The organism is Providencia sp. (assembly GCF_040396775.1).
Lineage (GTDB): Bacteria > Pseudomonadota > Gammaproteobacteria > Enterobacterales > Enterobacteriaceae > Providencia.
Map to the genome: position 1 here is coordinate 1 of NZ_JBEBNT010000025.1, position 55,455 is coordinate 55,455.

46 protein-coding genes, 1 tRNA gene and 4 pseudogenes are annotated in these 55,455 nt (G+C 41.4%); 30 read left to right on the forward strand and 21 right to left on the reverse strand.

The annotated features are described in order from the left end of the window. Positions 1 to 165: 165 nt before the first annotated feature. Both ABWP91_RS18240 and ABWP91_RS18245 read right to left on the reverse strand, forming a co-directional pair. Entirely contained in the window at positions 166 to 468 is a 303-nt protein-coding gene (locus tag ABWP91_RS18240) for a helix-turn-helix domain-containing protein (protein ID WP_353244438.1), read from the reverse strand. A 1,093-nt stretch (positions 469 to 1,561) separates the two neighbouring features. After that, positions 1,562 to 2,488: a LysR family transcriptional regulator gene (locus tag ABWP91_RS18245; protein WP_353244439.1), complete on the reverse strand. Its 927-nt coding sequence runs from the start codon at positions 2,486 to 2,488 to the stop codon at positions 1,562 to 1,564. 155 nt (positions 2,489 to 2,643) lie between these two features. On the opposite strand from ABWP91_RS18245, the gene ABWP91_RS18250 reads away from it, so the two are divergent. Together ABWP91_RS18250 and ABWP91_RS18255 are read left to right on the forward strand one after the other, a co-directional pair. Beyond that, positions 2,644 to 3,732 (forward strand): 4-oxalomesaconate tautomerase, encoded by a 1,089-nt coding sequence (locus ABWP91_RS18250; protein WP_353244440.1) that lies wholly within the window; start codon positions 2,644 to 2,646, stop codon positions 3,730 to 3,732. Between the two features lie 174 nt (positions 3,733 to 3,906). Further along, positions 3,907 to 4,167: an EexN family lipoprotein gene (locus tag ABWP91_RS18255; protein WP_353244441.1), complete on the forward strand. Its 261-nt coding sequence runs from the start codon at positions 3,907 to 3,909 to the stop codon at positions 4,165 to 4,167. A gap of 608 nt (positions 4,168 to 4,775) precedes the next feature. On the opposite strand, the gene ABWP91_RS18260 is transcribed toward ABWP91_RS18255, so the two are convergent. Next, entirely contained in the window at positions 4,776 to 5,459 is a 684-nt protein-coding gene (locus ABWP91_RS18260) for an outer membrane protein (protein ID WP_353244442.1), read from the reverse strand. A 415-nt stretch (positions 5,460 to 5,874) separates the two neighbouring features. Between ABWP91_RS18260 and ABWP91_RS18265 the strand changes: the two are divergent. Next, positions 5,875 to 5,946: pseudogene (locus ABWP91_RS18265) on the forward strand (cold-shock protein); the annotation flags it as partial. Positions 5,947 to 6,012: 66 nt separating this feature from the next. Beyond that, positions 6,013 to 6,105 (forward strand): annotated as a pseudogene (locus ABWP91_RS19850) (hypothetical protein); the annotation flags it as partial. 619 nt (positions 6,106 to 6,724) lie between these two features. Here the strand turns inward: ABWP91_RS19850 and tnpA (ABWP91_RS18270) are convergent. The 3 genes and pseudogenes from tnpA (ABWP91_RS18270) to ABWP91_RS18280 form a co-directional block, all read right to left on the reverse strand. After that, positions 6,725 to 7,148: pseudogene (gene tnpA, locus ABWP91_RS18270) on the reverse strand (IS200/IS605 family transposase). Positions 7,149 to 7,383: 235 nt separating this feature from the next. Next, entirely contained in the window at positions 7,384 to 8,580 is a 1,197-nt protein-coding gene (locus ABWP91_RS18275) for a tyrosine-type recombinase/integrase (protein ID WP_353244443.1), read from the reverse strand. Between the two features lie 209 nt (positions 8,581 to 8,789). Next, positions 8,790 to 8,884 (reverse strand) — tRNA-Sec (locus tag ABWP91_RS18280). 310 nt (positions 8,885 to 9,194) lie between these two features. Between ABWP91_RS18280 and prlC the strand changes: the two genes are divergently transcribed. Then, positions 9,195 to 11,237 carry an oligopeptidase A gene (gene prlC, locus ABWP91_RS18285; protein ID WP_353244444.1) on the forward strand — a complete coding sequence of 681 codons (2,043 nt, stop codon included), beginning with the start codon at positions 9,195 to 9,197 and terminating at the stop codon, positions 11,235 to 11,237. Further along, positions 11,230 to 12,000, forward strand: coding sequence for a 16S rRNA (guanine(1516)-N(2))-methyltransferase RsmJ (gene rsmJ, locus ABWP91_RS18290; RefSeq protein WP_353244445.1), 771 nt, complete (start codon positions 11,230 to 11,232; stop codon positions 11,998 to 12,000). The genes prlC and rsmJ overlap by 8 nt, the downstream gene beginning before the upstream one ends. 82 nt (positions 12,001 to 12,082) lie before the next feature. Here the strand turns inward: rsmJ and gdhA are convergent, their stop codons facing one another. Together gdhA and uspA are read right to left on the reverse strand one after the other, a co-directional pair. Beyond that, positions 12,083 to 13,417: an NADP-specific glutamate dehydrogenase gene (gene gdhA / locus ABWP91_RS18295; RefSeq protein ID WP_219245246.1), complete on the reverse strand. Its 1,335-nt coding sequence runs from the start codon at positions 13,415 to 13,417 to the stop codon at positions 12,083 to 12,085. A 267-nt stretch (positions 13,418 to 13,684) separates the two neighbouring features. Then, the gene (gene uspA, locus ABWP91_RS18300; RefSeq protein WP_219245245.1) at positions 13,685 to 14,119 is read right to left on the reverse strand and encodes a universal stress protein UspA; all 435 of its coding nucleotides are present in this window, start codon (positions 14,117 to 14,119) and stop codon (positions 13,685 to 13,687) included. A 445-nt stretch (positions 14,120 to 14,564) separates the two neighbouring features. On the opposite strand from uspA, the gene uspB reads away from it, so the two are divergent. Further along, on the forward strand, positions 14,565 to 14,900 hold the full coding sequence (uspB, locus tag ABWP91_RS18305; protein WP_353244446.1) for a universal stress protein UspB: 336 nt from the start codon (positions 14,565 to 14,567) through the stop codon (positions 14,898 to 14,900). A 122-nt stretch (positions 14,901 to 15,022) separates the two neighbouring features. On the opposite strand, the gene pitA is transcribed toward uspB, so the two are convergent. After that, a complete protein-coding gene (pitA, locus tag ABWP91_RS18310; RefSeq protein WP_353244447.1) occupies positions 15,023 to 16,513 on the reverse strand; it encodes an inorganic phosphate transporter PitA in 1,491 nt (496 codons plus the stop codon). A gap of 376 nt (positions 16,514 to 16,889) precedes the next feature. Between pitA and ABWP91_RS18315 the strand changes: the two genes are divergently transcribed. Together ABWP91_RS18315 and ABWP91_RS18320 are read left to right on the forward strand one after the other, a co-directional pair. Then, positions 16,890 to 18,089, forward strand: a complete 1,200-nt coding sequence (locus tag ABWP91_RS18315; protein WP_353244448.1) for a BaiN/RdsA family NAD(P)/FAD-dependent oxidoreductase — start codon at positions 16,890 to 16,892, stop codon at positions 18,087 to 18,089. A 508-nt stretch (positions 18,090 to 18,597) separates the two neighbouring features. After that, positions 18,598 to 19,296: a pirin family protein gene (locus ABWP91_RS18320; protein ID WP_353244449.1), complete on the forward strand. Its 699-nt coding sequence runs from the start codon at positions 18,598 to 18,600 to the stop codon at positions 19,294 to 19,296. 227 nt (positions 19,297 to 19,523) lie between these two features. On the opposite strand, the gene pckA is transcribed toward ABWP91_RS18320, so the two are convergent. From pckA to ABWP91_RS18340, 4 genes are all read right to left on the reverse strand, one after another. After that, positions 19,524 to 21,143: a phosphoenolpyruvate carboxykinase (ATP) gene (pckA, locus tag ABWP91_RS18325; protein ID WP_353244450.1), complete on the reverse strand. Its 1,620-nt coding sequence runs from the start codon at positions 21,141 to 21,143 to the stop codon at positions 19,524 to 19,526. A 203-nt stretch (positions 21,144 to 21,346) separates the two neighbouring features. Next, positions 21,347 to 22,219, reverse strand: coding sequence for an Hsp33 family molecular chaperone HslO (gene hslO, locus ABWP91_RS18330; RefSeq protein ID WP_353244451.1), 873 nt, complete (start codon positions 22,217 to 22,219; stop codon positions 21,347 to 21,349). A gap of 36 nt (positions 22,220 to 22,255) precedes the next feature. After that, positions 22,256 to 22,669 (reverse strand): ribosome-associated heat shock protein Hsp15, encoded by a 414-nt coding sequence (gene hslR / locus ABWP91_RS18335; protein ID WP_353244452.1) that lies wholly within the window; start codon positions 22,667 to 22,669, stop codon positions 22,256 to 22,258. A 62-nt stretch (positions 22,670 to 22,731) separates the two neighbouring features. Next, complete coding sequence (locus ABWP91_RS18340) at positions 22,732 to 24,831, reverse strand: IgaA/UmoB family intracellular growth attenuator (RefSeq protein WP_353244453.1); 2,100 nt, start codon at positions 24,829 to 24,831, stop codon at positions 22,732 to 22,734. 324 nt (positions 24,832 to 25,155) lie between these two features. On the opposite strand from ABWP91_RS18340, the gene nudE reads away from it, so the two are divergent. Beyond that, the gene (gene nudE / locus ABWP91_RS18345) at positions 25,156 to 25,707 is read left to right on the forward strand and encodes an ADP compounds hydrolase NudE (RefSeq protein WP_353244454.1); all 552 of its coding nucleotides are present in this window, start codon (positions 25,156 to 25,158) and stop codon (positions 25,705 to 25,707) included. Positions 25,708 to 25,868: 161 nt separating this feature from the next. On the opposite strand, the gene mrcA is transcribed toward nudE, so the two are convergent. Beyond that, positions 25,869 to 28,385 (reverse strand): peptidoglycan glycosyltransferase/peptidoglycan DD-transpeptidase MrcA, encoded by a 2,517-nt coding sequence (mrcA, locus tag ABWP91_RS18350; RefSeq protein WP_353244455.1) that lies wholly within the window; start codon positions 28,383 to 28,385, stop codon positions 25,869 to 25,871. A 116-nt stretch (positions 28,386 to 28,501) separates the two neighbouring features. Between mrcA and pilM the strand changes: the two genes are divergently transcribed. From pilM to ABWP91_RS18415, 13 genes are all read left to right on the forward strand, one after another. Next, positions 28,502 to 29,383: a pilus assembly protein PilM gene (gene pilM, locus ABWP91_RS18355; protein WP_353244456.1), complete on the forward strand. Its 882-nt coding sequence runs from the start codon at positions 28,502 to 28,504 to the stop codon at positions 29,381 to 29,383. Between the two features lie 170 nt (positions 29,384 to 29,553). Next, entirely contained in the window at positions 29,554 to 29,940 is a 387-nt protein-coding gene (locus ABWP91_RS18360) for a PilN domain-containing protein (protein WP_353244457.1), read from the forward strand. Continuing rightward, positions 29,933 to 30,484, forward strand: coding sequence for a hypothetical protein (locus tag ABWP91_RS18365; protein ID WP_353244458.1), 552 nt, complete (start codon positions 29,933 to 29,935; stop codon positions 30,482 to 30,484). The genes ABWP91_RS18360 and ABWP91_RS18365 overlap by 8 nt, the downstream gene beginning before the upstream one ends. Continuing rightward, positions 30,477 to 31,532 (forward strand): secretin GspD/PilQ domain-containing protein, encoded by a 1,056-nt coding sequence (locus ABWP91_RS18370; RefSeq protein WP_353244459.1) that lies wholly within the window; start codon positions 30,477 to 30,479, stop codon positions 31,530 to 31,532. The genes ABWP91_RS18365 and ABWP91_RS18370 overlap by 8 nt, the downstream gene beginning before the upstream one ends. Before the next feature lie 507 nt (positions 31,533 to 32,039). After that, positions 32,040 to 32,561 carry a shikimate kinase AroK gene (gene aroK / locus ABWP91_RS18375; RefSeq protein WP_047756505.1) on the forward strand — a complete coding sequence of 174 codons (522 nt, stop codon included), beginning with the start codon at positions 32,040 to 32,042 and terminating at the stop codon, positions 32,559 to 32,561. Positions 32,562 to 32,608: 47 nt separating this feature from the next. Next, positions 32,609 to 33,697 carry a 3-dehydroquinate synthase gene (aroB, locus tag ABWP91_RS18380; RefSeq protein ID WP_353244460.1) on the forward strand — a complete coding sequence of 363 codons (1,089 nt, stop codon included), beginning with the start codon at positions 32,609 to 32,611 and terminating at the stop codon, positions 33,695 to 33,697. A gap of 297 nt (positions 33,698 to 33,994) precedes the next feature. After that, a complete protein-coding gene (locus ABWP91_RS18385) occupies positions 33,995 to 34,903 on the forward strand; it encodes an SPOR domain-containing protein (RefSeq protein WP_353244461.1) in 909 nt (302 codons plus the stop codon). Between the two features lie 82 nt (positions 34,904 to 34,985). After that, on the forward strand, positions 34,986 to 35,888 hold the full coding sequence (dam, locus tag ABWP91_RS18390; RefSeq protein WP_353244462.1) for an adenine-specific DNA-methyltransferase: 903 nt from the start codon (positions 34,986 to 34,988) through the stop codon (positions 35,886 to 35,888). A gap of 15 nt (positions 35,889 to 35,903) precedes the next feature. Continuing rightward, the gene (gene rpe / locus ABWP91_RS18395) at positions 35,904 to 36,578 is read left to right on the forward strand and encodes a ribulose-phosphate 3-epimerase (RefSeq protein WP_047756509.1); all 675 of its coding nucleotides are present in this window, start codon (positions 35,904 to 35,906) and stop codon (positions 36,576 to 36,578) included. Next, positions 36,575 to 37,267 carry a phosphoglycolate phosphatase gene (locus tag ABWP91_RS18400; RefSeq protein ID WP_353244463.1) on the forward strand — a complete coding sequence of 231 codons (693 nt, stop codon included), beginning with the start codon at positions 36,575 to 36,577 and terminating at the stop codon, positions 37,265 to 37,267. The genes rpe and ABWP91_RS18400 overlap by 4 nt, the downstream gene beginning before the upstream one ends. Before the next feature lie 18 nt (positions 37,268 to 37,285). Further along, entirely contained in the window at positions 37,286 to 38,329 is a 1,044-nt protein-coding gene (trpS, locus tag ABWP91_RS18405; RefSeq protein ID WP_353244464.1) for a tryptophan--tRNA ligase, read from the forward strand. Positions 38,330 to 38,584: 255 nt separating this feature from the next. Continuing rightward, positions 38,585 to 38,809 carry a hypothetical protein gene (locus ABWP91_RS18410; RefSeq protein WP_353244465.1) on the forward strand — a complete coding sequence of 75 codons (225 nt, stop codon included), beginning with the start codon at positions 38,585 to 38,587 and terminating at the stop codon, positions 38,807 to 38,809. A 34-nt stretch (positions 38,810 to 38,843) separates the two neighbouring features. Further along, the gene (locus ABWP91_RS18415; RefSeq protein ID WP_353244466.1) at positions 38,844 to 39,404 is read left to right on the forward strand and encodes a class I SAM-dependent methyltransferase; all 561 of its coding nucleotides are present in this window, start codon (positions 38,844 to 38,846) and stop codon (positions 39,402 to 39,404) included. A 92-nt stretch (positions 39,405 to 39,496) separates the two neighbouring features. Here ABWP91_RS18415 and ABWP91_RS18420 read toward each other — a convergent pair whose 3' ends face one another. From ABWP91_RS18420 to ABWP91_RS18430, 3 genes are all read right to left on the reverse strand, one after another. After that, complete coding sequence (locus ABWP91_RS18420) at positions 39,497 to 40,138, reverse strand: isochorismatase family protein (RefSeq protein ID WP_353244467.1); 642 nt, start codon at positions 40,136 to 40,138, stop codon at positions 39,497 to 39,499. A 222-nt stretch (positions 40,139 to 40,360) separates the two neighbouring features. Continuing rightward, on the reverse strand, positions 40,361 to 40,927 hold the full coding sequence (locus ABWP91_RS18425; protein WP_353244468.1) for a YceI family protein: 567 nt from the start codon (positions 40,925 to 40,927) through the stop codon (positions 40,361 to 40,363). Positions 40,928 to 41,016: 89 nt separating this feature from the next. Further along, positions 41,017 to 41,694, reverse strand: a complete 678-nt coding sequence (locus ABWP91_RS18430) for a hydrolase (protein ID WP_353244469.1) — start codon at positions 41,692 to 41,694, stop codon at positions 41,017 to 41,019. Between the two features lie 265 nt (positions 41,695 to 41,959). Here ABWP91_RS18430 and ABWP91_RS18435 point away from each other — a divergent pair, with 265 nt between their 5' ends. After that, entirely contained in the window at positions 41,960 to 42,835 is an 876-nt protein-coding gene (locus tag ABWP91_RS18435; protein ID WP_219245225.1) for a pirin family protein, read from the forward strand. Between the two features lie 43 nt (positions 42,836 to 42,878). Here ABWP91_RS18435 and ABWP91_RS18440 read toward each other — a convergent pair whose 3' ends face one another. Then, the gene (locus tag ABWP91_RS18440) at positions 42,879 to 43,784 is read right to left on the reverse strand and encodes a LysR substrate-binding domain-containing protein (protein ID WP_353244470.1); all 906 of its coding nucleotides are present in this window, start codon (positions 43,782 to 43,784) and stop codon (positions 42,879 to 42,881) included. Between the two features lie 172 nt (positions 43,785 to 43,956). Here ABWP91_RS18440 and ABWP91_RS18445 point away from each other — a divergent pair, with 172 nt between their 5' ends. Then, positions 43,957 to 45,642, forward strand: a complete 1,686-nt coding sequence (locus tag ABWP91_RS18445; RefSeq protein ID WP_353244471.1) for an ABC transporter ATP-binding protein — start codon at positions 43,957 to 43,959, stop codon at positions 45,640 to 45,642. After that, positions 45,635 to 47,266 carry an ATP-binding cassette domain-containing protein gene (locus tag ABWP91_RS18450; protein WP_353244472.1) on the forward strand — a complete coding sequence of 544 codons (1,632 nt, stop codon included), beginning with the start codon at positions 45,635 to 45,637 and terminating at the stop codon, positions 47,264 to 47,266. Before ABWP91_RS18445 ends, ABWP91_RS18450 begins: the two co-directional genes overlap by 8 nt. Here the strand turns inward: ABWP91_RS18450 and yiiM are convergent. Together yiiM and sodA are read right to left on the reverse strand one after the other, a co-directional pair. Continuing rightward, positions 47,263 to 47,943: a 6-hydroxyaminopurine reductase gene (yiiM, locus tag ABWP91_RS18455; protein WP_353244473.1), complete on the reverse strand. Its 681-nt coding sequence runs from the start codon at positions 47,941 to 47,943 to the stop codon at positions 47,263 to 47,265. The genes ABWP91_RS18450 and yiiM overlap by 4 nt on opposite strands. A gap of 141 nt (positions 47,944 to 48,084) precedes the next feature. Beyond that, positions 48,085 to 48,711, reverse strand: coding sequence for a superoxide dismutase [Mn] (sodA, locus tag ABWP91_RS18460; protein ID WP_353244474.1), 627 nt, complete (start codon positions 48,709 to 48,711; stop codon positions 48,085 to 48,087). Positions 48,712 to 49,129: 418 nt separating this feature from the next. On the opposite strand from sodA, the gene acs reads away from it, so the two are divergent. The 4 genes and pseudogenes from acs to tnpA (ABWP91_RS18480) form a co-directional block, all read left to right on the forward strand. Then, on the forward strand, positions 49,130 to 51,085 hold the full coding sequence (acs, locus tag ABWP91_RS18465) for an acetate--CoA ligase (RefSeq protein ID WP_353244475.1): 1,956 nt from the start codon (positions 49,130 to 49,132) through the stop codon (positions 51,083 to 51,085). Positions 51,086 to 51,280: 195 nt separating this feature from the next. Beyond that, entirely contained in the window at positions 51,281 to 51,592 is a 312-nt protein-coding gene (locus ABWP91_RS18470; RefSeq protein ID WP_353244476.1) for a DUF485 domain-containing protein, read from the forward strand. Continuing rightward, the gene (gene actP / locus ABWP91_RS18475) at positions 51,589 to 53,238 is read left to right on the forward strand and encodes a cation/acetate symporter ActP (protein WP_353244477.1); all 1,650 of its coding nucleotides are present in this window, start codon (positions 51,589 to 51,591) and stop codon (positions 53,236 to 53,238) included. The genes ABWP91_RS18470 and actP overlap by 4 nt, the downstream gene beginning before the upstream one ends. Before the next feature lie 136 nt (positions 53,239 to 53,374). Further along, positions 53,375 to 53,681: pseudogene (tnpA, locus tag ABWP91_RS18480) on the forward strand (IS200/IS605 family transposase); the annotation flags it as partial. Positions 53,682 to 53,920: 239 nt separating this feature from the next. On the opposite strand, the gene ABWP91_RS18485 reads toward tnpA (ABWP91_RS18480), so the two are convergent. Next, complete coding sequence (locus ABWP91_RS18485) at positions 53,921 to 54,349, reverse strand: hypothetical protein (RefSeq protein ID WP_353244478.1); 429 nt, start codon at positions 54,347 to 54,349, stop codon at positions 53,921 to 53,923. Positions 54,350 to 55,455 lie beyond the last annotated feature (1,106 nt).

The following is a 55,455-nucleotide window of genomic DNA, read 5'->3' on the forward strand; positions in this document are numbered from 1 at the left end:
GCATTAGCAACGGTTGCAAAAGAAGCAGCAATAACTGTTGATAGCAAAACAGATGTCATTTTTTTAGTTAACATACTAATCTCTCTTTTATATTAATAAAAATCAATAACAAAACGAAATTGTTTCATCTCTGTATATTGATGTGGTTTGAATTAAAAAAGAATTTTAAATTCCTTTTATATTACTTAGTAGGATTTGAATCATTTCTTTATTTGAAATTGTACTTTTTCTTTTTTCCTCAGAGAAAGAATCAATATAATAAATCATTTCAATCCAACGCTTATCTAAAACAACTAGCATTTCATCTAATTTTTCTAGTGATAATGAACTACATCCAGTTTCATAACGAGATATTTGTTGTTGGCTGACATTAATTAGTCTTGCCAACTGTTTTCCTGTCATATTTTTTTCTTTACGTGTTTTTCGCAAATACATACCAACTTGAGAACTAATTAAATTAGACTTCATTTTTAGCCTCTAATATTAATAGAGAATTTCTCTTTCATTTGTTAGCCCGCTAATTTTTTTCATTGAGTGTTATAATAAATACATAAAAAAAAGAGTAAATAGCCTTTCCCCTATTAAACCGAGCACTTTAAATAGGCATCTCCTATCAATAGTTTTTTTTTAAATACTATTAAGCTTCAAAAAACAGCACCACCAGTTTAATTAGTTAAAAATACACCTTATACTATTGAAAATGATATTTTTTATAATTTAATACTCTAAATATGAGTTTTTTTTTTAGTCTTTTTAACAAATGTATATTTTATTAAAAATAAAAAAAATTAAACATCAAAAGTTACATTCCATTACAATTCTGAGGAGTTAACGATATGAAAAATAGGTGAAAAACCAGTTAAATTAGTATGGGGGCATGATAAAAGCATGCATTTATAATATTTTATTCTCGCCCCTCCCTAATAACAACTTTAATTTGTGAGATGTTATAGCTTTGCTACTCTAACTAAAATCATGATACGTTTTTAGTGTTATTAGAAGTAAATAATTCTAGATTGGTTAAATGGCAGGGTTTCTATATACTAAACAGTTTAATAGTGTAAGGTAACAAAAATTGTATCAATGCCCGCTTATATCACTATTACGTGTGTAAAGTCACTAAATTAGACAATAATAAAAATGACACTTAAATTGGCTTAGAGAATGTTCTAATTATCGTTCAGATATGTATTTTTATGGCGTAACAGCGGTACAGGTTGGTATCACAGCGATCTCCTGTAACAATCTTTAAAAATGTAACGTTACGATCCGTCTATTAACTGGTCATTTATGCGTTTGTCTTGGCGTACATGCATCACACCTACAATAAGAAAAGTTCAGTCAATGCTATTTACAATTATATCGAGAAAATATAAACGTCTTCGTATGACATTTCACTATTTACGCTCTATTGGTTATGTTCTATCCGAATTCTTGATGTGCCATTTTTACTCTGTAGTGCTCACCGTAAAATGGATGTATCTTTTTAGCGATTCCATATGCCAAACTACTCAAGATGTATTAGTGCCAGTTTAAGTATGTAAGTGAGTTTGTAACCATACTAGCGGCTGAATCTACTGACCCAAGGGCTGGTATTGTCCTGAGACCAAAGCTTCATCAAAATTTCACGAAATTTATCGGCTGCAGGACTCAAGGTATAGCCCTTTCTAAACACTAATCCCAGTGTTCTTCTGATCACTGGCTCTATAAGTGGTCGACTAACCAGTATATGGTGCTCATCTGTAGGCATTGCCAGACTTGGTACAACAGCAACACCAAGCCCAGCTTCAACCATCCCGAGTGATGTGGACAGGTGTCTTACTTCGTAAAACCAGTTTGGTTTCCAGTTAAATCCTTCTAAAGCCTGATCAATTAGATATCGATTACCACTCGATTTTCGGACTCCAATAAGTTTGAGTCCGGCAAGATCTTCCCACATCACGAGATTTTTTTTGGCAAGCTCATGGTCGCGTTTACAGGCAAGAACGAAAGGCTCATTAACCAGAGGTGTGAACTCTATATTAGAATGTGTGATGTTAATCATATTTATTCCAAAATCTGCATCCCCATTAAGTACCGCCTCAAGGCAGTCGCTAGCACTATGCTCAAGTATTCGGATACGTATATTCGGGTAATGTTCGTTATAATCACGAATAACGGAAGGTAAAAAATAGAAGGCAGCTGTAGGTAAACAAGATAAAGTCACTGTCCCAGTTTGATGTGTTGCCATTTCTTTAATACTGAGTATCGAGCTTTCATAAAAATCGATGAGATTTTTTGCATGAGGTAGAAAATCTCTCCCTACAGCAGTCAATTTTATTCGTCTTGTTGAGCGTTCAAATAATGCTGTACCTAAACTATCCTCAAGCTTTTTTATTCGTCTCGTCAATGCGGGCTGAGAGATGTGTAAAAATTGAGATGCTCTTGTAAAACACCCAATTTCCGCAACTTTTACAAAAGATTGGATACCCTGTAATTCATGCTGCATTTTTCAAACCTCAGGCTTATAGAGAAATTAAACCATAGTAACTGAAGGCTTATTAATGTGTAAAATGCATTAATCTCTTGTTTCTTTGCATTAGAGTTATTTATCCGCATATGGGACGCTTGGCGTATCATTTAATATGTAGGAAGAGAAAAAGTATGTTCAGCATACCCTGTGTTCTGATGCGCGGTGGCACTTCTAAAGGGCCAGTTATACTATTGAGTGATTTACCAGATGATATTCAGGAACGAGATGCTGTTTTGCTCGCTTTGATGGGCTCAGGTCATGATCTTGAAATTGATGGTATCGGTGGTGGCAGCCCGCAAACCAGTAAAGTAGCAATTGTGAGTCTTTCAGATAGTCCTGATGCTGATATTGATTATCTTTTTGCTCAGGTTATGGTGAAAGAGCGAAGGGTCGATACAACTCCAAATTGTGGAAATATGTTATGTGCAGTTGGTCCATTTGCTATTGAAAAGGGGCTAATTGCTCCGAAAAATCCAGTTACGACAGTGCGTATTCGGAATCTCAATACTGGAACATTAGTTAATGTTGAAGTTCAGACCCCTGATTTCAAAGTAACTTATGAAGGGGATACCCAAATTGATGGTGTACCAGGGGCTGCTGCTCCAATTGGTTTGACGTTCCTAAATTCCGCAGGTTGCAAAACGGGTAAATTACTTCCCACAGGTAATGCAACAGATGTATTTGATGACATTGAGGTCACATGTATTGATATGGCAATGCCAATGATTTTAATCGATGCACATCAAATGGGGAAAACCGGTAGTGAGTCTCCAACTGAACTGGATTCTGATTTGATGTTTATGAAACGTCTTGAAAAGATCCGCCTAGAAGCTGGCGTAGCAATGGGGTTTGGCGATGTAACTGATAAAGTCATTCCAAAGCCTGTTCTTCTGAGCAAACCAACAGAGGACGGTACGATTAAAGTTCGCTATTTCATGCCACACAATTGCCATAAGTCATTGGCAATTACAGGTTCTATAGGTATTTCAACAGCAACAATAATTGAAGGCTCCATTGCTCAAAAAATCATAGGTGGTCAGTCTCAAGATAGGCTAAACAGTATAGTAAATATTGAACATCCAAGTGGGAAAATTACCGTTTCTTTATTAAAGGATGGGGATCGAATAGAAAATACTCAGGCTGCCGTGATCAGAACTGCTCGTAAATTATTCGAAGGTAATGTCTGTGTTCCAAAAGGCATCTTTGAGGAAGCTATTTAAATATGAGCTAAACTTTGAAAATCTGATTTAATCAATATCTTTAGTATGAATAGTAGATTGAAGCACAGTTAGAGAATTTTTCATTGTTTAGCACTGATGTAAAGACAGAGTATGAGTCCAATTTCTTTTAGATATGTGCGTATCCGACCTAAATAATCTGTAAGGATAAGTATAATGGCTAAATACTTTTTATTAGTTAGTCTCATTATATCTGTTATTACAATGTCAGGTTGTAATGATAAAACTTCTGTTGAGTGGTATGTCAATCATCATGATGACCTAGTTACTAAATATACGGAATGCTTATTAACTGATGCTTGGCATGATATTGTTTGCAAGAATGTCAGAAGAGCAAAGAATATTGAGATAAACGAACCAGATATTCAAGAAGGATTAAAGGTAGCGAAACAGAAATTATTTGAACTCAGAGAATAGGTCAGTCTAGCGACTTATATATCCAAACATTTTACTTTGTATTACTAAACTCTTTTTATCACTTATTCTATTATGAAGTCATCGCTGTAAAAATACCAATTATGAGTCGTGGCTGGTATTTTTCACTAGTTATTAGAAGAACCGACAATTACCAAAAAAGCCTTAAAAGATACAATGAAGAGAATGCGTATATAGGAACTATTTGTAGTGGCTGAATGTATGCTATATCGGCCAATATGTGATGAATCTGGTAAAAACTATTGTTATGACAAATGATTTATTTAATTTTTGAGAAATCAAGTTATAGATTTCGTATATGCTGCGCGAAAGTTTACTCACAAGGCAGGAGACAAATTTAAAGTCTAGCAATAGCTGCGATTTTTATTAAATTGAATTAAGGAAAGATAAGTAATAATCTATATTTTTTCTCTGACATTTCCATTTTTTTAAGCTTTTCATTAACTTTTCTTTGCAAAAATTGTTCTGAATCTTTATATAATTGAACTTGTATCTCCTCGGCATCAATAAATTTGCTATTACAATAAAGAATAGCTAACAGAAGTTAGCTATTCTTTAGATACAAACAATTAGATAATACTATAGTGGTATTAGAATAAATATCTGACACCAAATACAATTTCTTGAGATTTAAGGTGTGCTTTCATTTGTTCGTCTTGTAATCCACGAGCATTAGCAAATAAGTTCATTCCGCTTTCAATTTTACCTAGATCGACATAGCGATAACCTAAGTCAAAATTAAGTCTTTCAATAGGCTCGTAACTAACACCTGCGCCAAGAGAATACGCCAAATTTGTATCAGTATTGCTAGCATATTGACGAGAAATATTTCCTTGCCATCCCGATGATTTTACTTTTGCAATACCAATACCGATGGTTCCATAAACAGTAATCCCCTGATAAATTTGATAATCACGATAAGCATTTAGCATTAATCGTTGGGACTCTGTTTTGTGATGATTAAAGCTCGTGGAAAACGCTGTTGACCCACTTGTATATTCTGCTTTTTTATTAAAGGTATACTCAGCTTCAGTGCGCCAACCATTACCAAATTGATAGCCTGCAGCTAAAGAACCATTATAAAAATCATCCTTGTCGTCGCTAGATACAAATTGACCAATACCCGGCCTGCTACTTGTATCCATACTGTCTGCTTTTTGCCAAGCTTTAGAGAGTCGAGCAGCACCATAGTAACCTTCATTACTAGTTGAAGCTAAAGCGCTTCCAATTGAACTAGCGAGTACAGTTGCTACTATTAATATTTGTAATTTCATAACATTATAGTTCCTTTTGTTTATTATATTCAATCGCAATTATTGCAGATTGTTAATATTAGTAAACTATATTTGCTTGATAGACTTATTCAATTTATTTCAACAAAATGAAATGGGCATCATCTTGATTGCTGTTTTTTGCATAAACTTGACTTATTATTCTAATAATGAATATTTTGTATTTAGTGGCATTAATCAATTGAAAGCCGCGCAATGTGAGTCTTTTTGATTGCTTCAACACTTCATCTTTACTAATATTATTCACCTAAATGAAATAAATGTCTGATGTTTATGTTTAATGAGAGATGAGTAAATCATTATCAGTATTACTGGCTATCTCGATTATAGTTGTATCGAGCAGTAATTTATCAGTAGAAAGGAATCTAACTAAGGAAGAAGAGGCCAAAGTAACTAAGGACAACAAGTTTCATTCACAATTGAGAATGGAATGAAAGGTCCTGCTGCTGGCAACGTGGGGGCGCTTTAAAGACATTATAAAAGTCTATATTATTTTAAATGCCCTTGCTGTAGCGACTCCCAATATAGAACTTCACAGTTTGGTATATCGGTCAGCTATCCACATGGTGCAAAATCTATTTTTTTGCAAAAGTGTGATGAAAACACAGGCATGTTAGTAGCCAATTAGGTTATTACTTAAAACCTCACAATGTGGGGTTCTGTCATATTTGGAGCTAATTGAACATATTTGTTCTGTATAGTGTATTATGATAGGGTTCGCATATGCCTCATTGCAATAATAGCAGATCTTGCACCCGCTAGATTTTATCTAAAAAATAGATACGGTATCCAAACGAAGTTATTTCGCTTTCATATCTATCTGGTACCCTACACCAAAATACTCTTGTTTAGCTGTAAATGTTCGGAGTTCTCAACCCAGCATTTAAAATTCTAAAGCAGTAAATTAGGTAAGGGTTGGTATATCTGTTTGACAGCATGATTAGCAACATATTCAGGGAGAATAATTGGGGACAAGCTAAAAGAAGGGAGCTGCTTTATCATCCTGTTATTCAATCCTAAAGGGTGCTCTTTTCCTTTAAGAGAGAATGTCGGTATGAAATGCCAATCAGTTAAAAAAATAGACTAGCAGCTTTAAATATTGATTAATGGTATTACTAAGTGCTCTACAAGGCGGACTATACGTTATGCTTCTATTATGATTTCCTTTTGTGTCGGTTAAAGTAAAATACCACCTCTAAAAGAGGTGGCTTTAAATTGGACCCCCTATAAAGGAGCTATATTCTTTATTAATCCTCCAACAATTCCATTTGTTGGTCGAGCTCTGGATCAACTTTATCCTGATGCCTTACATAACGCCTAATGATGGCTTCATTAACCCCCACCGTATCAGCAAAATATCCCCTATCCCCAAAGTTTCTTACGTATATGTGGAAATCGATTATATAACCTTATCGCACTACGTCCTTTCAGGACTCCCATTAGTGTTGATATTGATAGTTTCGGTGGGATCATTACAACTAAATGAACATGGTCTGGCTGAACATTTAGCTCCAATACTTCACAGTCTTTCATATTGCAGAGAATATAAATTGTTCTATAAAGCTCTTTTCCTACTTTATCTTTCAATATCTTATAACGATATTTAGGTGTCTAAACTAGATGATATTTGCAACACCAATACACATGTGATGAACTTCTGTATACACCCATGTTATTTCCTCTTTATTTTTGTAGGTAATAGATTGTTTTTTAACATATTTTTCGTTCAGGCAGGCTATAACCTCAAAGGATCAATCACCACCACCTTAGGAGGTGGTTTGAGGCTGACAATGAAAAAAGCCCCTGTCCATCAGGACAGAGGCTCTTGCTTTTTGTAGGATAAGTGCTAAAAAATAAAATTCTCGATAAACATTCAAGTATTCATAATCATTATTTTAGTCGTAACTTATTCCAGAATAACATTATTTTTCCTTTCCAAAGAATCCATATAGTCCGCATACCACTGCATCATTTCCCTACGTCCATCCATATACTGAGCATGGTTATACGTACCACGGATCGCATTCTTATCGATATGTGCAAGTTGTGTCTCAATCCATGCTGAATTAAATCCTTTCTCATGCAATATCGTACTCATTGCATGGCGGAAGCCATGTCCTGTTAGCCTTCCCTTATATCCCAACAGCTCAATAACCTGGTTTACGCTTTCCTTACTGATTGGCTTTCTATGGTCGTTACGGCCTATAAACACAAGCTCATAATGCCCTGACAGTGGTTTGAGTGAACTAAATAGCTCGATCACCTGTTTCGATAATGGCACAAAATGTGGTCGCTTCATTTTCATCACTTCTGCTGGAATTTCCCAAATCCCTTTTTCTAAATCAATATTCTGCCAACGAGCAAAGCGGAGTTCTTGTGTTCTAACAGCCGTTAGCAAAATAATTTTAGTGGCAGTTTTAGTGATTATGCTGCCAGTATAACCAGCTAGATCTTTTAGGAAATAAGGCAACTCTTCAGTTGTTAAGAATGGGAAATGCTGTTTCTTCGGTGGAGTTAGAGCAGAAGCTAAATCAGGGGCTGGGTTATATTCCGCCCGACCGGTAATAATTGCATAGCGAAAGACCTCACCGCAGCGTTGACGGACTTTACGCATCTTCTCTAAGGCTCCGCGTTGCTCCATCTTACGCAAAGTTTCAAGTAGCTCTAAGGGCTTAATCTCTGCTATCGGACGCTTACCAATATAAGGAAAGATGTCCTTTTCAAAGGTATCAATAATTTCATCACGATAACGTAATGACCAGCGATCCGCTTTAGAGGTGTGCCATTCACGAGCTACTGCTTCAAAGGTACTTTCAGAAGCTAAGTGCTTTTCTAATCGCGCTAATTGCTTTTGTTCACTTGGATCTTTATTTTGAGCTAACAATTTTTTCGCATCATCACGTTCATTTCTTGCTTCCGCTAATGTCACTTGTGGGTAAACACCAATGGAAAGCATTTTTTCTTTGCCTGCAAAGCGATACTTCATTCTCCAATATTTAGAACCATTGCGATTAACGATCAGATATAACCCACCTGAATCAGAAAGTTTGTAGGGCTTATCTAGCGGCTTTGCCGTTTTAATTTTTATATCACTCAGAGCCATAACAAAACCTCCGTAAGCCCTATCTGTTACAAAGAAAATAAGAATTTGGGGGTGCAAGATATACCATACCTAAATGCACCCCCGATTAACACCCCCAATTGGAGGTTGATGTGGAGTAACCTCAGTTGAACTGAGTTGACTATGAATTGATGTTATATATTGAATTTAAAAGGTTTAATTGACTTAAGTGGAGGTGTATTGAACTTGAATGGCGGAAGATCACAGGAGTCGAACCTGCCCGGGACTGCTGGCAGCCCCAACTGGATTTGAAATCCAGCCGCCTCACCGGAGACGACGATCTTCCTCTATAGATTGGAAAGTGATTATAGACTGAATTCATTATTTTCCAAAGCATTGAAACTACAACCATCCTCTTTATTGATAAAAGCCAACAAAAAACCCATTTATTGATAAGCACTGATAATAAAAATCGTTACCTTGATATTGAGGTTTTCATATCCGCCCCCATATACTTTCTTATATTCATAATGGTGTGCTGGTTTTATCACCCTATAACATGAATCGTTTTGGGTATAAGTTCGCCGTTTAACTTTTATTGTCAACACAGTAAGCCTTGGCCTACGAGCACAAGCCTGCAATCACAGGATGTTTTTATGACAAATTCATTATTAGCCGATTCTGCATTACCCCGTTTTTCTAGCATTGAACCTGCACACGTTTTTCCTGCTGTCGAACACGTGCTTACCGAATACCGCCAAACGGTTGAAAACCTCCTTAATGCAACCGAACACTATACGTGGGATAACCTGTGCCAGCCGTTAGAAGAAGCCAGTGATAAGCTGTCTCGCGTTTGGTCACCCGTTAGCCACTTGCATTCCGTGAAAAATAGCCCTGAATTACGCGAAGCCTACGAGCAATGTTTACCGCTGCTGTCTGAATTTAGTACGTGGATGGGCCAGCACGAACCTTTATACCAAGCGTATAAATCGCTAAAAGAAAGCGCTGAATTTAATTCACTCAGCCAATCACAGCGTAAATCTATCGAAAATACCTTACGTGATTTCGAATTATCCGGTATTGGTTTGCCTGTTGAGAAACAGCAACGTTATGGTGAAATTGTTGCACGTTTGTCGGAGATCGCCTCTAAATTCGGTAATAACGTACTTGATGCCACCATGGGGTGGACGAAGCTGATTAAAGATGAAAAAGAATTAGCAGGTATGCCAGAGAGCGCGATTGCCGCCGCTAAAGCGATGGCAGAAGCCAAAGGCGAAGAAGGCTACCTTTTAACCCTTGATATGCCAAGCTATCTGCCCGTCATGACCTATGCAGATAACGCCGAACTGCGCCGTGAAATGAGCCATGCATACAGTACTCGCGCCTCAGACCAAGGGCCAAATGCAGGTAAATGGGATAATAGCGAACTTATCGATGAGTTAATGGCGTTACGCCACGAGCTTGCCCAATTGCTTGGTTTCAAAAACTACGCAGATAAATCCCTAGCAACAAAAATGGCAGAATCACCAGAGCAAGTTTTAGGCTTCCTAAATGACTTAGCAGACCGTGCCCACCAGCAAGGTAAAGACGAACTGGCTGAACTCACGGCGTTCGCCAAAGAACATTATGGCGTTGAATCTTTAGAATCGTGGGATTTAGCGTATTACAGCGAGAAACAAAAACAGCATAAATTCTCATTAAGTGATGAGCAATTACGCCCTTATTTCCCTGAGCAACGCGTTTTAAATGGCTTGTTCGAAGTGGTTCATCGTATTTATGGTTTAACCGCCAAAGAACGCAATGACGTCGAAACATGGCATAAAGATGTGCGTTTCTTTGAGCTGTACGACGAAACAAATACCCTGCGTGGTAGCTTCTACCTTGACCTCTATGCACGTGAACATAAGCGTGGCGGAGCTTGGATGGATGATTGTGTTGGTCGCATGGTTCACAAAGATGGCTCACTGCAAAATCCAGTAGCTTACCTGACATGTAACTTTAACCAGCCATTAGGTGATAAACCAGCGCTCTTCACTCATGATGAAGTCATCACCCTATTCCATGAGTTTGGTCACGGCTTGCACCATATGTTAACGCAAATCGATGTGGCTGATGTCGCAGGTATCAACGGTGTGCCATGGGATGCAGTCGAATTACCAAGCCAGTTTATGGAAAACTGGTGCTGGGAACCTGAAGCGCTGGAGTTTATTTCTGGTCATTATGAAACGGGCGAGCCATTACCCGCAGAAATGCTAAGCAGCATGTTAGCGGCAAAAAATTACCAGTCTGCGATGTTTGTCCTACGCCAATTAGAATTTGGTCTGTTTGATTTCACCTTGCACGCAGAGTATGACCCTGCAAAAGGTGCGCAAGTCATGCCAACGTTATATGCGATTAAAGAAAAAGTTGCAGTCGTACCATCACCAAAATGGGCTCGCTTCCCGCATGCCTTCAGCCATATTTTTGCAGGCGGATACGCAGCGGGTTACTACAGCTATTTATGGGCTGATGTGCTCGCGGCAGATGCCTACTCGCGCTTTAGCGAAGAAGGTATTTTTAACCGCCAAACAGGCCAATCGTTCCTCGACAATATTTTAAGTCGCGGCGGTTCTGAAGAGCCAATGGCGTTGTTTGAGCGCTTCCGTGGTCGTAAGCCAGAACTTGATGCGATGTTGAAGAGCTACGGTATTCATGGCTAATCACATTAAGATCCAGTTGATCTGTGAGGAGGGTGCCAGTCAAGGCACCCTTTCTCAACTTTCTGAAAAATGGCAGCTTTCCCATACACCAGATGCCACGATGGCACTGGTGCTTACCCCTGAAAATTTACAGCTACGTAAACTTGATGAGCCCAAACTCGGTGGGATCTTTGTCGATTTTGTTTCGGGTGCGATGGCGCATCGCCGTAAGTTTGGTGGTGGGCGTGGTGAAGCGGTAGCAAAAGCGGTAGGGATCAAAAAAGAGTATTTGCCCGATGTGATTGATGCCACCGCAGGATTAGGCCGCGATGCTTTTGTGCTTGCCGCACTGGGATGTCGTGTTCGAATGTTAGAGCGCCACCCTGTGGTTGCTGCATTGCTAGACGATGGCTTACAACGTGGCTATCAAGACGCCGAAATTGGCCCATGGCTGCAAGAACGTATGTCTTTGATCCATGCCTCAAGTATTACGGCTCTGAGTGACATAACTCCAGCGCCTGACGTTATCTACCTCGACCCGATGTATCCACATCGGCAAAAGAGTGCATTGGTAAAGAAAGAGATGCGGGTGTTTCAGTCATTGGTGGGAGCAGATGATGATGCAGATGCGTTATTAGCGCCTGCGATTGCCTTGGCAAAACGCCGTGTGGTGGTTAAACGCCCTGACTACGCAGAACCCCTTGCGGGACAAAAAGCGCCGTCAGCGGTCACAACAAAAAGCCATCGATTCGATATCTATCCGTGCATTAAAAATAACGATTAAACGTAACGGCGAAGGGCGTATGTACAGGTGAATTATCAGTATGTTACAGCCGCCCTTTCGCGTACGTTTTTTTGTCAGAGGATTACAACACACCCTGCCCAAGCATTGCATCAGCGACTTTTACAAAGCCCGCGATGTTCGCACCTTGAACATAGTTGATTTGTTTTCCTTCTCCACCAAACTCAACACAGTGGTGGTGAATATCCAACATGATGTGGTGTAAGCGCGCATCGACTTTCTCTGCTTTCCAGCCAAGACGAGCCGCGTTCTGCGCCATTTCCAGACCAGAAGTTGCCACACCGCCTGCGTTAGCGGCTTTACCTGGTGCAAACAACACGCCAGCCTCAAGGAACAGCTCTGTTGCAGGAATAGTGGTTGGCATGTTTGCGCCTTCTGCAACCGCTTTAACGCCGTTTTTGATTAACACTTTCGCCGCTTCAACATCCAGCTCATTTTGTGTTGCACATGGCAGTGCGATATCAACAGGGACATTCCATGGTTGCTGGCCCGCTAAGTAAGTTAAACCAAACTCTTTCGCGTATTCTTCAACACGGCCGTAGTTGTTTTTAATCTCTTCTAAGCGTGCAAGTTTTTCCGCAGTAAAGCCTGCTTCATCAACCACAGTACCGCTAGAGTCAGATGCAGTCACCACTTTCGCGCCCAGTTCCATACATTTTTCAATGGTGTACTGTGCTACGTTACCCGAACCTGAAACCGCAACACGCATGCCATCAAAACTTAAACCATGGCGCTGTAACATCGCATTAGTAAAGTATACTAAGCCGTAACCCGTTGCTTCAGGGCGAATTAAGCTACCGCCAAAAGACAGGCCTTTACCCGTAAATACGCAAGAAGTGTCGTTAGACAGCTTTTTCATCATACCCGTCATAAAGCCAACTTCACGCGCACCCACACCAATGTCACCCGCAGGTACGTCAGTGTTTGAGCCAATGTGGCGATACAGTTCTGTCATCAATGCTTGGCAAAAACGCATTACTTCACCCGTACTTTTCCCTTTCGGATCGAAATCTGAACCGCCTTTACCACCACCCATTGGTAAGGTAGTCAGTGCGTTTTTCAGTGTTTGTTCGAAGCCTAAGAATTTCAGAATGGATAAGTTAACTGATGGGTGGAAGCGCATTCCGCCTTTGAATGGACCGATGGCTGAGCTAAATTGCACACGCCATGCGCGGTTGACTTGGACTTTGCCTTGGTCGTCCATCCAACACACACGGAATTGGATCACTCTTTCGGGTTCAACAAAGCGCTCAAGCAGGGCTTGGTCACGGTATTTTGCATTTTGCTCAAGGAATGGCCAAAGGGAAGTGAATACTTCACGCACCGCTTGTAGAAATTCCGGTTGTGAAGGGTCTCTTTTTTGGACAGACTCCAAGAATGAAGATAGTGATTGTGTCATCTATGTCTTCCTTTTTAACGTGTGGTTGTTGTGATGTGCCTCACTCTTTCTTGTCATTATTTTTAGGAAATGTGAGGTTGATTTGTGTTTTGCCTATTGAATATATCATTAGTTTGTATTCTAAATTCAAGGTTTTTTTTCACTATAATGCAAAAAAAATTGCTTGACCTGCCAATATCTACCCCAAATGACATATTTAGACACAAAAAAAACGCCTGCATAAGCAAGCGTTTTCAGTGAATAATATTTCAAATCTAGGAAGATGGATTATTCTTCGTCGTCATTTAACGGAACAATCAACATATCCACATGAACTGTATTGATTAACTGACGTGCAGATGACATCAGCTTACTCCAGAAATCTTGGTGATGACCGCAGACCACTAAGTCCATGTCATATTTTTTAATCGCATCAACCAATACTTGGCCGAGATCACCGCTACCACTTAAGGTTTCTTGCATTTCATAACCTGCACCTGCGGCTAAGTCTTTCAGTGCATTACGCGTTTCATCAGTGATACGCTGCTGCATGTCACCTAGATTGACATCGATAAGGCCGGTGTACAGGTCTGAATAGTTAACATCAACATGGATCATGGAGACTTTGGCACCGTAAGGTTTTGCCATAGAGACAGCCTTATCCAGTAATACTTTACTTTCAGGTGATAAATCTACCGCAACAAGAATATGTTTGTAAGCCATAAGTAAACTCCTTCCGAATGCTGATTAATCCAGTGGTTATGCCTTCACCACATCTTAATAATACTATACCTGCTAATTGTGATAATTAAGTGTTGTGTTGATCACATCTAAGCAGATTAACCTTAAAATCATAAGCGTCTATAACATTTTATAAAACAATAACATCATTCATTCAATATTAATATATTCACCTAAACAATTCGAGTTATGGCTACACTTTCACAGAAAAAAACAACATAATTTCACGCTAAAGTGTGATATCCAATGATAAGGAGCAATAAAGTATTTTTTTCAATAGAAACAAAAAGTAATCAAAAATTTGTGGGAGTTGCACTTTTTTTAAGCGGTTATTTATCCTACAATGAAATGACTGAGTATAAATAAAATATCTTGCTGTATTTCCTTTTTGACAAGTGCTGTGAGCTGGGTTTCTAAGGAGGGGATTATGTTCAGTATGATTGCTTTATTTTGGGCACTCTGCATTTTATGCATCTTAAACATGATGCGTTATTTTTCATCTATTCGCGTTTTATTGTCTATTTTGCGGGATTCAGATCCGCTACTCTACCAATCTGTTGATGGAAATGGTTTTTTTACTACCCATGGCCAACTGAACAAACAACTTCGGCTTGTCCGATACATCAATAACAAACAGTATCTTGAGCATTATGACCCTGAAGTCATTGCCCGTTGTGAGCGAATTCGTAAGCAGTTTATGACGATAAGCCGGCTGAGTATTCTTGTTGTCGTCAGCTTAGTTTATTTGTTAATAACAGGCTAGCAGGCTTTCTTGAGGCAAAAAAATAGTGATGACCTTACGATCATCACTATTTGGTATTTTTATATCGCTGTGTTCATGTCACTTTCGACGGCTTCACAACGGTGAAGCCAAGTGAAGTGCTGTTAGATAAACAGCAGAGATAGCCAGTACAACCCACCAGATAAGACAATTGACACTGGTAAAGTCAGTAACCATGCTAGCGCAATACTTTTGATTGTTTTAGTCTGTACACCACCACCATCAACAACCATGGTCCCAGCCACTGCTGAAGATAATACTTGGGTTGTTGAAACTGGCATTCCGGTATAACTCGCCACACCAATCGACACTGCCGCTGTTACCTGTGCAGAAACACCTTGTGCGTAGGTCATGCCTTTCTTACCGATTTTCTCACCGATAGTGACCGCAACACGCTGCCAACCAAACATGGTGCCTAAAGACAGGGCTAAAGCAACTGCAATAATGATCCACAAAGGTGCATACTCAACGGTATACAGCAGGTCATTACTGAGTTTTTTCAGTAAGCTTGCATCTTTTGAGCTCGTTTCTGGTAATTTCGCGACCGCATTCGCCGTATCAGAGATACACATCAATAAACGGCGTGCATGGTTACGTTGGTCAGGCGTTAGCTCTTCGTAGCTCTGAATGCCATTTAGCATCGTCTGAGCTTGATTTAAAATTGCACCTGTACGTGAACTATCGCAATGGAATTCCCCACCTGGCTCAGTGCTACTTTCAGCAACTGCAGGGGCATTTTCTATCGCATGGTTTAACGCAGGTTTATGTGTTTCATAGTATTGTTGCAGGTGGACGACAGCGTCATGTGTTCTCGCGATGTCATAACCGTTCGAGTTCATATTCATGACGAAACCTGCTGGTGCAACACCAATCAGCACAAGCATGATAAGACCGATACCTTTCTGGCCATCGTTCGCACCGTGCGAGAAACTAACACCAACCGCAGACAAAATCAGCGCGGTACGGGTCCAGAATGGTGGCTTGCGCTTACCATCTTTTTTCTCACGTTCTGCAGGTGTTAAGTGAATACGGCGACGTTTCTTTGTTCCGCTCCAATAACGGCGTAAAAAGAAAATCATCAAACCGGCAATCACGAAACCGATCGCTGGAGAAAGAATTAACGACATGAAAATACTGATCATTTTCGGTATATTCAAGGCGTCAACCACTGATGAATCTGTCACTATCGCGTTGGTTAAACCCACCCCGATAATGGCACCAATCAGTGTATGGGAACTGGACGCGGGGATACCTAAGTACCACGTTCCGAGGTTCCAAATAATTGCAGCCAGTAGCAATGAGAAGACCATTGCAAGGCCGTGAGCAGAGCTCACATTAAGCAAGAGGTCTGTTGGTAAGAGGTGGACAATCGCGTAGGCAACGCTCAACCCTCCCAGCAAGACACCAAAAAAGTTAAAAACCCCTGCCATGACAACTGCGAACTGTGCCCGCATTGCTCTGGTATAAATAACCGTTGCTACCGCGTTAGCGGTGTCATGGAAGCCATTTATAGCCTCATAGACCAGCACAAATAACAGTGCTAGAACTAATAATAGACCTGTATGAAATTCTAAACCTGTAAAAAGATGTAGCATAGACGTTAAGCCATTATATGTTGGACATGAACGCGGCGCATTATCAGTGACAAACGCTGGCGGTGGAAGCAAAATCTAACCTTTTTTTGATTTAACTACCCATCAAAAAAGTACCTCATAGCAATTACTCCATATATTTCAATGCATTAATCAAAACAAACTTATTCTGAATTTTTGAAACTTTTTTGCCGATATTTCCCGAAAATAAAAGTTATTTGCTCTTTTTGAGCGAATTTTTCTAATTATAATACGTCTTACACACTTTTCATCCGATCTCGCTCGAAGCTTTACATTACAACTATCTCAAGATGACGTAAAATAACCACATTCATAATGTAATTATGCTGAAAATCAAATAGCTATAGAGAAACTAACCGTGAAAAATATCGACGTTATTATTTTAGGTGCAGGTGCCGCGGGGCTATTTTGTGCCTCACTCGCAGGTAAACGCGGACTGAACACCCTCGTCCTTGATAACGGCAAAAAATTAGGCAGAAAAATATTGATGTCCGGAGGTGGGCGCTGCAATTTCACGAATATGTACGCTGAGCACAGCAACTATATTTCCACAAATTCCCATTTTTGTAAGTCAGCACTTGCTCGCTATACACAATGGGATTTTATCGGCTTAGTCACCAAATATAATATTCCTTATCATGAAAAAACCTTAGGGCAACTTTTTTGTGACAACAGTGCGCAAGATATCGTCGATATGTTGCAAAATGAGTGTGATTTGCCGAACGTTTCAATCAAACTTCGCAGTGAAGTCACTGATGTCGAAAAAACGCCAGAGGGCTTTCTTGTCACGGTGAATGGAAGCCAAGTAAGTGCTCGCTCACTGGTTGTCGCAACGGGTGGCTTATCGATGCCAGGCCTTGGCGCCACACCCTTTGGTTACCGCTTAGCAGAGCAATTTGGCCACTCGATTATTCCAACCCGTGCTGGCCTTGTCCCATTTACACTGCATAAACCGCTTTTAGAAGCGCTGCAAGTACTTTCAGGGATCTCTGTCGCGGCAACCGTGACAGCGGCTGACGGGACGCTATTTAAAGAAAATATTCTCTTTACCCACCGCGGCCTCTCTGGCCCTGCTATCTTGCAGATTTCTAGTTATTGGAACCCCGGAGAGTATGTGAGTATTAACTTACTTCCTAACCTTTCACTGAGTGATTTTTTAGCGGCAGAAAAACAAGAGCACCCGAATCAATCTTTAAAAAACACCCTCGCAAAATTATTACCTAAGCGGTTAATTGAAATCATGCAAGCACAAGGGCAAATCCCTGAATGCGCCCTAAAGCAATTGAATCACCCACAAATTGAAGCGCTGCATAACACGCTACATGCTTGGCAAGTCCAACCCAACGGGACGGAAGGCTACCGCACTGCGGAAGTCACTTTAGGGGGTGTTGATACCCATGAGATATCATCGAAAACAATGGGTTCACTGAAAACCGAAGGGTTATATTTTATTGGTGAGGTCGTCGATGTCACCGGCTGGCTAGGCGGTTATAACTTCCAATGGGCTTGGAGCTCTGCCGCAGCGTGTGCCGAAAGTCTACCCATTAACCATAATTAACTTAAGGTTAATCAATATTAGCGATGTTTCTTTGTTTGCATCCTTTTAACCAAATATTTCTTAATCCATTGAAAAATAATGGTTAATATTTAATTTCATAGAAATCATATAATTGCAGTTTTAATTATAAGATATATTATTTTGGTTAAAAATAATGCTTTACAAACGATAGTGATAACTATTATCATTATCATCACTTCCTCGATATGGTTACTTAGTCACCTATTGTAGGGAGTACGACATTGCTCACATTGCTTCCAGTGTTTACTTTAGCCAGCCTTGCGCTGGCTATTTTTTTATCTGTCCCCCCACCCGTTAACTAACTAAAACTCTCCCTACTTAATTCCCCTCTATTTTCTTCACTTATCTTAAACCTACTTGTTCAAATTTTTTGGATCCTATGGTTAATGGCAGCTACTTTTCTCTTTTAGCAAAACGGTTAAACTGTCAGCAATTGATTTAGAGAGAAGTTCAACCACGGTTGGGTATCCAACTAGGAGATAACACGATGATCTATTTACGCAAAGCAAATGAACGTGGTCATGCTAACCATGGTTGGCTTGATAGCTGGCACACTTTTTCATTCTCTAGCTACTATGATGAAAAGTTTATGGGTTTTTCGGCTCTGAGAGTAATTAACGAAGACTTTATCGCTGCAGGTCAGGGTTTTGGCACTCACCCCCATAAAGACATGGAGATTTTGACCTATGTACTTAATGGTGCCGTCGAGCACAAAGACAGCATGGGCAATATGGAGCAAATTCCCGCAGGTGAATTCCAAATTATGAGTGCAGGTACAGGTATTCGCCACTCAGAGTACAACCCGAACAGTGATAAAGAGCTGCATCTGTACCAAATTTGGATCATTCCTGAAAAAACAGGCATTGAGCCACGTTATGAGCAAAAACGCTTTGATTCACTCGATGGTAAACAATTGGTTCTGTCACCAGACGCCCGTGACGGTTCACTGAAAGTGTATCAAGACATGGAATTATGGCGCTGGGCATTGCCTGCAAACGATGTACAAACCCACGAGATTGCCGAAAAACGTGTGGTGTGGGTTCAAGTCGTCAAAGGCACCGTTGAAATTAACGGCCAAAAAGCCTCTACCAGTGATGGTTTAGCGATTTGGGAAGAAGCTAGCTTAACCATCAAGGCGGATGAAGACAGCGAGATCCTGTTATTTGACCTGCCTTCTGCTGAGTAATCACCAACAAGAAAGGCGCTACACTGTAGCGCCTTCGGACAGCCGCCAAACCGGTAAGGTTTGGTGGCTGGTTAGATAAGTTATTGGAAATAAATTAGGAAAATCAACTTATTGATTTTCGCCTAATAACAAAAAGCAGGAAAAACCACGTTTTATCCTGCTTTTTCAACGACTTCAAGGCGCTACACTGTAGCGTCTTTCTCTACAACACAAAACGCATTAGCCAATTACTGTTTTGGACCTGCTTTCACTAAAGCAGCACCTGCTGGCGTGTCTGTGTATTTATCGAAGTTATTCACGAAACGGTTCGCTAAATCCTTCGCCTTCTCATCCCACTGCGCTTTATCTGCATAAGTATTACGTGGGTCGAGGATATTGGTATCCACGCCTGGTAATGCTGTAGGGACTTCTAAATCGAAGACTGGCAGCTTAATGGTATCGGCTTTTTCGATGTCGCCACTTAAGATTGCATCAATGATGGCGCGGGTATCTTTAATGGAGATACGTTTACCTGTTCCGTTCCAACCTGTGTTCACTAAGTACGCTTTCGCACCCGCTGCTTCCATACGCTTAACTAATACTTCTGCGTATTGTGTTGGATGCAGTGATAAGAATGCTGCGCCAAAACACGCTGAGAACGTAGGCGTTGGCTCAGTCACACCACGCTCTGTACCCGCTAATTTCGCGGTGAAACCAGACAGGAAGTGGTACTGAGTTTGCTCAGGGGTCAAACGAGAAACGGGTGGTAACACACCAAATGCATCTGCCGTCAGGAAGATAACTTTTGTTGCATGGCCTGCTTTAGAGACTGGTTTTACAATGTTCTCAATGTGATAGATTGGGTAAGAAACACGGGTATTTTCCGTTTTCGAACCATCATTGAAATCAACAGTACCGTCTGCTAATACCATGACGTTTTCAAGTAATGCATCACGCTTGATTGCGCCGTAGATGTCTGGCTCAGCTTCTTTAGATAGGTTGATAGTTTTTGCGTAGCAACCACCTTCGAAGTTAAATACGCCGTCATCATCCCAGCCGTGCTCATCATCACCGATTAACTTACGTTTTGGATCGGTAGACAGCGTGGTTTTACCCGTGCCTGATAAGCCGAAGAAAATCGCAACATCACCTTTTTCGCCAACGTTAGCTGAACAGTGCATAGAAGCGATGCCTTTTAATGGCAGCAGGTAGTTCATCATTGAGAACATACCTTTTTTCATTTCGCCGCCGTACCAAGAGCCACCAATTAACTGCATACGCTCAGTTAAGTTGAACGCTACAAAGTTTTCTGAATTCAGACCTTGTGCTTTCCAGTTCGGGTTCGTGCATTTTGCACCGTTCATCACGATAAAATCAGGTTCAAAGCCAACTAACTCTTCATCAGATGGACGAATGAACATGTTTTTAACGAAGTGCGCTTGCCATGCGACTTCTGTGATAAAGCGGACTTTCAGACGTGTATCTGCGTTTGCACCACAGAATGCATCAATGATAAACAAACGTTTGCCAGACAGTTGCTCTGTCACAATGTGCTTTAAATCAGCCCACACTTCTTGTGACATCGGTTTGTTATCGTTCTTACCTTTACCTTGGTCTGCCCACCAGACAGTATCGCGAGTGACATCATCACGAACGATATATTTGTCTTTTGGTGAACGACCCGTAAAAATACCTGTATCTACCGCAACCGCACCTAATGTGGTGACCGTGCCACGTTCATAACCTTCAAGTCCTGGCTTAGTTTCTTCCGTGAATAATAGCTCGTAACTTGGGTTATAAACCACTTCAGCTACATCATGAATACCGTACTTTTCAAGTTCCTTCAGGGTAATGCTTTTAGCGCTCATTATATTGCTCCTGGTAAACATAACTAATCTGCAGATGATCATAATTCTTTACGACTAATTAACAGCGATAGTTATCAAAGAATTGAAAATGTATAATTTTTTTTAATCCATAATGAGACTTAGAGCACGTAATAATGCTTTAAAATTATAAAAAAAAGGTGCAGAATTGCACCCTTGTCACATAATTAGGTTGCTAAATCGTATCAGTGAAGTTGCTGATTTCGCTCATCATTTAACCCTTCAATATCGGATTCAATAAATACGTAGTGTGAGCCACAAAATTCACACTCCATATCAATTTTTCCATCTTTGTGCAAAATATCGATAACATCTTCCTTCGGCAAAGTTGCTAATGTGCTTTCACAACGTTCCCTTGAACAGGTGCAACGAAATTCCACCGATTGCGGGTCATATAATGTGACATCTTCTTCATGATAAAGACGGTGTAAGACCTCTTTAACACCCAGTGTGCTCAGTTCTTGGCCTTTAATCGTTGCCGTCAGTTGCACGAGATGGTCAAAGAAATCGTGGCTATTCTCATCCGCAGCAGGTAAAACTTGCAGTAACATCCCACCCGCACTCATTTTGCCATCAACTTCACCCACACGAATAAATAAACGCGTTGGCAGCTGCTCTGATTGGCGGAAATACGCATCGATACTTTCTTCGATGGAATTACCCTCAATCGCCACAATCCCTTGATAACGCTCACCTTGGCTAGGGGTGATAGTGATCACCATAAAACCATCGCCAATCATTTGGTTCAGCGTGCTGCCTGCAACAACGGGGCCATCAACACGCGCAACACCGCGCATTTGTTGTAGGTTATTGCCGTTAATAACGGCCATTTTAACGGGGCCATCACCTTGAATTTGAACGGTAATATCACCATCAAACTTCAACGTCGCCGTTAATAAGCTAGTAGCAACAAGCAGCTCGCCCAACAAGCCTTTGACTGCGACAGGGTAGTCATGATTTTCTAAAATCTGCTCGTAGGTCTCATCGACACTAATCATTTCCCCACGGACGGAATGCTGTTCAAACAGAAAACGGTGGAGTTGGTCTTGTTTTGACATAATCTCTCTCTATTACTCGGGCGGTTGCTCAGGCCATCATTCAGATGACTCATGAGAATTCGTTTGTTTAAATTTTAGCAAAGTTCGTCGCTCTTTTTTATCTGGACGACGCTCTGGATGAGGCATGGTTAACGCATTCATTTTGCGCGCTAACGCTATTTTCTCACGATGTTCGATACTTTCGGCAGTTTCACGGTAAAGTAATTGCGCTTCGGGCGCACCTTTGCGCTGGCTACTGATTTCAAGGATCTCAATCGTCCGCTCATCATTCCCCTGCCTCAGCTTCACCAATGCATGGAGCTCGACGATTTTCCCAGGCTTAGTCCTTTGTCCGTTATAATGGACTTTGCCTCCATCAATCATTTCACGTGCCATGGAACGCGTTTTATAAAAACGCGCAGCCCAAAGCCATTTATCGAGGCGAACAGGTTCTATAGATGGTTGATTCATGGTGCCTCCTCATAATCAGTCTGAATCAAACTCAATGAGGCTCCCACCATTGTTGGGTAATGCTAATGACGATTGGAAGGGTTATTAGCCTCAAAGCATTTATCGTAATACCGCGTGATATTACGGAGTCGCTTCTTATTATTCAAAATGCGGAACACAATTAGCGAACCATTTAGTAACGCACAAAAGATAAGAAAGAAAACAAAAAGCGTACTACAGACATACTGAGAGACAATATCTTCGTTTGGCTCTTCGTGTAACACGATATGCAGTGTGCCGTTAGCATCCGTTGATAAATTAGTGACAATCCCTTCTACACTAAAGGGGGTATTGCTTAACAGGTTTGATAAACGATGGAGCTCTTTCCAACGTTCCAACGGTGTTAACTCGTTAAAATTAAAAGATGACCCCACCATTAAATCTACCAGAGGCTTGTTTTCATCACTGACAAACAACACACCACCAGGGGGAGGACTATTAATTTTACGCACTTCTTTGTCTATTTCTTTCCTGATAAAGTCATATGTGGTGTCTTCAACGATGTTTTCCAAGGCCTCAGCACTTCCTGCACGTAATAAAACATGCGCACCACTTAATTTCCCCGATGACGCTTTGCTCACTAATGTCGACCATTCATCTGTGCTACCGAGGTTTGTCAGCGCATTTTTGAGTTTTGGACAAGCGTTATCATCCTGACACAACTTGTTTGCTTGCATAATGATGGCCGAAAAATCAAAGATAATATTCATTCCGGATTTCATAATATCGCGCTGCAACCTTGGGTTCACACCAATCGCGTTTTTATCCGGATGTAATTGACTTTTCACAGTATTGAGCAAAGATATCGATAGATCGGCAATCTCAGATTGCGGCTCTGTCGACAAGCTGATGTTATTCCAATAAATACCTGAGCAATCAAATGGAACAAATTGCGCCTGATTGGCGTCATCTAAATTCGGTGGGCGATAGCACATCCCCTTACCTTGGGCTGTTAGAGTGTCACCCACATTAAGCTTATGAGAAATAAGCTCCGTCACTTGTGTCACATTAATTTTTTGTGTTCCACCAAACCAAGCAAAACCCAATTTAATGGGCAGACTCATGGATTGGTACGAAAATACCAGCGCAATCACCAATAATGCACCGATGAACATCAAGATATTTTTTTTGTAACGCTTGTAAGGGTAATAGCGTTCTTCTTCGTGTAAAGACAGGTACTGCCCATAGCGAACGACTTCCCCAGTTGGGTAAAAGTCGATATTAACGGGTTTATCTGATTCGTATTTTAAATATTCTTCCCAATGTGGCGGGTAATGTAAATCTGTACCGCCAACAGAAGCACTCGTGGAGTATTTTTTATCGAGTTCACCGTATAATTCCCAACGCTTAGGCTGCCCATAAATACATTGAATATCTTGGTATTTACGAGGAAACATTTTTGAACGAAAGAGAACCAGCGTACCGATAATAAAAACCAGCACAGCACTAATGAGCCCCCACCCTTGCAAAATCCGAATAGAAACTAACGTGAGATAACCTAATAAAAAACTTAAACAAATCAACCCAGCGCCTAACCACCCTGTGGAATTGTGTAGGCGGTGTTCCTCCTGTGTTTCCTGACGAACACGTAATAACTCAACATTATGTTGCCCACGCTCCTGAATAGCGGCCTCAGGCAACGTTGCAGCCGATGCCAAGTTACCACGCCATTCATTACTAAAATCCCTCAATGAATGACTATTCATAGACACAATCAATGGAAGATGGTCAGTTTCGACTATTTCCATCACATTTTGCCGCTGTAGATACGGCTCAAGCTGGGATGGAAGCTGTACTTCGATCGTGTCGATAAAATAACGCCAGCTATTCCCTTGTTCTTGGCGCAGATTAAAACGCGTGACAGAATGGCAGACAGTAGCAATTGTCGAATTCCGCTTAATTTGCCACGGTTTTTGTGAAGGTGTATTTGACGTTGAAGTGCAATAATTTAAATACTGAGTGATTGTTTGGTAGTCTGAATCAATCATTTTGCGAAAGGAAGGTGAGGCTACCGAAGGTATCTGATAGACACCAGAATGCCGCCCCCGCCTGAAATACAGGAAGGAAGCCATTATAGTTAGGCTAATAACAATTATAGCCGTTATAATGACATGGTTTAACATTGTTTCCCCAACAAAAAATGAATAAGAAAAGCATAGCAATCCTACTGCTTTCTCAAAATAAGCCGATTCCTATTCTATTTATAGTTTTTGTTTTAATTTACAATATGTTGTAAAAAAATATTTTATTTATTTATCTGTGCTATTGTTGTGTAAGAATAAGCAAACAGTATTTTACCTACTCAGTCATCTCTATCATTTTTTTTTGATATAGGTCATAGTGACACAATGATGTCAAAATACTGGCAACGCCAAGTAAAAGTACCACATAAATAAATGAAACATGCTTTTAGCAATAGGTTTCACCCATCTTGTTTGGAAATCGTTATGACAGAGCTAAAAAAACCTAAAATCTTGAATGTTCAAGATGTTGCTCAATCAAAATTATTCAGTATTCAGTCAGTTGACCTCGAATTCAGCAACGGTGAAAAACGAGTCTATGAAAGAATGCGCCCTGCAAAACGCGAAGCGGTTCTCATCATTCCTATTATCAATGACCACCTCATTCTGATACGCGAATATGCCGTTGGGATTGAAAACTACGAACTCGGTTTCCCTAAAGGGGCTATCGACCCTGGCGAAATTGCGTTAGAAGCCGCACAGCGTGAGCTCAAAGAAGAGATTGGCTATGGCGCAAACCGCATTCTTCAGCTCGCTAAACTGACGATGTCACCATCATATTTTTCTAGCAAAATGAACATCTTAGTAGCACAAGACCTTTATAGCGAAAAGCTTGAAGGCGATGAGCCTGAACCACTGCAACAAGTTAAGTGGCCAATTGCACGCATGATGGAACTGCTAGAGCATCCAGACTTCAATGAAGCGAGAAATATTAGCGCACTTTTCTACTTAGAACGTTACTTAAAAAGTAGTAAGTAGTATCACTTGCCGATGTATTTTATATAAGTCGCGTTTTTTTTCTATACCAATTCTTAGCTTAAGAAGCTATTTTACACTCTTTTAATGTGTTTTATCATAAAAAAACACCCCATGTTTTGATAACAATGGGGTGCTCATCAAGATATTGCTAAATGTATTTTTTAGAACAGTTCTTGGCTAGAGCCGCCTTCTGTAGAAATGGTGGTTCCCACTTCTTGTACAGAATACTCTTTAGGTTCAGTCCCTTCGATAAAATACTCACGGCGTGAAGAGCCTAACTTACCTGTACGGCTGTCAATCGATACAGAGATAACCCCTTTAGGTGGTTTCATCGTTTTCACTGGAACGCCAGCAAGGATTGATTTCATAAAATCATCCCACATCGGCTGAGCACTTTTCGCCCCCGCTTCACCGCGACCAAGTGTCCGTTTATTATCATCAAAACCTATCCACGCGGACGCCACTACATCTGGGCCATATCCTGAGAACCATGCATCTTTTGAGCTATTGGTAGTTCCTGTTTTACCACCAATATCACGACGACCGCCTAAATCCCTTGCTGCGCGCCACCCCGTTCCTGACCAACCTGGTTCACCATAAATATTCGTCATCATGGCATCACGAATTAAGAAGGCAAGCGGCGTACCAATCACATGAGGCGCATACTGGGGCTCTGAACTCACATTTTCGTCACCCGAGGTTGCCACTTCCATGGTTGGCTCTTGATTCATAACGCTATGGCCAGATTGTGTGACTTCCTCTGTTGATTCATCATCAATCCCTTTCATTTCGATAGTACGTTCCGTATCACCGTAAACGACTGGAATATTTGTACAATCAGGACATGCTAGCTTAGGATTCGCTTCAAAAATCACTTCATCATTGTGATTTTCAATTTTTAAAATATAGTACGGATCAACGAGATACCCGCCATTAACCATAACCGCATAACCACGCACCATTTGCATCGGTGTAAATGACGGAGCCCCCAATGCTAATGCCTCCGTGCGGTTAATATTTTCACGAGGGAAGCCAAAACGCATCAAGTAATCAGCCGCGTAATCGACTCCCATGGCTCTCATTGCACGAACCATTACCACGTTTTTCGACTGTCCTAATCCTTGACGAAGGCGAATTGGGCCATCATAGCGGGGAGGCGAGTTTTTCGGGCGCCAGTCAGAACCTGCACCTGCATCCCAGCGGCTAATTGGCACGTCATTGAGCAAAGAAGATAGCGTAAGCCCTTTGTCCATCGCGGCGGTATACAAGAACGGTTTAATATTCGAGCCCACTTGGCGCAATGATTGCGTCACACGGTTAAACTCGCTCATATTAAAATCAAAGCCACCCACCAGCGCGATAATCGCACCATCATTAGGGTTAAGTGCAACAAAAGCGGCGTTTACATCAGGAACTTGTCCCAGCCACCAATTGTCTTTCACTTTACGTACCCAAATTTGCTCACCCGCTTGAACAACCGCATTCACCGCTCTTGGTGACGCACCTTGTTGGGTATCCGAAATGAACTTACGTGCCCAACGTACACCGGTCATCGTAATATCAATTTTTGAACCATCCGCCAACATAACATTCGCTTCAGAGCCCGTTGCTGATAGCACAACCGCTGGCATAAGTGGCCCATAAACAGGGGATTTCTTCAATTTTTCAATAATTTTTTCAGATGCCCACGCCGTTTCACTTGGCTTCCACAACATTTCTGCGGGGCCACGGTAACCATGGCGAGTATCGTAGTCAATCAAATTATTGCGAACTGCATCAGTTGCAGCTTCCTGATCTTTACGGATCACCGTGGTATACACTTTGTAACCATCGGTATATGCATCTTCACCGTATTTATCATACAGTGTTTGACGCGCCATCTCGGCGAGATAAGGCGCAGAGAAATCTATCTTTGGCGCATGGTAAGACGCGACAATTTTTTCATTTCTTGCTTGCTCATACTGGTCTTTTGTAATGTACTTTTCTTCCAACATACGAGAAAGCACAACATTACGACGATTCACAGCACGATCATAAGAATATAACGGGTTAAATGTTGAGGGGGCTTTTGGTAGCCCTGCAATCATAGCCATCTCACTCAATGTGAGCTCATTCACCGTTTTCCCGAAATAAACATAAGCTGCTGCGCCAACCCCATAAGCACGGTTACCCAAATAAATTTTATTTAGGTACAGCTCCATGATCTCATCTTTCGAAAAAAGCTGCTCGATGCGAATCGCTAAGAATGCTTCTTTGGCTTTACGCATTAAGGTTTTTTCAGGACTTAAATAGAAGTTTCTCGCCAACTGCTGAGTGATGGTACTCGCCCCTTGGGACGCGTGACCGGATGACGCCATCACCGATACAGCACGGAAAATACCAATTGGATCAATACCATGGTGGTCATAAAAGCGGCTATCTTCTGTCGCGATAAATGCTTTCACCATTAGCGGTGGAATCTCGGCCAATGGAAGAGGAATACGCCGTTTTTCGCCATATTGGGCGATCAACTCGTTATCAGCGCTATATACCTGCATTGGAATTTGCAGACGAATGTCTTTCATGGTTGCAACGTCAGGTAACTCACCTTCGACATATTTATACATGCCATAAATCGAGGCGGTTCCCAAAAAAATGCAACAGAAAACAAGAATAAAAAAATATTTTACGAACTTCACCGGAAAATTCCCATGCTCGGCTAACAAGAGGGTTTAGATATCACTAGCACATAGTATAAAGCTTATACAGCACAATAGAAAACGTAATTTAATTGCTAATGATAAGGAAATTAACTATGTACACATCAAAATGGCACATTGGGATCGATATCTATCAAAATAAAATTCAGTTAGTTGCCACGAAACGACGCCGAAAATACTGGTCTTTATGTGAATGTTGGCAACAACAACTTCCTTTCGAAATAACGGATAATTCAGATCCAGAACAACACCAAATTCTACTGAAACTTTTAATACAGTGGCGTCAGAAATTACCGAAAAACTGTGCTGTTTCTATCGCCTTACCCGCTGTTCGTACATTAAAACAACAACTTTCATTGCCAAAGCAAATCCACCTTCAACAACCTGAGCTGGGCTGGTATCTACAATCACAAACGGAAAAATGCTTTCCAATGGATGTTCATGAGCTCACCATTGACTACCGCGTAATAGACCAGCAAGTTTATCTCAATGGGGCTCGAAAAGCGGACATCGCCTTTTGGCAAAACCTGTTAGCACAAAGCGGGTTTAATTTATTGGCGATTGATGTTGCCCCTGTCGCCCTACGCTACGTTGCTCGCTATTGTGGGTTACCTGACGAATGCTGGCTTGTTCATTATAGACAAGGTGAATGGTTATGGTCAGGCCCAATTAGCCTGCCTGCAAATTATAACCATGTTACTGACAATGAGATAACAACGCTTTCACAGCTTTTACCCCATCTAAAAACCGAGGAGCACACCGCAGCTTTACCCATTTACCTCATTACCGATCATCCAAATATAGCCCAACCTCTCAATGCTGCAAATCCACGAACTGACCATACCCACCATCTTCAATGGCAATCACACCAATGGGAATTACGGCAAGCTTTTCAACACCATAATCTAAAACTTCCGCACCAATTAGGCGACTTTGTTATAGCCGCAGGTCTAGCGCTTCGACATCGGGATATTTAAAAATGAAAATTGCAAACCCATATCAAGTGAATTTTTTACCTTGGCGACAACAGGAAATGATGAGAAAGAAGCGTGAATTTTTCCTCTTCACCTGTGCATTATGTTGCTCCACGCTTGCTACTTGTTGTTTTTTATATGTATTTCAAAAAATTGAGATTGAGAGCAAACAAATGTCGCTGTATAGCACACAAGAAAAACACCAGATAATTCAACAACTCAGCCAGAAAAGAGCACATCAACAGGCTCAATTAAACCAGCTAATTGAAAAACAAAATAAACATAAAGCTATCGAGCAAAACAACCGAGCCCTACTGACTTTGCTGCATAGCTTACCGACAATCACGCCATCAAAAAGCTGGCTGACCTCTTTTCAGTTGATAAATGATCAACTTGATATCAAAGCCAATAGCTATGACATCCAAAATATGGCGCTTTTGAGCCAGCAACTGGCAGACCAAAAAAATTTAAGTGAGGTTCAATTAAAACAACTCAGCCGAAACCAGCAATTAAACCGCCTACATATCGCTGCAAAACACCAAGGAGAGGCAAATGAATGAGACATTTCATGCCTTTTGGTATCGTCCATTTTGGCTGAAAACCTTACCCATCATTGCCTTTATTGGAGTGATTCTATTCGTAGGCTACTTTTTCTATTGGGAAAAGTCTTCAATACAACTTATTGAATTAGAAAATGAAATAACAAGTTTGTCTGACTACATTCAAAAAGAAGAACAACGCATTCAGCAGCTTCCGCCAATAAGCCAATTAGCACAACAAATTGAACACCTTGAACAATATGCGGTATCCGATAACCGCCCTCTGGCACTATTTTCGCATTTCAATACCCTCATCAACCAATCTGCCGTTACGCTCAATAAGCTTCAACCTATAAAGAATAACGAAGGTTATTTTATGGAAGTACAAGGAGGTTTTGCCGATATTTATCATTTTATTCAACAGCTAATCGCCTCCCCCTCACCCCCTATATGGCATTACTCAGAGGTCACGCTTGGTCAGAAAAAAAATACCTTAGTTGCCTCAATAACACTGTCATCAATCATTCATTCAACCGCTATCAAGGATGAAAATAGCCATGAATAACATTTTAATCTCTGTCGTAATGCGAATAACCACTATTTTAGCATTAACGTTTAGCACTGCTTTTGCAGAGCAAATTCGCGACCCTTTTGTGCCTTTGTTACCCATAGAAGAAAATATTCCCCCTCCTGCCATAAATCACACTTTACCTTTGGATACCAATAACGAGGTTTGGATTGAGAAAATTTTCAAATTAGTCTCAATAAAAGCACAAGAGGTTCAACACTTACTCGGACAACCCGAGGTCGCGTTATTGTCACCAAAAGCGACCATCCGTCACGAAGCGACAACAAATAGCGTGATCATCAAAGATAGCCAAGAACGTCTCACACTTATTGAAGACTGGATAAAACAGAAAGATTTACCTCAACAACAGGTTCAGATTACCGCACATATTATTAGCAGTAGCAAAACAGCGCTACAAGAGTTAGGCCTTGAATGGGGATTACAAGCAGGCAACACAACACACAACCGACTTAACCGCTATAATCGTTATCACTCTGCGCCAGGGCAATTTTCATTCAACGTCTTAAAATTGAGTGAAGGATTGCTCGAGATGAAGCTCAATGCGTTAGAAAAAGAAAATTTATTGTCCATTATTGCCAGCCCACGGTTAATGGCTTCACATCAACAACCCGCCAGTATCCAGCAAGGTACTGAAATTCCTTATGTCACCAGCAGTGAAAAAAAGACCCACGTACAATTTAAAGATGCGGTCTTAGGCATGGATGTGACCCCCACGATCATCCGTGATGAAAAAGTAGAGTTAAATCTAAAAATTAGCCATAACTCGCCAGATACCGCCCTCACCAGCAGCCAAAATCACCATTTAGCGATAAACAAACAAGAAATCGCCACCTCCGTCACCATTAAAAATAATGAGACGCTGATATTGGGTGGAATTTTTCAGCAAAAACAAGAAAAAACACAAACCGGCATTCCCTTCCTTTCTCAAGTCCCTCTTTTAGGGGCATTGTTTACAAATAGTGCGGAACATGTCGATAGGCGGGTTCTGGTGGTTTTTATTACACCAAAACTAATCAATATTTAGTATGAGCAAAATAACACCTATACTTCAACTAGTTGAATAGACAATAAGACAAAGAGCGCAAAAAAAAAATTTTTTTATGCCATAAACCTACCGGATAAATTTGACGCTGACGTCGTTTTAGCATACAAGGTTATCCATTGAATGTTCTAACTATCCTTAGATTAAAGAACAAGCTGTCAGTCGCTTATAAAACAGCCACAATTATTTTGCTCTACAATTAACAGAAATTATATGCTCACTCATGATATTCTAAACCTGTTAAAGACCATGCTAAACAAAGCATTAGGCAATAACGACGGCTCAAATATAGAAACCTGTAATTTAAAATGTGGCACTTTGTTCGCTTAGTGCCACATTTATATAGTTGCAATCCTAGTTGATGTGTTGAGATAATTTTCCTATCTGATCTCACATCATCACTAATGAGGTTTCAGTTTAGGTCCCGCTGCTAATTTTTTATTGGCGGGGCGGGTTCATTAACGAATAATCGTAGTAATACCAAAAAACATGGCAGAGAAACGCAATATCTTTCTGGTTGGACCGATGGGTGCTGGAAAAAGCACTATTGGCCGTCAGTTGGCACAACAGCTTAATATGGAGTTTTTCGACTCTGATCACGAGATAGAAAAACGCACCGGCGCGGATGTCGGCTGGGTATTCGACCTTGAAGGCGAAGAAGGCTTTCGTGATCGCGAAGAAAAAATCATCAATGAACTCACTGAGAAACAAGGCATTGTATTAGCGACGGGTGGCGGTTCTGTTAAATCCAAAGAAACCCGCAACCGCTTATCAGCTCGCGGTGTCGTTGTGTATCTCGAAACCACAATTGAGAAACAGCTTTCTCGTACGCAGCGTGATAAAAAACGACCACTGTTACAGGTTGATGAACCTGCACGTGAAGTACTCGAGAAGTTAGCTGACGAACGCAATCCGATGTATGAAGAAATTGCTGATATTACCATTCATACGGATGAACAAAGCGCTAAAGTCGTTGCTAGCCAGATCATCGAAATGCTAGAAAAAAACTAATTTATCATCGTGTTATTTTGTCAGTAATGAATTCAAGGTAGAACAAGATGGAAAAGGTCACCGTTACGCTGGACGAACGCAGTTATCCAATCAATATTGCCCCTGGGTTATATAACCAAACAGGTGCATTTTGGCCATTAGCTGCGGGTCAACGAGCAATGATAGTGACGAACGAAACACTGGCACCCATTTATCTTGAGAAGATAAAATGTGTTCTTGAAGCGTCTGGTGTCAAAGTGGATTCCATCACCCTACCCGATGGTGAACAGTATAAGTCATTGTTTATTATGAATGATGTATTTACTGCATTACTTGAAAAACATCATAACCGCGATACTACCCTCATCGCTCTTGGTGGGGGAGTTATCGGTGATTTAACGGGTTTCGCCGCTGCAAGTTATCAACGTGGCGTTCGCTTTATTCAGGTTCCAACCACATTACTATCTCAAGTGGATTCTTCTGTTGGTGGTAAAACCGCTGTCAATCATCCATTAGGGAAAAATATGATTGGGGCATTTTACCAGCCCGCATCTGTTGTCATCGACCTCGATTGCTTAAAAACACTCCCACCAAGAGAACTGGCGTCTGGCCTTGCTGAAGTCATTAAATATGGCATCATCCTTGATGGCGAATTTTTTACGTGGTTGGAAAACAATATTGATGCACTGGTTGCTTTAGATAACCAAGCAATGGCTTATTGCATCCGCCGTTGCTGTGAGCTTAAAGCGCAAGTCGTCGCTGCCGATGAAAAAGAAACCAGCGGACTCCGAGCATTACTTAACCTAGGCCATACCTTCGGTCATGCTATCGAAGCGCATATGGGTTACGGTGTCTGGCTGCATGGTGAAGCTGTCGCAGCGGGTATGGTCATGGCGGCTAAAACCGCGGAATTGATTGGTCAATTCACACCAGCGCAAACACAACGCGTTATTGCACTATTAGAACGCGCCTCACTCCCAGTCAACGGCCCTTCACAAATGAAGCCGGACGATTATCTACCACATATGATGCGTGATAAAAAAGTGATGGGTGGAAAACTACATTTAATTCTACCAACCACTATCGGGCACTCAGAAATGCGTTCAGATCTTGATTCGCAAACGGTCATTGCCGCAATAACATCCTGTACGCCATAAAATTATGGCAAAATGGCCTTGTGCATCGCCAAAAATAAAGAAAATGCCTAATTTATACCGGTGTTTTAAAATGTTACTGGTAGATGCAGTTCAAAGCCGTTAAATTATACGGTATGCCTACGCCTCTATACGAACTTCAAAAAAGCATACAAAAAAATACCATTCGGGTTAGCATGGTATCGTGAAAGAATCTATGCTTTAAAAGTGAGCAACAAAGCTCTATTTGGTCGTTAACAGGCTGTACTGATAAGAGACATTTTATCTCTACTATAGGCAAATTTTATTCGGGAGAGGAAAATGGACGAATTTAAACCAGATAACCAGCCACAAGGTCAAAATGACCTTAGGCCAGATACATCAGACAGGCCAGCAGGGCGCTCGCGTCAATCGACAACTGCGAAACCAAAAATCGCCTTATCACGCCAGCACATCATGATCGGTGTCGGTGTCCTTGTTTTATTGCTACTGATTATTGCCATCAGTTCTGCATTAAAAGCCCCCACTGAACATGAACGTCAGCAAACAACCAGTAATAATAGTGGGCAAAGCATTGATTTATCTGGTTCTTCCTCTTTGACCAATACACAAGGTCAAACCCAGCAAGGACAAGCCCAAGAAATTACAGGTTCACAAATCACGCCAACACCAACTCAAGGTGAGTTGCAAACTCAACCGAATGGTTTAGGTGAGCGAATCGAAATTCCAGGTGATGTTGTTGATGCCTTAAACCAAGGCCAAGTCCCCACACCGGGTACAACACAGCCACAGAATGTGACACCACTGAACCCACCCGTTGTTAAACCTGTTGAGCAACAGCCTGCGGTAAAACCCGTGGCACCAGAAAGAACGCCACCTAAAACGGTAGAACCAAAACAGCCAGCTCAACCAAAGCAACCAACCAAACCGGCTGCAACAGCCAATAACCAAGGCAGTAATGTCATGTCTGCACCTGCGGGTAGCTATACGCTTCAATTAAGCAGTGCCAGCCGCTCAGACACATTGGAAGCTTTTGCAAAAGAAAACAAACTTGCTAATTACAAGGTTTATAAAACGATTCGTAATGGGCAAACTTGGTATGTTCTTATTCACGGTAACTATAACTCAGTCACTGATGCAAAAAATGCAATAGGGGCGTTACCTGCTGCTGTTCAAGCGAAAAAACCGTGGGTAAGAAATATGAAACAAGTCAAACAGGATCAAAAATAACAACGTTTTCCCCCGGGCGCATTATGTTGTCCTGACAGAGTATGAATGCAGTTACTCTAAACGATTGTAATAATAAGACGGCATGAAAAAAAAACGCGCTTTTTTAAAATGGGCTGGGGGTAAATACCCCCTTGTGGAAGAAATCCAAAAACACCTTCCACAAGGTGATTGCTTAATTGAGCCTTTTGTTGGTGCAGGGTCAGTGTTTTTAAATACCAGCTATGATTCTTACATACTGGCAGATATCAACAGTGACCTCATCAATCTCTATAATACGGTTAAACACCGCACTGACTTTTTTATTGAAGAAGCCCAGCGCATCTTCACACCTGAATTTAATACCTCAGAACAATACTATTTGATGCGTGAAGCGTTTAATAAATCCGATGATACGGAAAAACGCAGTGTGCTTTTTTTATACTTAAATCGCCACTGTTATAATGGTTTATGCCGTTATAATTCCAAGGGTGAATTTAACGTGCCTTTTGGCCGCTATAAAAAGCCCTACTTCCCCAAAGAAGAACTTTTATGGTTCGCAGAGAAAGCACAACAAGCCACCTTTATCACCCAGCACTATGGTGAAACCTTATTAAATGCAAGAGAAGGCTCCGTCATCTACTGCGATCCACCTTATGCACCACTCTCTGAAACCGCAAATTTTACGGCTTACCACACCAATTCATTTAGCGCGCTAGAGCAACAAAATCTGGCGATTCTGGCGCATAAATTATCAACAGAAAGTAAAATTCCTGTGTTGATATCAAATCATGATACCCCCTCAACCAGAGAGTGGTATCATCAAGCTCAATTGCATATTGTTAAAGTACGTCGCACCATTAGTAGAAACATATTAAACCGTAGTAAAGTCAATGAATTACTGGCTTTGTATACGAATGAAATTAATAGCCTTTCTCCTAGAAAAACGAATAAGAAAAAAACGCAACAACCTGTACCTAGCGCTGAATGGCTCTCAGATAACGACTAATACTCGGAGACAATAATGAAAAACTTCCTCATTGCCCCATCTATTTTATCTGCTGACTTTGCCCGTTTAGGCGAAGATACTGCCAATGTTCTCGCGGCAGGCGCGGATATCGTACATTTTGATGTGATGGATAACCATTACGTCCCTAATCTGACCTTCGGCGCACCGATTTGTAAGGCATTGCGTGATTACGGCATTACTGCCCCCATTGACGTTCATTTAATGGTGAAACCCGTCGACAGGATCATTCCTGATTTTGCAAAAGCGGGTGCAACGCACATTAGTTTCCACCCCGAAGCCAGCGATCACGTTGACCGTTCATTGCAATTAATCAGAGAAAGTGGCTGTACCGCTGGCCTAGTGTTTAATCCAGCAACGCCTCTGAGCTACCTTGATTATGTGATGGATAAAGTCGATATGATTTTGCTGATGTCGGTTAACCCAGGCTTTGGTGGTCAATCCTTTATCCCACAAACCCTCAATAAATTGCGCCAAGTCCGTAAATTAATTGATGAAAGTGGTTATGATATTCGCTTGGAAGTCGATGGCGGTGTGAAAGTAAATAATATCGCAGAGATTGCCGCAGCGGGTGCCGACACCTTCGTCGCAGGTTCAGCTATCTTTGATCAGCCAGATTATAAAACCGTTATCGATGCAATGCGTGTTGAACTACAAAAGGTATCTCAATGACTCAAGTTGTATTAGAGAATATCAAAGCCGTTGCTTTCGATTTAGATGGAACCCTTGTTGACAGCGCTGGTGGCTTAGCAGAAGCCATCGACAACATGCTGAACGATTTTGATTTCCCCCCTGCAGGCAAAGAGCGTGTCTCGATTTGGGTTGGTAATGGTGTCGATGTCTTAGTTGAGCGAGCACTCACTTGGGCTAATGCTAACATCACCCCTGACCTGCAAAAACAAGCTCGCCAAAGCTTTGATAAACATTATGCTGTGTCTGTCACAACAGGTAGCGAACTGTTCCCTGAAGTCAGAGAAACACTCGAACAACTAGCAAAACATGGGCTACCAATGGGAATTGTGACAAACAAAGCGACCCCATTTATTGCCCCTCTGCTAAAAAAACTAAATATCCACCACTATTTCTCCCTTGTGTTAGGTAGCGACGATGTTAAAGCCTTAAAACCGCACCCTGCTCCCCTTTATTTGACAATGGGGACCTTCGGTTTACGCAAAGAAGAATTGCTTTTTGTCGGTGATTCCCGTAATGATATTATTGCAGCGCGAAACGCTGGATGCCCGTGTGTCGGTCTGACCTACGGTTATAACTATGGTGAATCTATTGCATTGACTGAACCTGACTGCGTGTTAACCCATTTTTCAGGCCTATTACCTGCAATCGGTTTATCTGAAATAAAATAAGCAAGGACATAATTTAAAATGAGCACTCCCACTGAAAAACTAAAGCAATCCCAGAAACCTATCGTATTCAGCGGCGCACAGCCTTCCGGTGAATTGACCATCGGTAACTACATGGGTGCATTACGTCAGTGGGTACAGATGCAAGATGATTTTGACTGCATTTACTGTATCGTTGACCAACACGCCATCACCGTTCGCCAAGACCCGGTCGAACTGCGTAAAAGAACCCTCGATACCCTTGCGCTCTATTTAGCCTGTGGCATTGATCCGAAAAAAAGCACTATATTCGTGCAATCCCATGTGCCACAACATGCACAGCTCAGCTGGGCTCTGAATTGCTACACTTATTTCGGCGAACTCAGCCGTATGACGCAATTCAAAGACAAATCAGCACGTCATGCAGAAAACATCAACGCAGGTTTGTTTGATTACCCCGTGTTGATGGCCGCAGATATTCTGATTTACCAAACCAATCAAGTACCTGTTGGTATCGACCAAAAACAGCACCTTGAATTAAGCCGTGATATCGCTCAGCGCTTCAATGCCATTTATGGTGATATTTTCACCGTTCCAGATCCGTTCATCCCAACAGGTGGTGGTGCGCGTGTCATGGCGCTGCAAGATCCAACCAAGAAAATGTCCAAGTCTGACGACAACCGCAATAACGTCATCGCGCTGCTTGAAGATCCAAAATCAGTTGTGAAAAAAATCAAACGTGCCATGACAGACTCTGAAGAGCCACCTCGTATTCGTTATGATTTAGAAAACAAACCGGGTGTTTCCAACTTACTGGATATCATGGCGGGTGTGACAGGTAAGAAAATTGCAGAACTCGAAGCGGAATTTGAAGGCCAAATGTACGGACATCTTAAAGGTGCCGTTGCAGAAGCCGTATCTGACATGCTGACAGGCTTACAGACGCGTTACCATGAGTTCCGTGATAACGAAGCGCTACTAAACCAAATTATGGATGAAGGTGCAACCAAAGCCGCTGCTCGTGCTCAAGAAACCTTGGACAAAGTGTACGAAGCGATTGGTTTTGTAAAACGTCCGCAATTGTAATCAAAATAACTGATAGTGTGTTTTACCACTTAATCAGCCATTTAATTGTTCATTTAAAGAGGAGAGCTTTCTCCTCTTTGTCTTTTAAAGACCCTAATTTTGTTACCTCCTCATCTTTATTCAGCTAAATTCATTTTATAATAACCTAATGTAATGAATTGTAATCTACTGTAATAACGCTATTTTTCTATTGAGCTTAGAGTCAACTCTAACGTTAAACTGTTTATGGTTACCACCGCTAGAGGAGAATTAAATATGTCTTTTTTTAGTTGGCTATTTGGTTTCAAACAGAATACTCGCCGCTCGAATCATGGCTATTCATCAAAACATAACCGTTCATCCAAACATGGCAGTGATAGGGATCCGTATTATCGTGAAAACACTCAGCAGCAATATATCAATGTGATGAAATGCCAGCAGTGCCGATCAGTCGTCAAAATCAGTGATAAGTTTTGCAGTGAATGTGGTCTGCCATTATGAGGCTAACGTAATCCACTATCCGAGGTAGTAATATATGCGTATTATGTTATTACAGCTATTTGGAACATATAAACTCTATATTGAACAATTCATTACCTCCCCAAAGGAAATGGGAACTTTACTGCCTTCTTCCCGCTCTCTGTGCGATGCCATGCTTACCCATATCGATTGGGATCAACATACCCAAATTGCGGAAATAGGAGCAGGGAATGGTGTTATCACAAAACATATATTACAAAAATGCGCTGTAAATACGTCATTGAATATTTATGAAATCAATGAAACCTTTATTACACAACTCCAACAGATTAATGATAGCCGAGTTATTATCAATCCTGTCTCTGCTGAACATCTTTTTGGTGAGTTCCATGTGGTTATTTCGGGAATACCATTTTTATCGCTAGAGACAAAAACAAGCATGAGAATTCTAAAAAAGGTCAGTGAGTGCTTAGCCCAAAAGCAAGGTATTTTTGTTCTTTTTCAATATACACAAGCCTGTGAGCCTATGTTTGAACGCTATTTTGATTTCACAAAAGAACGCGTATACCTAAATTTCCCACCCGCTTGGATCTATATTTGCCAACCAAAATGTTAGGTAAGATGAACAACTCGATGAGATTTATCACATGTTCACCGTTTGTTAATACGATTAAAGCGGGGAGATCCCCCGCTTCTTAGTCTTAATAATCAAGAATTTTTACCACATTTCGCTTCGTACAATAGTTGATATGCTGGCGATATGCTTCTCAAATTGTCATACAAATCCATCTCGTGATCCACATTCCGCATCTTTTGTACCTCACATAACACAGCGGAAGAACCAATAGGAACAACACCAACTTGAATTAAACGTAATACCGCAATTTGACGTTCCAGTTCAGTATTAGCCCCTGACGCATCCAAAACAGCAAAAACTTGGTATCCATCCGATACCGCTCTTAATGCTGCATTTACCAACGCAACACTTACCGAGCCACCAGCAATCACAATTTGTTTTTTCCCTGTTGATTTCACTAACTCAACAAATTCCTTATTATCCCAAACCATCAATTCGTCATCATAAAAAAATGTATGGGCATGTGGTGCGTTGCGACTAATCTCAGGAATAATTGGTCCCATTAAACTATCAACTTTAGTCGCGCACGCTATCACTGGAATATCAGAGAGTGATGCCACTTTACTGAGTGCTGCGATTCGTTGACGTAATACAGGAACAGTAGGCGTAATCACGGATTGCAAAGTACCACTTTGCTGATTAACAAAAATAAAAACAACATCTTTAGAATCAATAACAGGAGTTTGCCCATCAAAATTAGCCGGTATAGCCATAGTAAAAACCTCTCAATAAATGAATTAATTGTGCTTCTTTAGGCCCACTGAGAGTATTTCATCGCTGTCAGAGTGAATATTTCAAATATTGATAGTTATTACTATGCAAAATATATATCTATATATAGTTGAAAAAATATTTCTCATGGTATAACTGAATGGCAACTGGCTATACCCTATTTTACGTACTAATTAGTATTAAAATCCTGTATTCACCATTACTTACTGCTTAATAGCTTCGGCTTGAATTTTGATGGTGACATTTTTGGTCATACCATCTTTCACTAAGAAATCAACACCCCACTGCGCACGGTCAATCGTAGTTTCAAAATCACCACCGCATACATCGGCTTTAAAAATCGGGCTGAAATAACAACCAAATTTCGTCATTTTAAGCTGAACAGGATGAGATTGCCCTTTTATCGTCAACACACCATCAATAGATACAGGTTTATTATCAACAAAATTCCATTGGGTGGATTTAAATTCAATCGTTGGATACTTTGCCGCATCTAACATATCAGGACCTTTGATGTGATTATCAAAACCACTCAAACCTGTATTTAAGGTCGATACGGGAATAGAAACATTCACACTACCGGTTGATTTTTCAGGTGAATAGCTCATATCCCCACTGATATTATGAAATCCACCGCTATTGGTAGAAGTATTGAAATGGTCAATATAAAACACCGCTTTGGTGTGAGTGGGGTCTAACTTATAGTCAGCCGCCTGAGCGGTTCCAAAGGCCAATAAAGAGGCAAATAAAGGCAATATTATTTTGTTCATTACATGATCCCAAAAATAGAGTGAGAGAAGATAGCCTTTTGTATTAAAAGGCTATCTTTAATTCGTGAGTTAAGTATTTACAGGGTTGATTAGCGTTCTGAATCTAATTGTTCATTATTTTTCAAAACGTCCTGCGCTTTGCTATAGCTTTCAATCAGTAATTGATAAGCAGGGAAAATTTGCGTGTACGCCATCGCCCATTCGCCCGCGTCTTCACGGTTCCAAGTTCCTTGCAATTCAGAAGCAACTGCCGCGGTATCCATCGGTACTACGCCTGCTTGAACCACGCGCGCTAATGTAATTTCTTGTGCCATTTTGCTGTAAGTGCCTGATGCATCAATCACAACAAAAACTTGATAGCCATCCATCACAGCACTAATGGCAGGGAAAGCCATGCAAACGCTAGTGATGGTGCCTGCAATAATCAGCTGTTTTTTACCTGTTGCTTTCACGGCAGCAACAAACTCAGGGTTGTCCCACGCATTAATTTCACCGCGACGAGCGATGTATTGTGCATGAGGGGCATTTTGGTGAATCTCAGGGATCAGAGGGCCATTTGGGCCTTGTGGTACAGAAGCCGTGGTGATCACTGGGATTTTCGCTAGTGAAGCCATTTTTGCCAGTACCGCAGCGCGAGCACGCAATTCAGTCATCGGCATATCACCGACCGTTTGGAAAAGCCCACTTTGGTGATCAATTAATAACATCACCGCATCGTTCGGGTTAATAACAGGACGCTGACCATTAAAATTTGCTGGAATACTCATAATAAAGCCTCTCAATCGATGAAGTAAGAAATCTATTTAGAATGAAAAATAGAACGATACCCGCTCCGTTTTCGTGTTATTTAGATTAATCCATCGATTTAAGGCTGAGTAGTCCGAGTTTTGATAAACACTGTTCTATAAATAGGATTATAACCTTAACTCTGATTGTTCTTTTATTGGAACAATGAAACCTATTTTTGCCACTACTCGACGTTTTTCCACTGCTTTATGATTAGCACATCAAAACAGAATTCGGAGTCTCACCATGAAAAAAATTATTGGTATCTATCAATCTCCACGGAGCCATTGGGTTGGTGATGGTTTCCCTGTTCGCTCAATGTTTAGCTACAGCAACCACGGGAAATACCTGAACCCTTTCTTATTACTCGATAGGGCGGGGCCATTTGCATTCCCAAGCTCAGATGCAGCTAATCGCGGGGTCGGTGAACACCCACACCGCGGGTTTGAAACCGTCACGATCGTTTATGATGGGGAAGTTGCTCACCACGACTCAACAGGGGAAGGTGGTGTCATTGGTCCAGGGGATGTTCAGTGGATGACAGCGGCATCGGGTATTTTACATCAAGAATACCAGTCTGATGACTTTATGAAAAAAGGCGGCACCCTTGATATGGTGCAATTGTGGGTCAATTTGCCTGCAAAAGACAAATCCGCCGCACCAGGCTATCAGCTATTGGAAAGCCAAACGATGCCGAAAGTCACGCTGCCCAATGAAGCCGGCACACTGCGTGTCATCGCGGGGGATTATTTAGGCCATAAAGGCGCAGCAAGAACCTTTACCCCATTAGATGTTTGGGATTTACAGCTCAATAAAGGCAAAACAGTCGGTATTCAGACTAAATCAGGCCGCAATGTGGGATTAGTGATGCTGCGCGGCTCGATATTTGTTGATGGGCGTTCAGCCTTAAACGAAGGAGAGCTAATGATCCTTGATGATACGCAGAGCAATATTGTGTTAGAAGCAACAGAAGACGCATTAGTGCTGCTATTAAGCGGTGACCCAATTGATGAGCCTGTTGTTGGCTATGGCCCATTTGTTATGAATAGTATGGAAGAAATTAACGAAGCCGTAAATGACTTCAACAGTGGTAAATTTGGTCGTATTCCTGAAACGCAATAAATAACGCATTATCCCTCGGTAGCACTAAGCTATCGGGGGATTTTTATTTTACTGACGGCGAAATGTTATCAGCCAAATAATTCAGTAATAATTGTACGGATGGTAACAACCCTTTGCGAGAAGGATACACCGCATGAATAATATCTTCAGGGAAACGCCATTCAGGCAACACTTCCACCAGTTCCCCCGACACAATTTCCTTTTCCACCACCCCATAAGGTAACCTCGCAATACCAATTCCTTTGAGTGCAGCACGGTACAAAGTCAGCACATCAGTTGTCGCCAATTTAGGAGTAAAATGCTGCGTAAAGCTGAGATCATCACTGTTTTTTAGGGTTAGAGTGTAATTCTGCGAATGTTCCGTATTTGCCAAAATAGGGTAATCTACCAATTTTTCAGGCTCAATTAGTGCACCTTGCTCTGCGAATAACTGTGGGCTTGCAACCAATATCCTGCGTGAATACCCCAGCACTTTCATCATTAGTCCTGAATCATCAAGAGGCAAAGAACGCACTCTAATGGCCAAATCTAACCCTTCACTGATCACATCAACGGGGCGGTTGACCGCTAAGATTTGAATATCGATATCTGGATATTGCACCATAAAGTCCACCAGCATCTCATTCAAATAAACCTGCAATAGCGCCACAGGGCATGAAAGCTTAATGGTACCTTTAGGGTGGGACTGTACAGAGCAAATAAGTTCATGGGCAATTTCTGCTTCATCCACCACATTCTTACACTGTTGATAAAATACTTGGCCAACTTCCGTAACATGGAATTGGCGTGTTGAACGGTAAATCAATGAAACATTGAGCTTTTGCTCTAAATCGGCAATACGCCGACTGAGCTTAGATTTTGGGATCCCTAATGCTAAACCCGCTTGGGAAAAGCCGCCATGTTCGACCACTTTGACGTAATAATAGAGGTCATTTAAATCATATTGCATCTTACTTTCCCCAACCCTCTTACGGTGTCATTTCGTTATCTTACTCAAAACACAGGAAACGTCACCCTTTTCTGCCCTGCAAACAAAACAAATAGTCTGGTAAGCAAAACAACTAAATCCCTTAAATAAAGTGAAATAAATTACAGTGATAGATTCGCTATGGAGGTTTTGTATGTACCGCGCACTTAGGACATTGCTTCGTCCCTATCGCTCAATTTTACTGGTTGCTGTTATTTTACAAGCCATCGCAGGTCTTTGCTCTCTCATCCCATGGGTGGCCATCAGCCAAGTTGCCGTATCACCCGTTCATCAATATGGTAACTGGGTTATTATCGCCTCCATTGGAGGGATAGCCTGGTTAGTTTGCCAAACTATTGCCATGTACCTCACACACCAAACAGATAGCCGCCTGTGCCACCAATTGCGATTACGGCTACTTGATAAGATAGGTAAATTACCTTTAAACCACTTTACTCAACAAGGCAGAGACGGCGTTTCACAAGTGATTGACCGTGATGTCCGCTACCTCCACCAATTAACCGCTCACGCACCTGCGGATCTCACCAAATTGATGGTGGTGCCTGTTGCCGCCACGCTTATTTTGCTGTGGCAAAGCGTATCACTCACACTTTTTTGTCTTATTCCTTTGGTCGCCGCAGTTTTTTTGTTCCGCGCAATGCGAGCACCACACTACCAACACTTATATATAGCTCGTAATGAAACCATGGGGCACCTCTATAGCCAATATGCTGAATTAGCCGATAACCCGTTATTCGCTAGGCAATATCCAAATCAAGGGATACAAAAACGAGCATCACTCGCACTGCAAGGTTTTGAAAGTGCTTTTATGCGTTGGATTGGTAAAATTGGTGCATTAAGTTCGCTCACTCAAATCGGCATCAGTGCCACCTTACTGTCTTTCTGGGTCGTTTTGGGGACAATATTACTTCCCGGCCCTATTTCACTCGCTCAGGTCATTTTATTTATTCTCTTAATACAAAGCCTTGCAGCACCTGTCGCTGCTATGGGGCACGGTGCTGACGCATTAAACCTTGCGGTCAGTGCATCACAGCGTATTGAGAAATTACTAAATGAGCCAGAAATGCAGTACGGCAAAAAAATGCTCGACACAACCTCTTGCCACCTCCAACTGGCTCAAATCAGTGTTGTGCTTGGTGACAAAACCCTTTTATCTCAGGTTGATATCGATATTACAGACGGTGAACTCATCGCAATAGTCGGGCCATCAGGGGCAGGGAAAAGTACACTATTGCAACTCATGGCGCGCTTTTTAGACCCTACACAAGGCACTGTTTTATTTAACCAAACACCGCTTCCAGAGCTTTCGTTAGCCACGTTAAATCAACAAATAGCCATTGTGATGCAAAACCCGCAGCCTATGCCCTGCTCGTTAAGGGAAAACTTACAACTTTTCGCCCCTAACGCCACGGAAAGTGACATGAACCACTACCTTGAAGCTCTCAATTTATTGCCGTTGGTGCAGCAGTCCCCTAAAGGCCTCGACAGCATAATTGGAAAAGAGATGGCGTTATCTGGTGGGGAATCCCAGCGACTTGCCATTGCACGAGCCTTGTTATCCCCTGCCCCCTTATTATTGTTCGATGAACCCACCTCTGCACTTGACCCACAAAATGCTCAGCAAGTGTTATCTCTATTACATGCTGAATCGCGAACCTGCGTATTCGTGACGCATCATCTAGGCAGCTTAAACCTCGCTAATCGTGTTTTATTACTGAAAGAAGGCCAGCTGATTGCGCAAGGCTCCCACAAAGAGTTAGCCAAAACATCAATAGATTATCAGCAATTACTGCGCGCCTTGGAGGAAAACCATGCTTAAGTCCTTATTGTATACGGTACGCAGCGCCATTTTTTGGATGGTATTCGCCGCTATCTTAGATGGAATAAGCGGGTTATTACTGGTGTATGTTCTTTTCAGTTGGTCGTTAGGCACCATGATGATACCGATGACTTTACTGGCGGTGTGCAGCCTGATATCCCTCCTGATCACCTTTATTGCCACCCAAAAAGGCTACTTAGCGGGTGGATTAGTGATGCGCTACCTTGCTAACGCGTTAATCCGCCACTTACCCTTGTCATTACAGCCGATCAAAAATGCCAATCACTTAGTGGCTGGGCCTGTTTCACACATTATGTCTGTCCCTGCGCATTTATTGCATCCCATAATTAGCGGGCTAATCACGCCATTCACTGTCGTATTGGGCGCATTTATCTACCAACCTATTTTTGGATGCGTGCTTTTATTTATAGGATTGGTTTTATTATCTACCTTACGCCTTTGTGGCCAAAAAATGGCTTTTTTTGAACAACAAACCCAGGCATCTGAACAAGATGTCATTCATCAACTCGACCAATTTGCACTCCACCAGCCGCTCATCCGCCGAACAGGCGTTAACCAATCTCAGCACCAGCAACTCACGAGTGCGTTAACGTCACAGTACCAAACACAAAAACAATTACAGCGTCAAAGCTTGCCATTCCATTTACTGTTTTCAGGCGCCATCCAAATCATTTTTATCGCGTTGTTTTATTTAGGCATTCAAAAAATAAGCCAAGGTGACATGCCATTAAGCTTATGGTTAGCGGGGATGGTGTTATTAGCGCGGTTTATTGAACCGCTCTGGCTTCTTTCGCATTTAAATCAATCATTAAGGCAAGCAAAACAATCGATTAAACAGGTCGAATCCGCATTGATTACCCCTGAATTAGCATTTCCCTATCGAGCCCCTTCTCCTGAAAATAATGATGTCCGTTGCCAACAATTATCTTTCTATCATGATAAAAAGAAACGAATTTTAAATAACATTACCGTCAATTTTGCTCATAATACTTTCACGGCTGTCGTTGGCCCATCTGGCGCAGGGAAAAGCACACTCTTAAGTTTACTCGCTCGTCTACAAGACCCGACTCAAGGCTCTGTCAGTTACGGTAATAAAAACCTGATGGAATTATCGCAAGAAGCATTATGTTCAAAGCGTGGGGTTTTATTGCAAGACAGCGCACTATTTCGCGGTAGCGTACACCAAAACTTAACATTAGAAGACGCAAATATTGATGACCGAGAGGTTAACATATTACTGTCACAGTTAAATTTTGAAGATATTCCTGATTTTTTAAACCGAGACGTCGGCGCGAGTGGCACGGCACTTTCTGGTGGGCAAAAACAGCGTCTAGGCATTGCACGGCTATTTCTGCGCCACCCAGATATCGTTTTAATGGATGAACCAACAGCAAGCCTTGATACCATCAATGCTGCTTCCGTGATTTCTTTAATAACTCAAGCGGATCAGCAAACTCGCATTGTAGTTACTCACCATCCACACCTTGCATGTTTAGCAGATAACATCGTCTATATGGAAAATGGAGAGATTATTGCTCAGGGCAGCCATGCAGAGCTTATGGCTGGTACGCCTTGGTACCAGCAGTTTATCGGTCAATCCTAACTGCGTTTACCAAATAAACGGTGGTTAAATTCTTCAATACGATGATTATCAAGGCGGTTTTGCATCGTTAGGCTCCAACTGGCAGATAACCCCGCTGCACTGAGGAGCCTATGATACAGCTGCTCATCATAAGGGGCGTGAAATGCAATCATTATCGCCTCTTGTACTGAAACATCACTGTTGCGACTTGATAACGTTAATGGTGAATTAGCACTAACATTCCCCGTTTTAATCACACGATATAACCACCCACAGCGGCCGTTGTCTTGCATGATTTGGGCAAAGTTTTCCACGCCAGTTAAACCATTTAGCTTATAGCAAGGTGAGCGAGGTTGGGTAACCTGAATTCGCGCATCCCCCCACGCATAGATGTCACCGATAAATACGTTATCTTCAGTCATTCCCAGTGTGGATATATTTTCACCAAACGCGGATGCCATAAACAAATCTTCTTGTTCAGGGTATGCATTCAGCCAAAATTCGTAGTGATCACGAGGATAATGACAAAGCGCTCTATCAGGCCCGCCATGAAAACGTGTTTCTGCTTGCTCATCGCCCTCTAACCCAAGCTGCCCCAACATCAATAACCCATCTGCCGCATGTTTATGAATCGCACTTCGACCGCAAGATTGCGTTGATTGGACTTTACCGATAAAGACTTGGGGTAGGAATGACATGGGCGGCGCTCTCCACATAAATTGGTAACGAAGCCTCCATCATAAAGAATGCCACTCAAGATAACAATCAAATGGGCCGCAAATAAAAAAGGCGCAGCACCATCGATGCTACGCCCATTAAGACTTAATTAAAAAGTCTAATTATTTAGCTTTTGAAGCGAAACGTGCCGCTGCTTCGTCCCAGTTAACCACTGACCAGAACGCTTTGATGTAATCAGGGCGACGGTTTTGGAATTTCAAGTAATATGCGTGCTCCCACACATCTAAACCGACGATTGGGTAGCCTGAAGCGCCAGAAATCGCTTCACCCATTAATGGGTTGTCTTGGTTAGCAGTTGATACAACGGCTAATTTACCGTCATCTTTCAGAACCAGCCACGCCCAACCTGAACCAAAACGAGTTGCAGCTGCTTTCTCAAATAGCTCTTTGAATGCATCAACGCTACCAAAATCGCGCTCGATAGCGGCTTTTAAGTCGCCTTTTAATTCAGTATTTAATTTCAAACCTTTCCAGAACATGCTGTGGTTTGAGTGACCACCCGCATTGTTACGTACGAAGGTACGTTGATCAGCAGGAATTTGGTCTAATTTTTGAATCAGAACGTCAATATCCAGACCCGCTAATTCAGGTAATTTCTCTAACGCCGTGTTGGTGTTAGTCACATAGGTTTGATGGTGCTTAGTGTGGTGGATTTCCATGGTTTGTTTGTCAAAATGTGGTTCCAACGCATCATAAGCATAAGGTAAAGCAGGTAATGTATAACTCATTTTATTGTCTCCAGTGACGTAAATACCACTATGTTTCTCATTTTCACCACAAGGTTCATAGGGTATGGCACTTGCGTAGTTTCGCACCTTGTGAATTTCTCTCTATTATAGTTATTTTACTGTTAATGAAAATCATTATCAAACCCATGATTAAATTGTGGTCTTTTGTATTCCCTATAAGAATTCGTTTATACAGTAACTAATACCAATATCCCCACGGTTTATTTTTCTTTACATCTAACATTTTCAATATTTTTAGTGTTATATTCCAATATGGGATTTAGCATCAAATGATAATCCTGCAAATCTCATTACAATTAATACGTGATCTTCCGCGCAAAAGAAAAACAAATTTATATTTCGTGCTTTAGTTAACCGTTTTTTGACATAGTATTAACATCTGCAAGGAGATAATAATATGACTCAAATAACTAAACATCCCGTTCCTGCTGAAATTGCAAAAAATGCCCTGATTACCGAACAACAGTATAACGATGAGTACCAACGCTCGATTCAAGACCCTGAAGGATTTTGGGGCGAAAAAGGAAAAATCGTTGATTGGATTAAACCGTACACCCGTGTTAAGAACACCTCTTTTGACCCCGGGCATATTGATATCCGTTGGTTTGAAGATGGCACGTTAAACCTAAGTGCAAACTGTTTGGACCGCCATCTGGCTGAAAAAGGCGACCAAGTAGCGATTATTTGGGAAGGTGATGACCCGTCATCATCAAAAAATGTCACTTACCGTGAACTGCATCATGATGTTAGCCAGTTTGCTAACGTCTTAAAGAAACAAGGCATCCGCAAAGGTGATGTCGTGGCGATTTACATGCCAATGGTCGTCGAAGCTGCCGTAGCTATGCTAGCGTGTGCACGCATCGGTGCTATCCATACAGTCATTTTTGCCGGTTTCTCTCCTGAGGCGGTCTCTGGTCGCGTTATTGACTGTAAAGCGAAGCTGATTATCACTGCTGATGAAGGCTTACGTGCAGGCCGCGCAATCCCACTGAAAAAAAATGTGGATGACGCATTAGCTAATCCGCAAGTCACCACCGTTGCAAGCGTCATTGTCTACCAACGCACAGGTAATGCCCCAAGCTGGGTCGAAGGCCGCGACTTATGGTGGCATGATGCCACTAAAGGGGTTAGCGCTGATTGCCCACCAGAAGAAATGAGCGCAGAAGACCCGCTGTTCATTCTGTATACCTCCGGCTCAACAGGTAAACCCAAAGGCGTTCTGCACTCCACAGGGGGTTATCTGGTTTATGCCACACTCACATTTAAATATACCTTTGACTACCATCCTGGGGAAGTTTACTGGTGTACTGCCGATGTGGGCTGGGTAACGGGCCATAGCTATTTACTCTATGGGCCATTATCCAATGGCGCAAAAACCGTTATGTTTGAAGGTGTACCAAATTACCCATCGGTTAACCGAATGAGTCAGGTCGTTGATAAGCACCAAGTCAATATTCTTTATACCGCACCAACAGCTATCCGTGCATTAATGGCGGAAGGCGATAAAGCGATTGAAGGTACTGACCGTAGCTCATTACGTATTCTTGGTTCTGTTGGCGAACCAATTAACCCTGAAGCGTGGGAATGGTTCTACAAGAAAATTGGTAACAGCCGTTGCCCAGTGGTCGATACATGGTGGCAAACCGAAACGGGTGGTTTTATGATCACCCCACTGCCGGGTGCAACTATGTTAAAACCGGGTTCCGCAACATTGCCTTTCTTTGGCGTCCGTCCTGCACTCGTGGACAACCTCGGTGAACCTATCGATGGGGCAACCGAAGGTAACTTAGTGATTGTCGATTCATGGCCAGGGCAAGCCCGTACTTTATTTGGCGATCACGAACGCTTCGAGCAAACCTATTTCTCTACCTTTAAAGGCATGTACTTTAGTGGTGATGGCGCTCGTCGTGATGAAGATGGTTATTACTGGATCACAGGTCGTGTTGACGATGTATTGAATATCTCTGGCCACCGTTTAGGTACCGCAGAGATTGAATCTGCCCTCGTCTCGCATCCAAAAGTGGCAGAGGCCGCGGTGGTCGGTATTCCTCACAATATTAAAGGTCAGGCAATCTATGCCTATGTCACATTAATATCTGGGGTTGAACCCTCTCCTGAGCTGTATACCGAAGTTCGTAATTGGGTGCGTAAAGAAATTGGCCCAATCGCAACGCCGGATGTTCTTCACTGGACGGATTCTTTGCCAAAAACCCGTTCCGGTAAAATCATGCGCCGTATCCTACGAAAAATTGCATCAGGGGACACCAGCAACTTTGGAGATACCTCCACGCTGGCAGATCCAGGTGTTGTCGAAAAACTACTCGAAGAAAAACAGTCTATGAGTATGTCATAACGCCAAAAGGCCAACTCATAGAGGCGGCCTTACATACATCCCAACAAGATGGTTTACTCTAAATAATTCGAGGTGCAGCTAGGCGACAAGCGAACGAATCACGAGGAGCATACATAAGTATGTAACTCGTGAGAGTGAGTGCAGTCAACAAAGCTGCAACTTGAAGTATGACGAGTATAACAGAGGAGAACTCTGATGAATGCTACTGCTTACGAAAAGGTAGAGGATAACCCTCGCTTCAAAGAACTGGTTAGAAAACGTAGTCGCTTTTCATGGTTGTTATCAGCAATAACGCTTGTCCTGTATGTTGGTTTTATTTTTCTTATCGCTTTTGACCCTAGCTGGTTAGGTACACCAATCGCGGAAGGTTCATACATTACAAGGGGGATCCCTGTGGGTGTTGGGCTGATCGTCATTTCGTTTGTGTTAACCGGGCTATACGTTATCCGTGCTAATGGTGAATACGACCGTTTAACGGCCGAAATTTTAAAAGAGGTAGAAAAATGAAATATTTGCTCTCACTCATTCTCTTTTTTACCTCATCAATGGCATTTTCCGATGCATTGACAGGGGATGTTGAACGTCAGCCTGTCAATATTCAAGCTATTGTGATGTTCTTGTTGTTCGTTGGCTTTACGTTATATATCACTTACTGGGCGTCAAAAAGAACGCGCTCTCGCTCTGATTACTACACAGCAGGCGGGAAAATTACAGGCTTCCAAAATGGGATGGCAATTGCTGGGGACTTTATGTCTGCCGCTTCCTTCTTAGGGATCTCCGCTCTGGTTTATACTTCTGGCTATGATGGGCTAATCTACTCAATTGGTTTCTTAATTGGCTGGCCGATCATTCTATTCTTAATTGCTGAGCGCTTACGTAATTTAGGTCGTTATACTTTCGCCGATGTGGCATCTTACCGGTTAAAACAAAGACCAATTCGGATTTTATCTGCGGTAGGTTCATTGGTCGTTGTCGCACTCTACCTCATCGCTCAAATGGTAGGCGCAGGTAAATTAATCGAATTATTATTCGGTCTTAATTACCATGTTGCAGTTGTTATTGTCGGTATCTTGATGGTGCTGTACGTTCTGTTTGGTGGAATGTTAGCAACCACATGGGTACAAATCATCAAAGCAATTTTATTATTAGCAGGTGCGACATTCATGGCAGTAATGGTCATGAAGCACGTCGGCTTTAACTTTAATACCTTATTTAAAGAAGCCGTTGCCGTTCATAAAAATGGTATTGCCATTATGAGCCCAGGGGGACTCGTTTCCGACCCAATATCCGCTTTATCACTCGGCTTAGCCTTGATGTTCGGTACGGCGGGTCTTCCTCATATCATTATGCGCTTCTTCACAGTGAGTGATGCAAAAGAAGCCCGTAAGAGCGTGTTCTATGCGACGGGGTTTATCGGCTACTTCTATATATTGACCTTCATTATTGGTTTCGGTGCAATTGTCCTTGTCAGCTCAAGCCCTGCATTTAAAGATGCTGCAGGCGCGTTGATAGGCGGTACCAATATGGCTGCGGTTCACCTTGCTGATGCTGTAGGTGGTAACTTCTTCCTTGGCTTTATTTCTGCGGTTGCTTTCGCCACAATTCTTGCGGTTGTTGCGGGTTTAACACTTGCTGGTGCTTCAGCGGTATCCCATGACCTTTATGCGATGGCAATGAAAAATGGTAAAGCCGACGAAAAAGACGAGTTACGAGTCTCAAAAATTACGGTTGTTATCTTAGGTTTTGTCGCAATTGGTTTAGGTATTTTGTTTGAAAAACAAAACATTGCTTTCATGGTTGGCTTAGCCTTCTCCATCGCAGCAAGCTGTAACTTCCCCATTATTTTACTGTCGATGTACTGGCGCAAACTCACCACTCGCGGTGCATTAGCAGGGGGTTGGTTAGGGCTGATTACGGCTGTCGTCTTAATGATTTTAGGACCAACGATTTGGGTTGGCATCCTACACCATGACAAACCTATCTATCCTTATGAATACCCTGCATTATTCTCTATGATTGTCGCGTTTTTCGCATCTTGGTTATTCTCTATTACGGATAACTCAGAACAAGGCAGAATGGAAAGAGAACGCTTTAAAGAGCAGTTTGTTCGTTCACAAATTGGCTTAGGTATTGAACAAGGTAAATCTCACTAAGTTTCACTTAATTGCCACCGAAAACGGCTCAGAATATCGAGCCGTTTTTTTATTATGGCTTTGCGGATGGAGCCAAGAAAAACACCTTTCCGTTATGATATAGATGTTTAAGCTAATATTCGTAAATTAAATAAGGAAAGATGTTGAAATAATCGAAGGGCATCTGATGCCAGACCATGTTCACATGTTAGTCATGTATTCCCTCAAAGCTAAGTGACTCAAGCTTTATGGGATATTTGAAGGGTAAAAGTTCATTGATAATCTTTGATAGACATACGAATTTAAAATATAAATTTAGCAATAGGAAGTTTTGGTCGGAAGGCTACAGTACGGTAGGGCTAAATGAAGCGACAATCCAGAAGTATATCAGAGAGTAAGAAAAGTTAGATTTAATCGCGGATAAACTAAGTACAAAAGAGCATGTAGCCCCATTCAAGGGGTAGGCCAAAGTAACAAAGACACTCAGCTTGAACAAAGAGAAAGCAGCGTCATTTCGGCACAGTTGGTAGCAAGCCCTTGCAAAGCACCCTCTACGCGGGTGGTTATAATTATCTATCCTTATCTCTTGCCTGAATAAAAGTCATAATAAGTTCACTAAGACAAAAAAATCCTTCTTTCTACATAGAGAAAAGAAGGATATTGATAATATTTAAGAATTTATTTTTATTTTCGTTATTCGTTGCTATCTTGCGTAGTGTTGCCTTTCTACATCAGCCCAATTTTCTACAAGTGAATAAAACTCAACTGAATTTGTTTTTCTCTCTTCTTGTAATTTTTTGAATTCTTGTTTATTTTTCGGCGTATAACGAGAAAGTAATTGGTCTAATACAACATGCTTATCTGCAAATTGGGAACCCAATTTTAGCATTTTAAACAATGCTACAGTGATAATTCCACTGATTGCTAGCATCCCCACAACAAATGCAAAACTATACTCAATTCCAACGAAATTTCTTGCGGTATTTAGCAGTAAAAAAGGGACAAAAAACATCACTAATAAAGAAAGAATCGTTGCACCATCTTGGCCATTGTTGAACTCATTCTCTTTCTGGTTATTCACAGAAAGGATTTGGTCAAAAATTCTATGGTTAGCGCTTTTGGTTTTATTCATGTGATCCACCTTTGGTACAGAGGTATTGTTTACAAGAAATACAACGCATAAGAAGGTATAACTTGTTTAGTCGGCCTATCTTTCATATCAAGATGCGAGTTTCTTTCCTTTGAAAATTTCACTTATAAGCAAACTTCATCTATAACGTGATAACTAGATACGCCATTAACTACTTTAAAACAGTATAAATGTAAGTAAATGAAACATCAATTTAACAATTTTTATATAAAAAAATAAACAATTGTGTGTTTTTTTATATAACATTTGTAAATAAAATAGCCAGTTTACATATAAGCAAAATTGGTTAATTTTCTTTTATCAACTGATATTAATGAATTTATTGCTGAAACAATGGGCATTATAGGTGGATTAATTAGCACCATAAAAACCATTAAACTGATAAGTATTATATAACGGGTTCAGAACAAACAAGCCAAATAATTACGTAAAGTCATTATTATTTTTAATAGATCGTAATTTATCGATTACTAATTAGATAAAAAATAGCCGTAAATGAAAATCATCTCTCTTTTAACCTATCTACTCCATAAATAGATTTATCGCTATAGCGACTATCTATGCATAACCACAATCAATAGGGCGATAAAAAGCGCGAAAACAATAAGCAATGTGATCACTCAAGTTAGTTGCTCAGTGGATTCTTGATTAATAATAACCAGGTGTAGCATAAGATTTCTGATGAGAAAAGGCACTATGCCGGGAGCTAACATGATGAAAAACGAGATAACATATTAGTGAGTGAGCTACTGAGTGCAGTATTATCAAGTAAGTCTATATAATCCATAGACACACAAGTTAATTGCTGAGTGAACTACTGATTAGCTTATGATTAACTAACGAGGGGCTTTATCTCTTCATCTTCAGACCTTACCTACACTGAAGAAGACAGAGGGCGCAACAAGGATACCCACTCATCCTTATCAAATTCACGTACGTAACAACAGCGTCATCAACAAACAAGTTAATTGCTCAGTGAATTATTGATTAACTTATGATTAGCAACAGTGGTTTATTCCTCTTGGACCTGCACTTCCCTAACACTCTGAGCGAAGCACACCGCGTGGCTTACACCACCGTAAACGGTG

What these genes read in the sequence shown, in the direction of transcription:
- pilM (WP_353244456.1), top strand. Translation starts at nt 28,502, where the DNA reads ATGTACACATCAAAATGGCACATTGGGATCGATATCTATCAAAATAAA.
- ABWP91_RS18435 (WP_219245225.1), top strand. Translation starts at nt 41,960, where the DNA reads ATGAAAAAAATTATTGGTATCTATCAATCTCCACGGAGCCATTGGGTT.
- trpS (WP_353244464.1), top strand. Translation starts at nt 37,286, where the DNA reads ATGAGCACTCCCACTGAAAAACTAAAGCAATCCCAGAAACCTATCGTA.
- sodA (WP_353244474.1), bottom strand. Translation starts at nt 48,711, where the DNA reads ATGAGTTATACATTACCTGCTTTACCTTATGCTTATGATGCGTTGGAA.
- rsmJ (WP_353244445.1), top strand. Translation starts at nt 11,230, where the DNA reads ATGGCTAATCACATTAAGATCCAGTTGATCTGTGAGGAGGGTGCCAGT.
- uspA (WP_219245245.1), bottom strand. Translation starts at nt 14,119, where the DNA reads ATGGCTTACAAACATATTCTTGTTGCGGTAGATTTATCACCTGAAAGT.
- dam (WP_353244462.1), top strand. Translation starts at nt 34,986, where the DNA reads ATGAAAAAAAAACGCGCTTTTTTAAAATGGGCTGGGGGTAAATACCCC.
- prlC (WP_353244444.1), top strand. Translation starts at nt 9,195, where the DNA reads ATGACAAATTCATTATTAGCCGATTCTGCATTACCCCGTTTTTCTAGC.
- ABWP91_RS18365 (WP_353244458.1), top strand. Translation starts at nt 29,933, where the DNA reads ATGAATGAGACATTTCATGCCTTTTGGTATCGTCCATTTTGGCTGAAA.
- ABWP91_RS18370 (WP_353244459.1), top strand. Translation starts at nt 30,477, where the DNA reads ATGAATAACATTTTAATCTCTGTCGTAATGCGAATAACCACTATTTTA.
- hslO (WP_353244451.1), bottom strand. Translation starts at nt 22,219, where the DNA reads ATGTCAAAACAAGACCAACTCCACCGTTTTCTGTTTGAACAGCATTCC.
- ABWP91_RS18360 (WP_353244457.1), top strand. Translation starts at nt 29,554, where the DNA reads ATGTCGCTGTATAGCACACAAGAAAAACACCAGATAATTCAACAACTC.
- ABWP91_RS18250 (WP_353244440.1), top strand. Translation starts at nt 2,644, where the DNA reads ATGTTCAGCATACCCTGTGTTCTGATGCGCGGTGGCACTTCTAAAGGG.
- ABWP91_RS18240 (WP_353244438.1), bottom strand. Translation starts at nt 468, where the DNA reads ATGAAGTCTAATTTAATTAGTTCTCAAGTTGGTATGTATTTGCGAAAA.
- ABWP91_RS18245 (WP_353244439.1), bottom strand. Translation starts at nt 2,488, where the DNA reads ATGCAGCATGAATTACAGGGTATCCAATCTTTTGTAAAAGTTGCGGAA.
- pckA (WP_353244450.1), bottom strand. Translation starts at nt 21,143, where the DNA reads ATGAGCGCTAAAAGCATTACCCTGAAGGAACTTGAAAAGTACGGTATT.
- ABWP91_RS18420 (WP_353244467.1), bottom strand. Translation starts at nt 40,138, where the DNA reads ATGGCTATACCGGCTAATTTTGATGGGCAAACTCCTGTTATTGATTCT.
- ABWP91_RS18260 (WP_353244442.1), bottom strand. Translation starts at nt 5,459, where the DNA reads ATGAAATTACAAATATTAATAGTAGCAACTGTACTCGCTAGTTCAATT.
- acs (WP_353244475.1), top strand. Translation starts at nt 49,130, where the DNA reads ATGACTCAAATAACTAAACATCCCGTTCCTGCTGAAATTGCAAAAAAT.
- ABWP91_RS18255 (WP_353244441.1), top strand. Translation starts at nt 3,907, where the DNA reads ATGGCTAAATACTTTTTATTAGTTAGTCTCATTATATCTGTTATTACA.
- ABWP91_RS18385 (WP_353244461.1), top strand. Translation starts at nt 33,995, where the DNA reads ATGGACGAATTTAAACCAGATAACCAGCCACAAGGTCAAAATGACCTT.
- ABWP91_RS18400 (WP_353244463.1), top strand. Translation starts at nt 36,575, where the DNA reads ATGACTCAAGTTGTATTAGAGAATATCAAAGCCGTTGCTTTCGATTTA.
- ABWP91_RS18485 (WP_353244478.1), bottom strand. Translation starts at nt 54,349, where the DNA reads ATGAATAAAACCAAAAGCGCTAACCATAGAATTTTTGACCAAATCCTT.
- rpe (WP_047756509.1), top strand. Translation starts at nt 35,904, where the DNA reads ATGAAAAACTTCCTCATTGCCCCATCTATTTTATCTGCTGACTTTGCC.
- pitA (WP_353244447.1), bottom strand. Translation starts at nt 16,513, where the DNA reads ATGCTACATCTTTTTACAGGTTTAGAATTTCATACAGGTCTATTATTA.
- ABWP91_RS18430 (WP_353244469.1), bottom strand. Translation starts at nt 41,694, where the DNA reads ATGAGTATTCCAGCAAATTTTAATGGTCAGCGTCCTGTTATTAACCCG.
- aroK (WP_047756505.1), top strand. Translation starts at nt 32,040, where the DNA reads ATGGCAGAGAAACGCAATATCTTTCTGGTTGGACCGATGGGTGCTGGA.
- ABWP91_RS18410 (WP_353244465.1), top strand. Translation starts at nt 38,585, where the DNA reads ATGTCTTTTTTTAGTTGGCTATTTGGTTTCAAACAGAATACTCGCCGC.
- ABWP91_RS18470 (WP_353244476.1), top strand. Translation starts at nt 51,281, where the DNA reads ATGAATGCTACTGCTTACGAAAAGGTAGAGGATAACCCTCGCTTCAAA.
- nudE (WP_353244454.1), top strand. Translation starts at nt 25,156, where the DNA reads ATGACAGAGCTAAAAAAACCTAAAATCTTGAATGTTCAAGATGTTGCT.
- yiiM (WP_353244473.1), bottom strand. Translation starts at nt 47,943, where the DNA reads ATGTCATTCCTACCCCAAGTCTTTATCGGTAAAGTCCAATCAACGCAA.
- ABWP91_RS18415 (WP_353244466.1), top strand. Translation starts at nt 38,844, where the DNA reads ATGCGTATTATGTTATTACAGCTATTTGGAACATATAAACTCTATATT.
- gdhA (WP_219245246.1), bottom strand. Translation starts at nt 13,417, where the DNA reads ATGACACAATCACTATCTTCATTCTTGGAGTCTGTCCAAAAAAGAGAC.
- actP (WP_353244477.1), top strand. Translation starts at nt 51,589, where the DNA reads ATGAAATATTTGCTCTCACTCATTCTCTTTTTTACCTCATCAATGGCA.
- ABWP91_RS18450 (WP_353244472.1), top strand. Translation starts at nt 45,635, where the DNA reads ATGCTTAAGTCCTTATTGTATACGGTACGCAGCGCCATTTTTTGGATG.
- aroB (WP_353244460.1), top strand. Translation starts at nt 32,609, where the DNA reads ATGGAAAAGGTCACCGTTACGCTGGACGAACGCAGTTATCCAATCAAT.
- ABWP91_RS18440 (WP_353244470.1), bottom strand. Translation starts at nt 43,784, where the DNA reads ATGCAATATGATTTAAATGACCTCTATTATTACGTCAAAGTGGTCGAA.
- hslR (WP_353244452.1), bottom strand. Translation starts at nt 22,669, where the DNA reads ATGAATCAACCATCTATAGAACCTGTTCGCCTCGATAAATGGCTTTGG.
- ABWP91_RS18275 (WP_353244443.1), bottom strand. Translation starts at nt 8,580, where the DNA reads ATGGCTCTGAGTGATATAAAAATTAAAACGGCAAAGCCGCTAGATAAG.
- ABWP91_RS18425 (WP_353244468.1), bottom strand. Translation starts at nt 40,927, where the DNA reads ATGAACAAAATAATATTGCCTTTATTTGCCTCTTTATTGGCCTTTGGA.
- ABWP91_RS18340 (WP_353244453.1), bottom strand. Translation starts at nt 24,831, where the DNA reads ATGTTAAACCATGTCATTATAACGGCTATAATTGTTATTAGCCTAACT.
- ABWP91_RS18320 (WP_353244449.1), top strand. Translation starts at nt 18,598, where the DNA reads ATGATCTATTTACGCAAAGCAAATGAACGTGGTCATGCTAACCATGGT.
- ABWP91_RS18445 (WP_353244471.1), top strand. Translation starts at nt 43,957, where the DNA reads ATGTACCGCGCACTTAGGACATTGCTTCGTCCCTATCGCTCAATTTTA.
- uspB (WP_353244446.1), top strand. Translation starts at nt 14,565, where the DNA reads ATGTTCAGTATGATTGCTTTATTTTGGGCACTCTGCATTTTATGCATC.